The organism is Psychrobacter sp. GW64-MNA-CIBAN-0177 (assembly GCF_040309585.1).
Classification (GTDB): Bacteria; Pseudomonadota; Gammaproteobacteria; order Pseudomonadales; family Moraxellaceae; genus Psychrobacter; species Psychrobacter okhotskensis.
This window is the reverse complement of the sequence record NZ_JBEOOY010000005.1, coordinates 57,672-115,342: the sequence shown is the minus strand read 5'-3', so window position 1 is coordinate 115,342 and position 57,671 is coordinate 57,672. Positions and strand designations below refer to the sequence as shown.

47 protein-coding genes (1 of these 47 only partly in view) are annotated in these 57,671 nt (G+C 43.3%); 30 read left to right on the top strand and 17 right to left on the bottom strand.

Going from position 1 to position 57,671, the window contains the following annotated elements:
• Positions 1–8: 8 nt before the first annotated feature.
• From AAEY79_RS05195 to AAEY79_RS05185, 3 genes are all read right to left on the bottom strand, one after another.
• Positions 9–896, bottom strand: coding sequence for an alpha/beta fold hydrolase (locus AAEY79_RS05195; protein ID WP_025651284.1), 888 nt, complete (start codon positions 894–896; stop codon positions 9–11).
• A gap of 440 nt (positions 897–1,336) precedes the next feature.
• Positions 1,337–2,392, bottom strand: a complete 1,056-nt coding sequence (gene sppA / locus AAEY79_RS05190; protein WP_025651285.1) for a signal peptide peptidase SppA — start codon at positions 2,390–2,392, stop codon at positions 1,337–1,339.
• A 199-nt stretch (positions 2,393–2,591) separates the two neighbouring features.
• A complete protein-coding gene (locus AAEY79_RS05185; protein WP_350588099.1) occupies positions 2,592–5,636 on the bottom strand; it encodes a ComEC/Rec2 family competence protein in 3,045 nt (1,014 codons plus the stop codon).
• Between the two features lie 472 nt (positions 5,637–6,108).
• Here AAEY79_RS05185 and AAEY79_RS05180 point away from each other — a divergent pair, with 472 nt between their 5' ends.
• On the top strand, positions 6,109–6,684 hold the full coding sequence (locus AAEY79_RS05180; RefSeq protein ID WP_025651287.1) for a DUF2062 domain-containing protein: 576 nt from the start codon (positions 6,109–6,111) through the stop codon (positions 6,682–6,684).
• A gap of 34 nt (positions 6,685–6,718) precedes the next feature.
• Here AAEY79_RS05180 and AAEY79_RS05175 read toward each other — a convergent pair whose 3' ends face one another.
• From AAEY79_RS05175 to AAEY79_RS05165, 3 genes are all read right to left on the bottom strand, one after another.
• Entirely contained in the window at positions 6,719–7,027 is a 309-nt protein-coding gene (locus tag AAEY79_RS05175) for a hypothetical protein (RefSeq protein WP_025651288.1), read from the bottom strand.
• A 268-nt stretch (positions 7,028–7,295) separates the two neighbouring features.
• Positions 7,296–7,976 carry a lipoprotein-releasing ABC transporter ATP-binding protein LolD gene (gene lolD / locus AAEY79_RS05170; protein WP_025651289.1) on the bottom strand — a complete coding sequence of 227 codons (681 nt, stop codon included), beginning with the start codon at positions 7,974–7,976 and terminating at the stop codon, positions 7,296–7,298.
• Positions 7,977–8,125: 149 nt separating this feature from the next.
• Positions 8,126–9,361, bottom strand: a complete 1,236-nt coding sequence (locus AAEY79_RS05165) for a lipoprotein-releasing ABC transporter permease subunit (RefSeq protein WP_025651290.1) — start codon at positions 9,359–9,361, stop codon at positions 8,126–8,128.
• A 448-nt stretch (positions 9,362–9,809) separates the two neighbouring features.
• On the opposite strand from AAEY79_RS05165, the gene AAEY79_RS05160 reads away from it, so the two are divergent.
• Positions 9,810–10,790, top strand: a complete 981-nt coding sequence (locus AAEY79_RS05160) for a hypothetical protein (protein WP_025651292.1) — start codon at positions 9,810–9,812, stop codon at positions 10,788–10,790.
• Between the two features lie 209 nt (positions 10,791–10,999).
• Here AAEY79_RS05160 and AAEY79_RS05155 read toward each other — a convergent pair whose 3' ends face one another.
• On the bottom strand, positions 11,000–11,389 hold the full coding sequence (locus AAEY79_RS05155) for an SCP2 sterol-binding domain-containing protein (RefSeq protein WP_025651293.1): 390 nt from the start codon (positions 11,387–11,389) through the stop codon (positions 11,000–11,002).
• 869 nt (positions 11,390–12,258) lie between these two features.
• Between AAEY79_RS05155 and ccoN the strand changes: the two genes are divergently transcribed.
• The 6 genes from ccoN to AAEY79_RS05125 all read left to right on the top strand — a co-directional run bounded on the left by ccoN (position 12,259) and on the right by AAEY79_RS05125 (position 18,395).
• Complete coding sequence (gene ccoN, locus AAEY79_RS05150; protein ID WP_025651294.1) at positions 12,259–13,737, top strand: cytochrome-c oxidase, cbb3-type subunit I; 1,479 nt, start codon at positions 12,259–12,261, stop codon at positions 13,735–13,737.
• Between the two features lie 9 nt (positions 13,738–13,746).
• Entirely contained in the window at positions 13,747–14,385 is a 639-nt protein-coding gene (gene ccoO, locus AAEY79_RS05145) for a cytochrome-c oxidase, cbb3-type subunit II (RefSeq protein WP_025651295.1), read from the top strand.
• Positions 14,385–14,567, top strand: a complete 183-nt coding sequence (locus AAEY79_RS05140) for a CcoQ/FixQ family Cbb3-type cytochrome c oxidase assembly chaperone (protein ID WP_010199605.1) — start codon at positions 14,385–14,387, stop codon at positions 14,565–14,567. The genes ccoO and AAEY79_RS05140 overlap by 1 nt, the downstream gene beginning before the upstream one ends.
• On the top strand, positions 14,564–15,703 hold the full coding sequence (ccoP, locus tag AAEY79_RS05135; RefSeq protein WP_025651296.1) for a cytochrome-c oxidase, cbb3-type subunit III: 1,140 nt from the start codon (positions 14,564–14,566) through the stop codon (positions 15,701–15,703). The genes AAEY79_RS05140 and ccoP overlap by 4 nt, the downstream gene beginning before the upstream one ends.
• A gap of 507 nt (positions 15,704–16,210) precedes the next feature.
• Positions 16,211–17,620, top strand: coding sequence for a cytochrome c oxidase accessory protein CcoG (gene ccoG / locus AAEY79_RS05130; protein ID WP_025651007.1), 1,410 nt, complete (start codon positions 16,211–16,213; stop codon positions 17,618–17,620).
• 193 nt (positions 17,621–17,813) lie between these two features.
• Complete coding sequence (locus AAEY79_RS05125) at positions 17,814–18,395, top strand: FixH family protein (RefSeq protein ID WP_201583925.1); 582 nt, start codon at positions 17,814–17,816, stop codon at positions 18,393–18,395.
• Positions 18,396–18,520: 125 nt separating this feature from the next.
• On the opposite strand, the gene ttcA is transcribed toward AAEY79_RS05125, so the two are convergent.
• On the bottom strand, positions 18,521–19,624 hold the full coding sequence (ttcA, locus tag AAEY79_RS05120) for a tRNA 2-thiocytidine(32) synthetase TtcA (protein ID WP_407074178.1): 1,104 nt from the start codon (positions 19,622–19,624) through the stop codon (positions 18,521–18,523).
• Positions 19,625–20,111: 487 nt separating this feature from the next.
• Between ttcA and queC the strand changes: the two genes are divergently transcribed.
• The 12 genes from queC (at position 20,112) to AAEY79_RS05060 (ending at position 34,316) form a co-directional block, all read left to right on the top strand.
• Positions 20,112–20,828 carry a 7-cyano-7-deazaguanine synthase QueC gene (gene queC / locus AAEY79_RS05115; RefSeq protein WP_201566633.1) on the top strand — a complete coding sequence of 239 codons (717 nt, stop codon included), beginning with the start codon at positions 20,112–20,114 and terminating at the stop codon, positions 20,826–20,828.
• A gap of 513 nt (positions 20,829–21,341) precedes the next feature.
• The gene (locus AAEY79_RS05110) at positions 21,342–21,671 is read left to right on the top strand and encodes a hypothetical protein (RefSeq protein ID WP_025651003.1); all 330 of its coding nucleotides are present in this window, start codon (positions 21,342–21,344) and stop codon (positions 21,669–21,671) included.
• 158 nt (positions 21,672–21,829) lie between these two features.
• Entirely contained in the window at positions 21,830–22,327 is a 498-nt protein-coding gene (locus AAEY79_RS05105; protein ID WP_350588102.1) for a peroxiredoxin, read from the top strand.
• Between the two features lie 130 nt (positions 22,328–22,457).
• On the top strand, positions 22,458–23,954 hold the full coding sequence (locus tag AAEY79_RS05100) for a dihydrolipoyl dehydrogenase (protein ID WP_350588103.1): 1,497 nt from the start codon (positions 22,458–22,460) through the stop codon (positions 23,952–23,954).
• Positions 23,955–24,070: 116 nt separating this feature from the next.
• Positions 24,071–25,258, top strand: coding sequence for a mechanosensitive ion channel family protein (locus AAEY79_RS05095; protein ID WP_227674993.1), 1,188 nt, complete (start codon positions 24,071–24,073; stop codon positions 25,256–25,258).
• A gap of 257 nt (positions 25,259–25,515) precedes the next feature.
• The gene (locus tag AAEY79_RS05090) at positions 25,516–26,043 is read left to right on the top strand and encodes a peroxiredoxin (RefSeq protein ID WP_025650999.1); all 528 of its coding nucleotides are present in this window, start codon (positions 25,516–25,518) and stop codon (positions 26,041–26,043) included.
• A gap of 684 nt (positions 26,044–26,727) precedes the next feature.
• Entirely contained in the window at positions 26,728–29,067 is a 2,340-nt protein-coding gene (gene rlmKL, locus AAEY79_RS05085; RefSeq protein ID WP_201566599.1) for a bifunctional 23S rRNA (guanine(2069)-N(7))-methyltransferase RlmK/23S rRNA (guanine(2445)-N(2))-methyltransferase RlmL, read from the top strand.
• A gap of 526 nt (positions 29,068–29,593) precedes the next feature.
• On the top strand, positions 29,594–30,169 hold the full coding sequence (locus AAEY79_RS05080; protein ID WP_025650997.1) for a TerD family protein: 576 nt from the start codon (positions 29,594–29,596) through the stop codon (positions 30,167–30,169).
• A 299-nt stretch (positions 30,170–30,468) separates the two neighbouring features.
• Positions 30,469–31,536, top strand: coding sequence for a DUF475 domain-containing protein (locus AAEY79_RS05075; RefSeq protein WP_101210979.1), 1,068 nt, complete (start codon positions 30,469–30,471; stop codon positions 31,534–31,536).
• A 457-nt stretch (positions 31,537–31,993) separates the two neighbouring features.
• Entirely contained in the window at positions 31,994–32,569 is a 576-nt protein-coding gene (locus AAEY79_RS05070) for a TerD family protein (protein ID WP_025650995.1), read from the top strand.
• A 196-nt stretch (positions 32,570–32,765) separates the two neighbouring features.
• The gene (locus tag AAEY79_RS05065; RefSeq protein WP_025650993.1) at positions 32,766–33,518 is read left to right on the top strand and encodes a TIGR00266 family protein; all 753 of its coding nucleotides are present in this window, start codon (positions 32,766–32,768) and stop codon (positions 33,516–33,518) included.
• 189 nt (positions 33,519–33,707) lie between these two features.
• Positions 33,708–34,316: a TerD family protein gene (locus AAEY79_RS05060; protein ID WP_025650992.1), complete on the top strand. Its 609-nt coding sequence runs from the start codon at positions 33,708–33,710 to the stop codon at positions 34,314–34,316.
• 128 nt (positions 34,317–34,444) lie between these two features.
• On the opposite strand, the gene AAEY79_RS05055 is transcribed toward AAEY79_RS05060, so the two are convergent.
• A complete protein-coding gene (locus AAEY79_RS05055) occupies positions 34,445–35,719 on the bottom strand; it encodes a TerD family protein (protein WP_101210981.1) in 1,275 nt (424 codons plus the stop codon).
• Positions 35,720–36,155: 436 nt separating this feature from the next.
• On the opposite strand from AAEY79_RS05055, the gene AAEY79_RS05050 reads away from it, so the two are divergent.
• The 7 genes from AAEY79_RS05050 to AAEY79_RS05020 all read left to right on the top strand — a co-directional run bounded on the left by AAEY79_RS05050 (position 36,156) and on the right by AAEY79_RS05020 (position 44,678).
• The gene (locus AAEY79_RS05050) at positions 36,156–37,307 is read left to right on the top strand and encodes an ATP-grasp domain-containing protein (RefSeq protein ID WP_350588104.1); all 1,152 of its coding nucleotides are present in this window, start codon (positions 36,156–36,158) and stop codon (positions 37,305–37,307) included.
• A 63-nt stretch (positions 37,308–37,370) separates the two neighbouring features.
• Complete coding sequence (locus tag AAEY79_RS05045) at positions 37,371–38,603, top strand: serine protease (RefSeq protein WP_350588105.1); 1,233 nt, start codon at positions 37,371–37,373, stop codon at positions 38,601–38,603.
• 81 nt (positions 38,604–38,684) lie between these two features.
• The gene (locus AAEY79_RS05040) at positions 38,685–40,049 is read left to right on the top strand and encodes an NYN domain-containing protein (RefSeq protein WP_101210983.1); all 1,365 of its coding nucleotides are present in this window, start codon (positions 38,685–38,687) and stop codon (positions 40,047–40,049) included.
• Between the two features lie 28 nt (positions 40,050–40,077).
• A complete protein-coding gene (locus AAEY79_RS05035; RefSeq protein ID WP_352287563.1) occupies positions 40,078–41,343 on the top strand; it encodes a phosphoribosyltransferase domain-containing protein in 1,266 nt (421 codons plus the stop codon).
• 53 nt (positions 41,344–41,396) lie between these two features.
• Positions 41,397–42,215: an HAD hydrolase family protein gene (locus AAEY79_RS05030; protein ID WP_201608669.1), complete on the top strand. Its 819-nt coding sequence runs from the start codon at positions 41,397–41,399 to the stop codon at positions 42,213–42,215.
• A 78-nt stretch (positions 42,216–42,293) separates the two neighbouring features.
• Positions 42,294–43,493: a cysteine protease StiP domain-containing protein gene (locus AAEY79_RS05025; protein ID WP_352287513.1), complete on the top strand. Its 1,200-nt coding sequence runs from the start codon at positions 42,294–42,296 to the stop codon at positions 43,491–43,493.
• Positions 43,494–43,577: 84 nt separating this feature from the next.
• The gene (locus AAEY79_RS05020; RefSeq protein WP_227691751.1) at positions 43,578–44,678 is read left to right on the top strand and encodes an HpcH/HpaI aldolase/citrate lyase family protein; all 1,101 of its coding nucleotides are present in this window, start codon (positions 43,578–43,580) and stop codon (positions 44,676–44,678) included.
• A 366-nt stretch (positions 44,679–45,044) separates the two neighbouring features.
• On the opposite strand, the gene AAEY79_RS05015 is transcribed toward AAEY79_RS05020, so the two are convergent.
• Positions 45,045–45,860 carry an alpha/beta fold hydrolase gene (locus AAEY79_RS05015; RefSeq protein ID WP_101211511.1) on the bottom strand — a complete coding sequence of 272 codons (816 nt, stop codon included), beginning with the start codon at positions 45,858–45,860 and terminating at the stop codon, positions 45,045–45,047.
• Positions 45,861–46,212: 352 nt separating this feature from the next.
• Between AAEY79_RS05015 and AAEY79_RS05010 the strand changes: the two genes are divergently transcribed.
• Positions 46,213–47,010 (top strand): enoyl-CoA hydratase-related protein, encoded by a 798-nt coding sequence (locus AAEY79_RS05010; protein WP_352287509.1) that lies wholly within the window; start codon positions 46,213–46,215, stop codon positions 47,008–47,010.
• Positions 47,011–47,126: 116 nt separating this feature from the next.
• On the opposite strand, the gene AAEY79_RS05005 is transcribed toward AAEY79_RS05010, so the two are convergent.
• The 4 genes from AAEY79_RS05005 to acnB all read right to left on the bottom strand — a co-directional run bounded on the left by AAEY79_RS05005 (position 47,127) and on the right by acnB (position 52,139).
• Positions 47,127–47,570: a PACE efflux transporter gene (locus tag AAEY79_RS05005; RefSeq protein ID WP_352287506.1), complete on the bottom strand. Its 444-nt coding sequence runs from the start codon at positions 47,568–47,570 to the stop codon at positions 47,127–47,129.
• Between the two features lie 370 nt (positions 47,571–47,940).
• The gene (locus AAEY79_RS05000; protein WP_352287503.1) at positions 47,941–48,672 is read right to left on the bottom strand and encodes a hypothetical protein; all 732 of its coding nucleotides are present in this window, start codon (positions 48,670–48,672) and stop codon (positions 47,941–47,943) included.
• Positions 48,673–48,890: 218 nt separating this feature from the next.
• Positions 48,891–49,331: a DUF805 domain-containing protein gene (locus AAEY79_RS04995; RefSeq protein WP_227523214.1), complete on the bottom strand. Its 441-nt coding sequence runs from the start codon at positions 49,329–49,331 to the stop codon at positions 48,891–48,893.
• A 204-nt stretch (positions 49,332–49,535) separates the two neighbouring features.
• On the bottom strand, positions 49,536–52,139 hold the full coding sequence (acnB, locus tag AAEY79_RS04990) for a bifunctional aconitate hydratase 2/2-methylisocitrate dehydratase (protein ID WP_352287499.1): 2,604 nt from the start codon (positions 52,137–52,139) through the stop codon (positions 49,536–49,538).
• Positions 52,140–52,781: 642 nt separating this feature from the next.
• Between acnB and AAEY79_RS04985 the strand changes: the two genes are divergently transcribed.
• Positions 52,782–53,177, top strand: a complete 396-nt coding sequence (locus AAEY79_RS04985; RefSeq protein ID WP_025650979.1) for a carboxymuconolactone decarboxylase family protein — start codon at positions 52,782–52,784, stop codon at positions 53,175–53,177.
• A 201-nt stretch (positions 53,178–53,378) separates the two neighbouring features.
• Positions 53,379–54,422, top strand: a complete 1,044-nt coding sequence (gene lipA / locus AAEY79_RS04980; RefSeq protein ID WP_201566617.1) for a lipoyl synthase — start codon at positions 53,379–53,381, stop codon at positions 54,420–54,422.
• A gap of 127 nt (positions 54,423–54,549) precedes the next feature.
• Here the strand turns inward: lipA and AAEY79_RS04975 are convergent, their stop codons facing one another.
• The 3 genes in view from AAEY79_RS04975 to AAEY79_RS04965 are tightly spaced (at most 10 nt apart) and all read right to left on the bottom strand, a layout consistent with a single transcriptional unit that may run on beyond the window.
• Positions 54,550–56,607 carry a TRAP transporter permease gene (locus AAEY79_RS04975; RefSeq protein WP_374190018.1) on the bottom strand — a complete coding sequence of 686 codons (2,058 nt, stop codon included), beginning with the start codon at positions 56,605–56,607 and terminating at the stop codon, positions 54,550–54,552.
• Positions 56,608–56,617: 10 nt separating this feature from the next.
• Complete coding sequence (locus tag AAEY79_RS04970; protein ID WP_025650976.1) at positions 56,618–57,175, bottom strand: DUF1850 domain-containing protein; 558 nt, start codon at positions 57,173–57,175, stop codon at positions 56,618–56,620.
• A 6-nt stretch (positions 57,176–57,181) separates the two neighbouring features.
• A protein-coding gene (locus tag AAEY79_RS04965; protein WP_025650975.1) for a TAXI family TRAP transporter solute-binding subunit crosses the window boundary here: on the bottom strand, positions 57,182–57,671 show its end. Its footprint extends 530 nt past the window's final position; 490 of the gene's 1,020 nt are visible here — the last part of the coding sequence; its start codon lies off the right edge, out of view; its stop codon occupies positions 57,182–57,184.

Genomic DNA, 57,671 nt, shown 5'->3' with positions numbered 1-57,671 from the left:
CGCATGATTTATTTTGGTAGTTGTTGCTTGATTAAGTCCAATACTTGCCGTGACACAGACTCTGGATACTCAAGCGGGAACATATGACCACCCGTATGGGTCGTATAAGGAATACCAAGTCGTGATTTTATTTGCTGCGGGAAACGGCGCTTTAAAAACAAGCTTTCTTCCCCAATAATGAGGGTAACTGGCGGCTTTGGGGCGCGGTTTGGCGTTAGCCAATACCATGAGGGATTGGTTCGAAAGACATCTACCTCAACGGACTTTGGAATCGCTAAGGTCACTTTGCCATCCGCACGCTCATGTAAACCGTGCTCAATGTAACCCTGAAAGCTACGCTCATCAAAGTTTTTAAAAAAACCTTTGTGACGCATTTTATCGTAGGCATCTTCGCGGCTATCCCAAACATCGCGGCGGTGCTTAGATACCCCAGCTGGAGATAGCTTATCCATCAAGCGGTTGTTCATCAATGGTAGCCTATCAGCCGTCTTTGCCAAATGCCAAAAAAAGCTGACTTTACCATAAATCCAAGGGGGATCCATTAATACTGCTTGAGCAAAGTGCTGAGGCTCACGGTACAATGCCTGCATGGTACACATAGCGCCCAGCGAATGTCCAACGGCCACGACTTGCGCGACACCATGCTTCTCACAAGTACTTTTCACACTATCGATAATTTGCTGAGTCAGACTGCGCCAGTGATCATCAACTGGATAGTCAGGATTAGTACCTAACATCGCAATATATTCGATCGTAAAAAACTCACTAAGACCTGCAAAAAATGCTTCATAAACCGCGCTTGGCATACCATTGGCATGGGCAAAATGTATCACGGGCTTCCTTGTTTTTTTAGAGACGGGTAGCGCTGCAAAAGTTTGCAAATTGATGTCACTCATAACAAGCTCTCATTGATTTTTATCATTATGGGATATTAAGGCGTGTATTTTATGGTCATTTTCAAAATGAACACATTCTCAAAATAAAGATACGCCCTAAATAGTAGTTACTTTAATAGTAAGAATGCCTTTAATAGTCGCTGTGCCATTAATAGTCATCAAAGATTATAGCATTCAAAAAATGAGCATGGCGAAAGAAAACCAGACCAATTACTGACGTAAATAAAGCACTGCTTGGTTAAAGCAATTTTGATCAACCAAAGGTATTGTTGGCCTCGGTATTTTTTGGACTTGGTATTTTGTGGACTTAATGTTTTTCGAATACGCTATTCCGTTGGAATGCCCATTATCCATAAATTTGTACTGACCAATAATTAAGGCTGAGCATAATAATACGCTCAGCCTTAATTATTGGTCACAGTAAACCTAACACCATAGGCTTAGCGCATTTCTGCATTACCATCGGTTTGTGGCAAAACATCAAGCTTGACGCTTGAGCCGATACCCGCGCCCAACTTAACTGCAAAGCGATCCATAAATAAACTGAACGGATCGGTTGGGGTATAATTGACGACATTATCGAGCTTTAACTGCTTTTCTAAGCTAGAAATACTGCCTTTTTTATCAGCGAGACCTAAGGCAATCGATTGCTCACCAGTCCAGAACAATCCTGAGAACAGTTTATTCTCTTCTGGGTTTTTTAGACGAGCGCCGCGTCCTTCTTTTACCGCATTGATAAAGTGCTTATGAGTATTGGCCAGCACTTTTTCGACATGCTTTTCTTCATAATCGGTAAGCGGGCGCGATAAGCTTAAGATGTCTTTATATTCACCAGCAGTGATAGTGCGATCTTCAACACCGACTTTATCCATCAAGCCTTCGACATTGTAGCTTGGCATAATCACGCCAATAGAACCAACCAAACTTGATGGGTTCACATAAATCTCGTCTGCCGCTGAGGCAATATAATAAGCACCAGAAGCGCCGATATCACCGATCACCGCATAGAGTTTTTTATCTGGATACTCTTGGCGTAGATCCCTCATTGTCTGCCAAATCTCATCAGACTGTACAGGTGAGCCACCAGGTGAGTTGATATCTAGCGCCACTGCTTTTGAGTTATTATTTTCAAAAGCACGCGTCAATGCTTCGTTGACATCATAAGCATTGGCGACATCACCACTACTGATAGTGCCTTGCAACTCAACCACGGCCAAATGTGGCTTGCTGGTATCCATACCGTCAAGAGCTGATGGCGCTTTACTGCTACAGCCACGGCCAAGGGTCAAAAATATCAATAGGATATAACCAAAGGTCAAGAGTTTGAAAAAGATACCCCAGCGGCGCGCACGGCGTTGCTCTACCACACTAGCGAGCAAGGTATTTTCAATCAAGCGCCATTCTTGTCCGCTCGGCTGGCTTGACTGCGGCATCGGCGCTGGCTGATTTGCCGAATTGTCAGGACGTTTGTTAGGGTCTGGTGGCCAGTTGGGCATATAACTTCCTAAGTCAGAAACAATCTAAAACGATAAAAGAGATGATATAGAAAATGAGGTCAGTAAGAAATCAAATTTTCTCACTGTCTCGGTCATCTATATTAATAGGTTACTAAGTATGGTGCCATTTTGGTTGTGGTTCAATAGTGTAACCGTGAAATATCACCCTATTATAACGCTGCTAGGATGAGGACAATTTTTATGGAGTGGTCTCAAAAGCTAATGCTGCTTCTAAGGCGTTATCATCATAGGTTATTGCTTCACTTATTTGCTGACGGCTGATGACCTCAGTCGTTATTTGCGAGGTACTGTGTCCAAGCCAAGTAACATGACTGTCGGTTCTATTATCCTCAAACGACTCAGCTTGGCAGATCAATGCCCACAGTTGCCAAAGACGCTTATGAGTATCCGCATTAACAATAATACGTGATGGCAGTGACTGATCTTGCGCAGTAAGGTGTTGATTGTCTGTTTGCGTACTTTTTGATATAGAAGGTATTGCCTTTATCATTTGCGCGCTAGCAAGCGGTGAATTTAGGGGATCGGCTGCATTATACTGCCGTATATTAATAGGTAACTTGCTATCAATGACAAGCGTGCACTCCCACACACTGGCATCGTCTATCTCACTCCAGCCCGTGATAGCCTCTAATGATAAAGCGCCGTTGGCGAGCTGCCATGAGTCACCTTGCTCACAGCCTTTCGGGCTGATATACGTTTTGTTAGTGATCTGAGCTGAATCATCAGCTTGGCTTGCTTTTCTATAAAACTTCTCTCGATCGAACCATCGATTACTGCGCCCTGCCTGCCAATACTGGCTAATCGGTAGGCGTTGACTTATTTGAGCAACCGTCATCGGCAACAGCTCAGAGGCATTAGGTTTAAATGTATTGCTTGCCTCATGAGTCGTGAGCGTATCCGTCAGTCCTGTACTGGCTGTCTGCACTATGAGCCCTTCTAAACGTTTAATCGACAAGGTGCGCAACTGCTGTTCTAGTGTTGCGGACAGCTTCTCTGCCGTCAAATTACTTGGCATGGTACGCGTAGCATTAGGCCTATGGTCTGCCAAAAATAACCAACTCACGCTATCCTTTGCTGACTGCGCCTTATTATACTTGCCTCCAATGCCCCCAACCTCATTCATTATAGGATATTGCAGCACAGCAGCGCTTATATAGCGATCTCCAGTGGGCAAGACATATAAAGTTGGTGACGTAGATAATGACTGCTGGTTGGCATATACCGTCATCATTAATAGCGTTAAAGGCGGTAGTGCCAGCCAACGACTGATAAACCCACGCGGTAATAACCAAGGCAATATTGCCAGCAATACCATCAGTAATATCGCCATATTTACTGGCGTATACAACCACGCCTCTGACAGCGCTGGTAATGAAGTCAGCCACCTAATCAAATCATGTAAGCTAGCGACAATGGTACTGACCAGCGCCCAAATACTATCGGCAAGTGCAGGCCATAATAAATAACAAAGCCCTGCTAATAGATTGAGCGGTACGATAACCCAGCCAAATAAACCAATCGCAAATAAATTAATGACCAATCCCCATAGCGAGGCTTTGCCAAACAACAGCAAGGTAATGGGCAGCAGGGCGATAAATAGCCAGCATTGCAGTTTAAAGACACGCTTGCCTGTGAGCCATGCCTTTCTAAGTAAAATACGGCTATATTTACTATCACCATGAGAGAAAGGTATATCTGATTGCGATAATGCTGAGTTGTTTTGCGCCTGTGAGCCACTATCGTACTTTAGCAAGAGCGCCACAGCGATAAAAGACAGCCAATAACCAGCCTGCCACAGCACATAAGGATCAAGCCATGCCATCAAGACTGCTAGCGCTAACAATACTCGCATCGTACTAATCGGTAGTAAGGTTAATCGTACCAGACCTATCGCCAGTAACATCCATGCGGTTCGCGCTGCCGGCACATCAAAGCCAGTAAATAGCGCATAAATAAAAGCGGCACTGATCATCACCCACCAGCGCACTTGCCAGCGTGGTATGCGACGATATAGGGCTGGATACAGACGATTGAACGATAATACAACTGCTCCTGCCAGCATAATCGCTAAAAACAACACATGAGTGCCAGAGATAGCCAGCAAATGTGAAATACCAGCCAACTGATACAGATCCTTGGTATCACGATTGATCAAGCTGCGATCACCTGTGAGCAAACTTAAAGTGACCGCTTTTGCTTGCTGCGCAGCGGTAGTTTGTCCCACCCAATCTTGATAAAAATGCTGCCGCAATTGCCAACGCCCTTGGTCAATCCGAGTACGAAAACGCTTAAGATAGGAATGAGAATTAGCGTCCAGTGCAGACGACTCATCGAGCGCAAAAGGCAAGGTGCTAGTCGCCACTATATTGGCTACCCCATCGATATGACGACCTCGTAACCAGCGATAACTGTCAAAACCAGAAGGGTTATTAATCGCTTGCTCAGAGGTAGCAAGCGCTGCGAGTGTTAGCGTCATAAATAACTGATCACCCGGCTGCAGCTGGTTTACGTCAATCATCTGCGAGCTTTTAGAGCCGCTTTTTGGATAAGCATTGAGTAGCACGCGGTATTTGATGTCGTTAGCAATGTTTTCAGCTTTTTCGTTCAAATCAGCGCCAGCTAAACTATTATTGCTTAGGCTATTATCAATATTTGTAACATAATCGGCCGCAATGCTATCTAATTCCTGAGCCGTTAGCTCAGAGATCAATGGCGACATATGACTAATGGTAGCGATTTGTCGATAGCCGCTATTGGTGACGTCATCATAAACGCTATCGCTAATACCCTCGATAGTAACCAACGCTTGCACACGTATAGGCTCAATAATTTTTGTTGCTTCTGCCCGCTGGTAACCCATCAAAGCTTGTAATGCACTACCAATCACTAACCCTATTGCCAGTATCATTATCAGCGAATAATTGATCATTCGAATGGGGAGTTTAGAGGGAGAAGAACCGTATGGAGAGGTATTTTGAGGAACAGAAGGCTGAGAGAAGTCGCCTTGAGAAGAAAGCTTATGGACGTCCACTGAGCTTATAGACAGAGCTTGACGCTGGTTAATAGCTATCAAAATAATAGCGACGATGACTAATAGTAGCGGTAACAACGTAGTGGCGCCGCTCATAGCTATTAACGAGTTAAATGGTATCGCCATACTATCTGCGACTGCCAAAACCCCCATCATAGCGATAATCACTAAACTGCCAAGTAACCAGTACACCAGCGCTCCTTGCTTGATGAGCTGAACGTTTAAATACGACCAATTTTGCTTGAGTGTTGCCAGTCAAAAACGGGCGGGAATCTATAGCTTCACGCTAGCAATAAAGACTGTCGTTAGAGCGTGTACTCATGTTGGAAATAGTGATAAAAATGAGATAAATGGTAACAAAATAAGAAAAGTAGCGCGGATAATATCAGGATATTGTCCAGCTATTTAACGCCATTTGGCAAGATTTGGCCATTTTTTAACCCTTTAGTCGCTACCATTCAGATCGAGGCCACGCCCTCGTCCAGCAATAGCATTTATTTTTTTATTACCCTATACTCACGGGACATATTGCAATACTGATTATTCAATACCATTACTTTGTTTTTCTGATACTATTCCTACCCGTATTTTATTCCTAATATCTCTTTATATCAGCCCATCAATGTGATTGAACCAGCGGTTGATAACGATTAAAGGCGATGCTGTGTCCCAAAAACGTCTTAAAAACTTGCTGCCCACACCAGAGAAAATTCTAGAAAGCCGCATTTTAAAATTATTTGCACCGCATTTGGCTGATCCGCGCTTATGGCATTTTAACCGGCACAGCTTAAATAAAGCGGTCTATATCGGCGTGCTCAGTGCATTTTTTCCGCTACCCGGACAGATGTTATTAGCATTAATTGGCTCGCTAATTTTTCGTGCCAATGTCCCTATGGCGCTTGGTTTAACTTGGATTACCAACCCTGTCACTAGCCTACCTATCTTTTACGCTGGTTACTACATCGGTGCCAAAATTCTTGACGTGCCGATGATCAGTTTACGGCTTATTGGCAGAATGATTGCTGACTTTAGCTTATGGGCACTATCTGATGGTGCCAACCCCTTTATCACATATCAAGGCACTGTATCGTTAACCGCATTCTGTGTGGGTATCACTATCCTTGCCGTCATTACTAGCATCGTTTGTGGCTTGGCATTTAAGGCAATTTGGCGTTATAAAACCGTCACCAGCTGGCAAAAACGCCAACACAAACCTATCGACAAGACACCTAAACGCTGATGGATGCTTTCAATACAGCGCTTAGGCATTTTGATCAATCGTCTTCTTTCTCTTTCTCTATTGCCGCAATGACATTGTCTGTAAATCTGCTATCCATCTCAAATATATCGATCACTTGTTCATCTTTGAGCAGCGTATAGCGTTTGCCAGTGGCGCTGTCTTGTGCTTTTAGATCGTAATCAACGCCCGCAAGCGTAATAGCATCAAAAACTGGGGTAAGCAGTTCAATCTGCGCCTGCCTATCAATGGTGTCAAATAGGGTTGGATCCATATAGGGTTTTAATGGTTCATTGCCCTCTTCCGCACTGCCGAAAGCAGCGATTGGATCTTCATCTTCGTTCATTGTATTTATCCTTGTAACGTGAGACAGGACTACTGTCGTCAATGTTATATAAATCGACTACATTAGGGCGTGTCCTCATTTTAAAAATGGTCATGAAAATAAGATAAATTGCCGTCAAACGAGGAAAATAGCGCAAATAATATCGAGATATTAATCAGCTATTTGACAATATTTGGCAAAATTTAGCCATTTTTAGTCCATTTAGATACAAGCGTTTGAATTGAGGACACGCTCTAGGCAAATGGTACGGTTAAACAGTTTCGACGCATTAATACTGTTCCCAATGACCATTACGTAGCAACATTTGGCGATCTGCCAGCGCCGCCAAGTTACGGTCATGGGTCACCATCAATAGTGCTGTTTGCATGGTACTTTGCAGCTCTGATAACAAGCCAAAAACACTTTGTGCATTGTCATAATCCAAGTTGCCTGTTGGCTCATCTGCCAATATGAGCGAGGGTTTGGTGACGAGGGCACGGGCAATGGCCACGCGTTGACGCTCACCGCCTGACAGCTCGCCTGGCCTGTGCGCCAAACGATGCTCCAGACCAACGCTTTTTAGGATGGCAATCGCTTGGTCTCTTGCCTCAGTCGTCGATACTTTAGGGCGCAGCAGCAGTGGCATCGCGACGTTTTCAATCGCTGTAAACTCTGCTAACAGATGATGAAATTGATAAATAAACCCTAGGTGCTTGTTACGCATCGCCCCGCGTTCAGTCTCATTCATGCTGTTTAACAACTGACCATGCAGCCAGACTTCACCACTGGTTGGCGTATCCAATCCGCCCAGCAAGTGTAGCAAGGTGCTTTTTCCTGAGCCACTGGTGCCAACGATAGCGATGCGCTCGCCAGCATTGACGGTCAAATCCAAGCCTGTCAATACTTGGGTACTAACCGCGCCTTCATCATATATCTTATTGATATTGGTCGCCTTTAAAATGGCAGACATAGCACTTCCTTTATTTTATTGATACCGATATTCATGATTTTTTAATTTGGCTAACACTTATCACCTGCAGCATAGTTGCTTAAAACGAGGCTATTCTCACTTTAATGGCTTCTCATTTTAATGATAACTACGCCTCGCTTGAGTATCAATTACTCATAACGCAACGTTTGCGCAGGTTGAATTTTAGCCGCTCGGCGCGCTGGATAAATAGTGGCCAAAAAGCTCAATACAAATGACGCACCAGTGATCAATATCACATCCGTTAAGCGCAGCTGTGATGGTAGATAATTAACGAAGTAAGCATCGAAGAGATTGAGACCGAAGGCTTGATTAATGAAGCCTAAGATATCGCTCACTGTCAACGCAAATATCACACCCAAAATCGTACCTGCAATCGTACCAATAAAGCCGATGACCACGCCTTGTACCATAAAGACCTGTGTAATCAGACGAGGAGATGCCCCAAAAGTCTTTAGAATCGCAATATCAGCTTTTTTATCGGTGACCAGCATGACCAGACTTGAGACAATATTAAATGCTGCCACTAGGATGATTAAGAACAGTAGCAACCCGACCATGGCTTTTTCCATTTGGATCGCCCCAAATAGATTGCCGTGCGTTTGCGTCCAGTCATTCGGATAGAGGCGATCAGGAGCAATCGCAGCCGCTTTTTGGGCAGCAATGGGCGCGGTAAAGATATCGTTTAGCTTCATACGGATACCTTGAGCGCCATCGGGGAGGCGGAGCAACTTACCGGCATCACTCATCGGGATAAAGGCCATGAGGCTGTCCACTTCTGGGCTGATACTGAAAATACCCGTCAAGGTAAAACGCTTAAAGCGCGGTATCACACCAGCCGGTGATGGCGATGCTTCTGGCAACACCAAAGTCACCTTATCACCGATGCTCAAGCCCAACGATTGCACCATCTCTTCACCCAGCACAATACTGAAATCACCCGCTTGTAGAGTATCGATACTGCCTTCAGTCATGTGATCGTTAATGATCGAGACGTTTTTTTCGTACTGAGGATCGACACCAGTGACCATGATACCTGCCACTTGACCATTCGAGGTCAGCATGCCTTGCAGCTGAATAAAGGGCGCGACGGCAGCGACTTCTGGATCTTCTTTAATACGATCAGCCAATTGCTCCCAATCACCAATCACCTCGGTTGAGATAACGGTTGCTTGCGGCACCATGCCCAAAATACGGGTCTTTAACTCACGGTCAAAACCATTCATCACCGACAAAACCGTAATCAATACGGCAACCCCAAGGGTCAAACCTATCATCGAGATCAGCGATATAAAGGAGATAAAGCCATTACTACGCTCTGCTCGGGTGTATCGTAAGCCGATAAATAACGCTAAAGGACGAAACATATTCAAACTCTTTATCTTATCTACGTGCGACTTTTATATGCGCCAAAACGAGCAGCGACAAACGCCCTATAGAGTGCGCCTGCCATACCAACATATAAATTGAACACAAAAATAGGGTTTAAAACAGGCCAAATTTGGCCATCAAAAGGGAGCTAGTTTGACACAATTTGGCGGATATGTGCCAGTCATTAGCAAAAACTGCGCGTATTTTTTGCCAAAAAACCGGGTTTTGTTATTATTTTTTATGAGGGGCTTGCTATTACTTGCGTCTATACCTATATATTGTATGCTAAGGACAATTGTCAATAACCCCTCCTTGTTGTTTGCTGACCCTATACTGCCGACATTGCTAGCTATCTTAGACCAATGATTATAAATATTGGATGCTAGATGAGCAATGTCAGCGTTAGGTCCAAACCTCATCGCTGACTTAAGTTTGAGTATTTTCATGACCATTAATTATCAATATAAAAACATCCAATCTCCTACCAAAATCACCTTATCTGACGAGCAAGCTGCCGGTCATGCCGATCATTGGCGTATTTTAACCGATGATATGAGTCATGATGTGCCAGAGTGGCTGCAAAAGATGATCGAAAAGGCGGCCATGCCGAAAGGTCTCAACCCCAACGTCAGCGCCAAAGACAGTTGCTTGTTGCTATCTGAAGACCAACCTTGCCACATCAACCAAGTGCTGGCGATGAAAGACGGTAAGCCCGAATGCTTTATCAACGCCTATCCATGTGTCGACAGTCCTTATGGGCTACATTGCAAAATCGAGCGTATCATTGCCAACGACAACTCACACGACGCAGTACTGCGTTTGCGCACGGCTGACGGCAGTATTATTTATGCCTTTGACCAGCTTTATACCGCCAACCGTCATTTGTATCAACGCGATACGTCTTACTTCGTGAATTTTAGTGCTTGGGCACATGAAATCAAGCTAAGCGAGCAGCACGAAGTTATTATGGTAGAAGATCAAGAAGCCATTCGCTACCATCGTGCCTTTAACGATATCGTCGCCGCCAATGATGGTCAAATACCGGATGATCTACAAGAGCAAATCAAAGAGTGGAAGCCTGAGACCAAAGAACAAATGGCGCCAGTCGAGATTAACCTAGGTCATATGTGTGCTTATTTGTTCGGTGATACTCTGGGACAAGAAGACGAGGCATGGTGCCAAGGTCAAGTACTTGGCAAGCAAGAAACCCTCTTTAATGGCAAGCCCATTATCTTGTTTGATGTGGTAATACTACGTGAACAAGACGCCGATCCATTCGTGGTGCGTATTGGTGCGCTCAATACGACAGAGACTGCTTCTATTAACGTACATGACTATGTACAAGCGAATGTCTGGCTACAGGCAGCGATGTATAAAGAAAACCAAAAGTCACAAGATGCGACGGCGGCATCAAAAGCCAGCTAAACATTCAAGAAACTTAAGTCGTTTAATTAATTTAAATAGTCTAAGTAAGCAGCATCGCTAGGCATTCATTGCGACAATTACTTCTTCTTACTCATATTATCATTCGTAAAAAAGCTCCTAATATAAAATTAGGAGCTTTTTTGTGCTTTGCTTAGACAATATCGATAAAAAAAATCAATTGAAAAAGTGAAAGATATAGACTTAAGCCGTTAAGCCATCGTCGTCATAGATTTGACACGTTTGTACAATTCTTTTTGCTCAGCACTTGGACGTGCCGTTTGTACCGCCATCAATTGTGACATATCGCCTTCAACGCGAATTTTACCACTCATAAATGCGCCCATGATTTCGTTGGTATCAAAGTCGGTAATGATTGATTGCAAGATACTACGGTCAAGCAATAATGTGGTGGTCGCATTATCATTTAAGCCGCGATGCAATAGGCCATCAGCAAAGTTGGCTTCGATATCTCCATCGGTGTCAGACACTTTTAGGTTGATAACCATATTAGCCAGCGCGGGTGGCAAATTTAGCTCACCAGCTTCGCTACCTAACTTCTCAACGTCATCAAACCATGCATCTGTCAAAAAAACTGCCATATTATTGTCCTTAATGAATAGGGTGCTAGGCTAACCGTATCAATTACTGCTTACTGCCGCCCAATCGTATTCAAATGATTAAAATCGTTATTGTGTCATCGTTATTATAACAATGCGTAGGAAACTACTGTCGATACTTTTCAATCTCATTATAAGGGGCGATTTACCGATAAGTAAAACCTATTTATAAGGCTAATGTTGCCATTGTTACAAAAACTTCTCTATATTTTGTACTTATACCCTATGATTCATAGGATTCTGCCCTCTAGAATAGTCTTAAAATTGGGTATAAAATAGGCTGATAGCGTAGCAATAATAAGTTGCCTACGCAGATTTTTACCAAAGAGTTTGTATTTTGCCGCATAGTTCTGATGATATTTAATTAGGATTGCGTTACAATACCCTTAAACAGAGTCGGGAGTTTTAACTAAACATTACGTTAACCTGTTTTTTTGTCAGCCACCGCTAGCATACATCAATGGTCCATGCTGTTTTACGACCAGATGGATATCAGTGTCTATCTTCGTTATTGCTGTTGTTTTCAGTAATAATTAAGATAAATCCTTAATATCACTAGATGTTTGATGCTTCTATACGGTGTCACTCCTTATTTACCTTAACGAGTTATTAACAATCCTACTATCAACTGGCTGTAAGCGCTGCATGTTCCTAGCGCTACCCTCTTCCTCTTTGCATCAACTGATACTGAGTGGAAGCTTAGCTTGATAGTTAATAACCTTAAGATAATAATTGAGTCAAGAGACAGCATGTACCGCGATGACTATCTGCCTGCACCAGTATGGTTGCTGCAGATAATGCGGAGAGTTAGTTAATTCTGTTGATAATTCGGGCTGTAAAGGAATCATCCAATGAGTTTACAAAACACAGCAGTCGCCCCAGTTGACCGTGAGTATGAAATTACCATCGTAAGATTTTTTACGATAATGGCCGTGGTATGGGGCATCGTCGGCATGAGCCTTGGCGTGTTCATTGCTTCACAGTTGGCATGGCCAGCGCTTAACTTTGACATCCCATGGCTGACATTTAGTCGTTTAAGACCGCTACATACCAATGCAGTGATTTTTGCTTTCGGTGGCTCTGCCCTGTTCGCAACGTCTTACTATATTGTTCAGCGCACCTGTAAGACAAGGCTATTTGCCCCTTATTTGGCTTGGTTTACCTTTTGGGGTTGGCAAGCGGTTATCGTCTCTGCCGTTATCACCCTTCCTCTAGGCTTGACCTCGACTAAGGAATACGCTGAGCTTGAGTGGCCAATCGATATTTTGATTGCTCTGGTATGGATATCTTATGCCATTGTTTTCTTCGGGACACTCATCAAACGCAAAACCTCACATATTTATGTGGCCAACTGGTTCTTTGCCGCTTTTATTATTACGATTGCATTACTACATATCGTAAACAGCATGGCGATTCCGGTTAGCGCGTTCAAATCTTATTCGCTATTTGGCGGTGCAACTGATGCGATGGTGCAATGGTGGTACGGACATAACGCGGTAGGTTTTTACTTGACGGCAGCCTTCCTTGGGATGATGTATTACTTCGTTCCAGTACAGATTGGTCGTCCTATTTATTCGTATCGTTTGTCTATCGTTCACTTTTGGGCATTGATTGCATCTTATATGTGGGCTGGTGGTCACCATTTGCATTATTCAGCGCTTCCTGATTGGACGCAGTCATTAGCAATGGTATTCTCAATCATCTTATTTGCACCCTCTTGGGGTGGTATGATTAACGGTGTATTGACGCTATCTGGTAGTTGGGATAAGTTACGTACCGATCCAATCATTCGCTTTATGATCGTAGCATTGTCATTCTACGCAATGTCGACGTTCGAAGGCCCAATGATGTCTATTAAAACCGTTAATGCGCTATCGCATAATACGGATTGGACAGTCGGTCACGTACACTCAGGCGCGCTTGGTTGGGTAGGTATGATTACCATTGGTTCGCTATATGTACTATTACCACGTATTTATAACAAACCAAAAATGTACTCTATCAGCTTAATCACCACCCATTTCTGGCTAGCGACTGCAGGTACTATCTTTTACATCGTATCAATGTGGATCTCAGGTATTGGTCAAGGCATGATGTGGTTGGCTACTAATCCAGATGGTACTTTGGTATACAGCTTCGTTGATACAGTTGAGTTCTCGCATTTCCCATATATCGGGCGTGCTTTTGGTGGATTCTTGTATGTGTCAGGTATGTTTGTGATGGCTTATAACTGCTATAAAACACTCAAGATGCCAGAAGGTAAGCCTGTAGATGTCGCTGATCCAACGGATCATGAACCTAGTGTCGATACCTCGACAGCTAACGTATAAGGAGCGATCATGGCTGGTACACCGCATGAAATTATTGAAAAAAATACAGGCCTGTTGGTCATCGGTATCGTTATTGCGATTAGTTTTGCAACACTCGTTGAAATCGTACCGCTGATTTATGATAACAAGGGTCCAGAAGACGGTGGTGTGAACGCGCCGCTACCTGCTATGGAGCCATGGACTGCGCTTGAATTCGAAGGTCGTGATATTTATATTCGTGAAGGTTGTCACGTTTGTCACACGCAGATGGTTCGCCCACTACGTGCTGAGGTTGAACGTTATGGACCTTATTCACGCGCTGCTGAATCTACGTGGGATCACCCATTCTTATGGGGCTCAAAACGTACTGGACCAGATCTAGCACGTGTTGGTGGACGCTATTCAGAAGACTGGCAAAAGCAGCATCTTATTGCGCCACGTTCATTAGTTCCTGAGTCTGTGATGCCTGGTTTCCCGTGGCTTGCGACCAATGAGGTGAATGGTACAAACGTTCAAACTAAGATGCGTCTATTCCGTGATCGCTTTGGTGTACCTTACACTGAAGAAGATATCGAAGGTGCTCCTGATGCGGTGCTTGGTGCCACTGAGCTTGATGCTTTGGTCGCCTATCTCCAACAGTTGGGTACTGCAATGGAAGGACAGCGCTAATGGGTATTGGTGAATTACAAACAATTGCGACCGTTTCTGCCTTTGTTGCCTTTGTAGGCGTTGCATGGTGGGCGTATTCGCCAAAAAACAAAAAACGCTTCGAAGAAGATGCACAACTTGCGCTTGATGACGAGGATATAAAGTCTCTGTCTGAAGAGCAGCGCAATAAGGATAAACGATGACATTTTTTTGGAGTTCTTGGATCACTGTATTTAGTTTTGCTTGTTGGCTATTTATTCTTGGCGTCCTTTTGATGGTTCTAAAGTACAAGCCAGAAGTAGAAGAAGACGGTACAACAGGCCATGAATACGATGGCATCCGAGAATACGACAAACCCCTGCCCAAGTGGTGGTTAGTGATATTTTTTGGCTCAATCGTCTGGGGCATCGCTTACTGGGTGTTTTTCCCAGCCATGTTCCCTAAGCATTGGGACGGTATTACCACAGTAGAAGTCGATGGCGAAACGGTACCTTGGACCTCGCACAATGAGCTAAACAGTGAACTTGAACAGAACAACAAAGTATTTACGGATAACTTTGAAAAAAGTATTTTGGTTAAAGCAAACGCTGCCGGAGCTGCTCAAACGCTAGGTACACTCAATGATTTGCAAGCAACAATGCGCCGTAGTGAAACACCACCTGCAGATTTGCAAACGCAGATCGATGGAAAAATTGCAGAGCTTGCGCCTTATGTTGAAAAGCTCTCTGAAAACCCAAATGCGTTGAAAGTTGGTAGCCGTTTGTTCTTACAGAACTGCTCGGTATGCCATGGTTCTAATGCGAAAGGTGCAACGGGTTATCCGAACTTGACTGATAACGACTGGCTGTACGGTGGTGAAGCACAAAACATCTTGACGACGCTACACAATGGCCGCGTTGGTGGTATGCCAGCATGGCGCGATCAGATCGGTGAAGATGGCGTGCGTGCAGCGTCAGAGTATGTACTATCACTATCTGCTAACAACGGTAGCAAAGATAACGGCAAGCTCGATCAAACTTTGGTCGCTCAAGGCAGTGCAATCTTTCAGCAAAATTGTGCCTTGTGCCATGATAAAGATGGTAAAGGAATGATCTCAGCAGGTGCACCTAACTTGACTGATAATATCTGGCTGTATGGCGGCGATCGCGAAACGGTACGAAATACACTACGTTATGGTCGTGCTGGTGTTATGCCGCAGTGGGAAACCAAGCTAGGTAATGAGCGTATCATGCTACTTGCTGCTTATATTTACTCTTTATCAGACAAGCCCGCTAAAGCCGCTCAAGCGCTACCAGTTACTGCTACTGCGCCGAACGAAGCAGCAGCTACTGTTAACTAAGATTGATTTAGTCATTCTTGATACGATAAATGGATAAGATAGAAAAAAGGGAGGACTGTTATTGCAGTTCTCCCTTTTGTTTGGCTGTTGTGCTAAAGGTGTTGAGTTAATGACCTCATTATCCTTGTCATGATATTCGCTTTATTTGGCCAATGACTTGCACTTGCACCTCTATGCCGACCAGTTTATTTTATATCACTACATGACATTTATTATTCTTATATAATGATTGTGTTTTAACATTATCACCCCATTTATAGTAGGGAGAATGTTAAAATAGCAAAACTTAAACACCACTTATCTGTCGCTATTTTTAGTATGAGTGGTTCAATCGTAATTGGCTATTTACAATCGCTCATTTGGTAGCAGGGTTCGCTGTTTTTTACAGTGATTATCCTACTCAGCTACTTACTGACATTGATAACATCGCACATTCCAACATCTTTTTATTATAGGTGTTTGTTCATCATGCCAGCAGACTGATTCTTTTTTTAAAGAGGCACGTTTATGTCAGCACAACAATCTAATAAAATCCCCGTACAGCAGGTCGATCTTGATGCGACCAAGCAACGCGTGCACCCGAGGTTTGTCACAGGTTTTTATCAAAATATCCGCGTCGTTAGTATGTATGCCTTTTTGGCGCTGTTTTTGTTACTGCCGTGGCTGCGCTATAATGATAGACAAGCAATATGGTTTGATGTGCCCTCGCAGCATTACTATATTTTTGGCATGACGTTTTTGACCCAAGATTTTTATTTTATTGCAGCATTTGCCATTATTGCCGCGTTTACGCTGTTTATGGTGACGGTATATGCAGGACGCGTTTGGTGTGGTTACGCCTGTCCTCAAACGATATGGACCCATCTATACCAATATGTTGAAAAATGGGTAATTGGCGATCGCAATAAGCGTATGAAGTTTGATAAATCGCCGATGAGTGCGAGCAAAGTCTTCAAACGCACTGTCGTCTATGCGATTTGGTTTTTGCTTTCTGTGATTACAGCAGCGACCTTTGTTAGTTATGTAGCTGGGACAGATTCTCTATATCATAGCTGGCAGTCAATAGGAATGATTCCTTTCCCTGACTGGCCAACGTGGGTATGGGTCTCAATGTTTATCTTTACCTTTGCTACTTATGCCAATGCAGGCTATATGCGTGAGCAGATGTGTGTACAGATTTGTCCCTATGGCCGCTTTCAAAGTGTGATGTTTGATAAAGACACATTAATCGTATCTTATGATTATGAACGCGGTGAGCCGCGCGGTGCCCGTAAAAAAGGCACAAACCCAGAGCACTTAGGCGACTGCATTGAATGCACCATGTGTGTGCAGGTCTGCCCTACTGGTATCGATATTCGTGATGGCCTGCAAGTCGGCTGTATTCAGTGTGCGGCTTGTATCGATGCCTGTAACGAAGTGATGGACAAGGTCGGCTATCCGCGTGGCCTGATTCGTTATACGACCGAACGTCAGCTAGCAGAAAAAGAGCCAAGCCGCGTACTGCGCCCACGACTATTTGCTTATTTGACATTATTAGCCGTACTATGTGGCGGTGTGATATATGCGTTAACCGATCGCGTGCCGCTAGAGATTGATATACGTCGTGATCGTAACCAGTTATCATCTATCAATACCCAAGGCATGATCGAAAACAGCTATATCGTCAAGCTAACCAACAAAACCCAAGAGCCTCACAGTTATAAAATAACGCTCGCCCCGCAAGAGGGTCTGAGTTTAGAGCTGCGCTTCAACGATGTACCCTTAGAAGCAGGCGAAAGCTTCGATATGCCTGTCAGTATTTATGGTGATCCTGATGTGATTGAATTTGGTCAAACGCCAGTGACGTTAAATGTGACCAGTGAAGACGGTAAGTACAATGTCAGTAAGCAAAACGTCTTTACGACTCAAGGTCAGTAATTCATCACTGAACTGATTATTTAGTTTCCTTTATGTCATTCGGTAGTCAGCGACTTTGAGAGTCAAAGACTATCGAATAAATGTTTTACCATTAAACTGGTAGCGCTTAGCCGCCAAATTATCCGTTGATACCATTTGTAGATGTCTAATGAACAGCTATCTATTGATTGCGTATCTGATGCATAGGTATTTTATGTCTACTCCAGCACCGAACTTTAAACATCAAGATACTCAGCCATGGTACAAGAATTACATGGTCGTTATCTTTGTGATTGGCATGCCTGCTGCGGTCGTGATCGCTTGTATTTGGTTTGTTTATTACTCTTACCAGATCCGTGATAGCGTGGTACGTGACGACTGGTATATGGATGGCAAAACGCTCTATCATGATGTCTCTCGTGACAAGCTCACGTATGATTTAGACTTGCATGGACAAATGCAGTTTGCAGAAAATGGCGATATTGTGTTTTATCTTAACTACCCTGAACAAAGCGTCCAGTCAGGCAAGCTGTTAAATGGTACGCCACTTACCTATCCTGATACGTTAGAGCTTTCTATTTCTCATGCAACGGATATCAAAAAAGACCGCGACGTTGTCCTTAAGCATGTTGAGGGCAATAAATACAGCGCACAAGTCGATATTGATTCGGTAAAAGCCAAGTATTACCTACAGGTTAGCAACGACGGTAAAGATGATTGGCGTATGCAAGATGTCGCAAAACTGCCTCGTTCAAAGGTCAGCTTTGACCCACTACCAGTTTTTGCTAAAAGTTAATGCTGTTAATAGCATCCAGACATAAAAAAACCAGCCACTCGTCAGAGATCGGCTGGTTTTTTTGAGCTATTTAGTATTCTACTAATTAATAGGTACTATTTAATCTCGTACTAACTTATAAACTACTAAATCACTGGGTTAATCGTTGGAATTTTCTGCGCTTTGCGCTCGTTTTGCGCGGCTTTATCCGTCTCTGTAGAATAAGGCTTGTCACTAGCGAACTTAGGATTGAACGTTTGCGTCCTTGGCGATACAGGTAAACCAATCTCAGCCAAGCTATCTGTCTGCCCGGCTTGAATATTGTCGCCTTCAAATAAACGCTCATCGTTATCACGGTCGAGACTTAAGTGTTCAAAATCGAATAACTCACGGTCTGCTAATTGTGAAGGAGCAACGTTTTGCATGGCCTTAAAGATAGAGGCCAAACGCTGCGGATGAGCATTATCCCATTCGCGTAGCATGTCATTAATAATAGCGCGCTGTAGATTGGTCTGGCTACCACATAAGTTGCACGGGATAATCGGAAACGCTTTGAGGCGTGCGTATTCAATGATGTCTTTTTCTTCAACGTATGCCAAAGGGCGAATGAGCATGTTTTGCTTGTCGTCGCTGAGCAATTTTGGCGGCATCGATTTTAGCGCGCCGCCATGAAATAAGTTCAAAAAGAAAGTCGTGAGCATGTCGTCACGGTGATGACCAAGGGCAATTTTGGTCGCGCCAATCTGCTTGGCAAAACCGTATAACGAGCCACGACGCAAACGCGAACATGCTGAGCAATAAGTCTTGCCTTCTGGCACCACGCTTTTGACGATACTATAAGTATCTTTTTCTAAAATATAATGAGCAATGCCCTGCTCGTTCAGATACGCTGGCAAAATATCCTCAGGATAACCGGGCTGCTTTTGATCAAGGTTGACCGCGACGATATCAAAGTTGATCGGCGCAATACGTTTTAGCAGCAATAAAATATCAAGCAATGTATAACTGTCCTTACCACCTGACACGCAAACCATCACCACATCGCCATCTTCAATCATATTGAAGTCACGAATCGCCCAAGATACTTGGCGGCGCAGCTTTTTTTGTAGTTTGCGAAATATCGCTGTTTCTGTCAGTGCTTGTTCGTCAGCCAATTGCTCAGCACTGCCATAGTCAACACCAGCATGCTCACTATCAGCTGCCACGTCCATAGCATCATTGAGCTCGTCGTTCACCTCATCGTATTCCATACTATGTCTATCAGTCTCTAAAGAATGATTATCGAAGTCAGCATTGGTAGACAACTCGTTAAATTGAGGAGGGAATGTTGGTGTAAACAAGGTCGCTGCGGTCATAAATTACTCAATATCTTTGCAAGGATGATGTGACTATAATGATGTGACTATAAAGCAAGCTATAAAACAGAAGGCGTCTCAATATTAATAGTGACACACGAGTGAGACGCTAAAAGCCGCAGCGATTATAACAAAAATCACTAAGGTATTGAAAAGATGAGGCTAAATTATTAGCATAAATGCTATCGTTGTGGGCAAACAATCATAGAATGTAGTGAAAATCGATGCGAGGAACAAAATCTTATCGCCTTTATGGTTCTGTAATAGCCGTATTTTTGCTAAAATAGCCGTTTTTCGCCAATCAATAATAGACAACACTATGACTAACGCTACCACACCAGCCAACGCCCAAAATCAAACAGCCGATGAGCGCTTAACAACACTGCATAAAAGCCAAAATGCTGTTGTGCTACTGTCTGGTGGTCTCGATTCAGTGACTTGCTTATATTGGGCCAAGGCGCGTTATGCGTCGGTTACTGCGGTCAGCTTCAACTATGGTCAGCGTCACAATAGTGAGCTTGTCGCCGCAAAAAGTATCGCAGAAACAGCCGCGGTCAATCATCGTGTTATCGATATTGATATCGCTCAGTTGGGCGGCTCATCATTGACCGATCACAGCATGATCGTTCCTGACGGAGATGCAGAGAAGTTCCCTAATAAGAAACGCGATGAGATTGATAACGATGCCATTCCAAACACTTATGTGCCTGCACGCAATACCATATTCTTATCTTATGCCCTAGCCGTCGCTGAAGTCATCGATGCCAACCATATCGTCATTGGCGTCAGCTCAGTCGACTATTCTGGCTATCCAGATTGTCGCCCTGAATACATCGCCGCTTTTGAGCACATGGCGAATCTAGCGACTAAAGCGGGTGTGACTGGTCATCATCTAACCATTCAGACGCCATTGCAGCAGTTATCCAAAGCGAAGACCATTGAGCTTGGGCTGTCATTGGGTGTCGATTATGGCCAGACGATTTCTTGCTACCAAGCCGATGCCAACGGTCTTGCCTGCGGCGTTTGCGACAGCTGCACCTTACGTCGTCAAGGGTTTGCCAAAGCAGGTGTCGCTGATCCCACCCATTATCAATCTTAGCGCTTGGATTGGTTATATGGGTTATATGGGTTATAGCAGGTCAATATAAAAAAGATACAGCGTGACTGATATAAATTTTTTGCCGCCTCTGTCTGCGTAGGCACAGCAAGCAAGAAAAATTTGTAACAGTCACGCACCTTCATGTTGTGTCTCTACTCTATTTAGTATCGACTATATACAACCAAAGCATTTGTAAATTGGTACGGTGATAACCTCGCATGATTTACTATTGTCATATCTGTGCTCAGTTGCTTTGTACTGACTTAAAATTGCCTCGACTATAGCAGCGGACGCTATGACTAAACATTAGCGAAACATTCGCTTGCATTAACACAGCACGCCGCCGTTGTATTTTAATTGTGATACTTGCTATGGTATGAACGATTATATTTGTCATTAAATAGACAAATGGTAGAGAAAAAGTGCTATTTATCTCCATTTTTTATCTACCGTCATTTTATTTTGCTCTGCGTAAAAATCTACAAAATTGCCGCCACCTTTGAGAGGATATTTATGAAGTTATTGCCCGTATTACCCCTAGCCCTCGCTGCGCTGTTTGCCATGCCACAAGCCAATGCTATCGATATTAAGCAAAACAATATCAATACTTGCGTGAGCGGTGCCGTCAAGTATAAAGTCGCTGACAAGAGCAACGCGACCAAGCTATGCAATTGCACTATTGATGTCCGTAGCAACATGACAATCGGTCAAATGTGGGAAATTGAGAGCTATGCCCAAGACAAAAAAGACCCGTCAGGCCTACCCTATGTAAAGAAAATGCAAAAAGACTTGCAGCAATGCACTGTTGGCCTAGACTTAAAGCAACCACAAAAACCTGCATAAGCAATAAATGGGTTAATACAAAAAAGACTGGCAATGACCAGTCTTTTTTGTTGCGAATGAATAAGTGAAGTGTAAAACTGAGTATTTATTTCTGCTAATCTGCCTATAATAAGACCACCATAATCTAAAAAAACCATAAAACAACTAAGGATTTTACCATGGCTAAGCCAACCACAGAGACTATTGCCCTGCCCGACTTTCCAGTGACGATGGTACGTGAGCTAGATGGTCATTTTATTCATGACGATATTAGCTTAAAAGACTTGGTTGCGCATACTAACAAAGGACTGATTCTTTATTTTTATCCAAAAGACAATACTCCAGGTTGCACCACACAAGCGACAGAGTTCACAGCGCACATTAATGATTTTGATGGCTTAGGCTATGATATCGTTGGGGTGTCCCGCGATAGTGCCGAATCTCATGAAAAATTTATCGCAAAATATGATTTACAGATTCCACTGATCAGTGATAACGACGAAGAGCTATGCCAGTACTTTGACGTCATTAAAGAAAAGAACATGTACGGTAAGATTACGTTAGGTCTGGTACGCTCGGCCTTCGTATTTGACAAAGACGGCAATCTTACTCATGCGCAGCGTAATCTACGTGCTAAAGACTATACCGAGCGCTTACTGACGATGTTAGCGCCATAACTTTTATTATGGTTATTGGCACTAACATCGTCATAGAATAGCGCTTATTGAGACGCTAAGCACAAACGATTAAAAGCCAACATCTTATCAGTCACTCACATCATATAAAATATAACTATTTGAGAATAATATGAATAACCAGTCAGACAGCACTGCCGCTAGTACATACCATCAAGTCACGCGCAAGGTATCGGTTGCCGTCATTGGCGCAGGGACAGCAGGACAGAATGCCTTTCGCCAAGCCAGTAAAACCAAAGATGATATCGTCATTATTAATGATGGCTTTTGGACGACCACCTGTATTGCGGTCGGTTGTATGCCCAGCAAACTGCTCATTGCCGCAGCCGACCGCGCTCATGATGCCAATCACTCTGCGGAATTTGGGATTCATGGCAGCGCTCAGATAAATGGCAAACAAGTCATGGAACGCGTCCGCACTGAACGCAGTCATTTTGAAAGCTATATTGAAAAACAAGTCGATAGCTGGCCTGACCACAAAAAAATAGCGGGTCGCGCTCATATCAATGAGCAAGGTCTCATTGAGGTCAATGACGAGGTGATTGAAGCAGATAAAATCATCGTGGCTACTGGCAGCTCTCCTTTTATTCCAGAAGGTTGGAATGATAAGTTGGGCGACACTTTACTGACGTCTGATACGGTTTTTGAGCTACCAGATTTACCAAAATCTATGGCGGTGGTTGGCGCTGGTGCTATTGGTTTAGAGCTTGCACAAGCATTTAATCGCTTGGGTGTAGAGGTGACACTATTTAACCGTGTTAAAAAAGTAGCCGGACTGAAAGACTCAGACATTAGCAATAAAGCCATCGACTGTTTAAGCCGTGAGCTGACGATGCATTTGGGCAGTAAAATCAAAGATATTGGCACGCAGGCGGCTGAAGGTAGTCAAGGAGCACTCGCCTTTATTGATTATGAAGACAGCGCAGGTGAGACACAGCAGTGGCAAGGTGAATATGTACTGGTCGCGACGGGTCGCCGTAATAATATTGAGCAGCTAGGCGTTGAAAACCTAGGGGTTGAGCTTGATGACAAAAATCGCCCAAAGAATCTGAGTAAAAAGACCGGTCAAATTGGTGATTTAAATGTCTTTATCGTTGGCGATGCCAATGCCCATATTCCACTGCTGCATGTGGCCAGTGATGAAGGATTTAGTGCGGGCAATATGGTCTGCGACAATGTAAAAAATGCTCATATTCGCCCACCAGCCGTACCCTTCTCTATCGTATTTTGTTCGCCACAAATCATCAACGTCGGTAAGTCTCTCCCCGAAATAGAGGAAGATGAAGAGCTCGAACACGTGATTGGCAGCGTGAGCTTCGACAATCAAGGACGCAGCCGAGTCATGGGCGTCAACTGTGGCCTGCTACATATCTATGGCTGCAAAAAAACAGACAGAATCCTAGGTGCGAGCATGGTCGGTCCCGATGCCGAATATATCGGTCATATATTGGCGGTTGCTATCACCAATGACTTAAGTATCAAACAATTACTGGACACGCCTTTTTATCATCCGACTATCCTAGAAGGTTTGCGTACCGCGCTACGCGATGTCCAACACAAAATGAAGATACCTTTTCAGTCTCAGGACACTCAAGAAAGCACTTCTTAATGCCCAAAACAGTAGCGCTTTTAAACATTATGCTTAGTACCAATCTTCGCTCATGTCGTGTTGTATTGATTGTCACGACTTGAGGTCATCTAAAAACACTTTGCATGGACGACACAATGGCAATCGCTAGTATTACCGAGTTTTTTCAAGAGATCATTCGTGACTTACATACTAGCCTTTACCTTGCTCTCGGCGGCTCAATCGATGAGGAGTCATTCGATTGGACGTCGCAAGCGGTAGAGCTGACCAGCACGGGTATTAAAATCCTGATACTGCTTGCGGTATTAGGGTTTTTTTATTGGTTGGCTATTTATATTGTCAAAAAAAGCAAATCCCGAATCCGTCTGAATGAACGCCGGTCAAAAATCGTGCGCTCAGTCTTGCGTTATATCTGGATCGTTGCCAGCTTGATTGCCATTATGAGTCAGATTAGCTTTGAACCAGAGACGATCAAAGCCACGGCTAAGGCCAGTACTTGGGCGGGCATCTATTACGTGCTGTGGACGTCTTCTGGACAAATCATTCACAAAGTATTGCAGCATTACGGCCTCAATGCCTCTATTGAGCAGCTGCTTAAAAACATCTTGTCGGTATTATTGTTGGTATTGGGGCTTGCCAGCGTCATGGCGCAGTTTGGCTTTGATATTGTGTCTTTAGTAGCAGGTCTCGGTATCGCTGGTTTAGCAGTTGGTTTTGCTGCCCAATCGACGCTCGCCAACTTTATCGCTGGTATTACGATCTTGCTTGAGCAGTCCTTTCAAGTAGGCGACTGGGTCAATATCAACGATAATGAAGGTCGTGTGGTGGTGATTGCCCTACGTACTACTCACGTTTTGACTCGAGACAACATCACTGTCATTATTCCAAACTCCAACGTCGCCTCCTCTGAGGTAACCAATCTAACCTCAAAAAACTTTATCCGCTTTGATGTCCGTGTGCGTATTGCGTTTGAAGATGACATTGATAACGCCCGCAAAGAGATTTTGCAGGTACTTACCGACAATGACGTGGTGCTTAATCGTCCTGAAACCTCAGCAACCGTCGATGAAATTGGCGAATATGGGGTATTCTTTATCGTGCGTTTTTGGGTAAAACCGGCCGCTGTTGCGCGTATGCCCAAGATTAAAGAAGGTCTAAGAGAAGATATCAAGCGTGCCTTTGATGCGGCCAATATATCCACCCCTTATCCGCATATGCGCCTGCTGATGCCAAAAGACGTGGATTATCCTATCGCGACCAAACCTTTTGCGACTACAACGCAGGTAGTATCAGAAAAACTACCGCTAACCAAGGGTAATAAATAACGTTTATTAAGGGGTGTCCCTAATCTGGAAACGTAAGCTCAAAAGCTTTAAGCGACAGAAACCACTCCAAACATGGCTCTCTAGAATATGGCCAAAGCAGCTAGCGTAGCTTGCAAAGTCTAAAAAAATCTCATATAGTTTGATACCTTATATAGCAAATATCAGCTTAAAAATTTGCTTATGGATTGCTATAACTATTATCATATAAATGAAGTGTTTTAAAAACAAAAAGACAATAACCTAAATAGGAGTAAATAATGATTACCCATGTACCTGATGTGACTTTCAAAACCCGTGTTCGTGATGAATCTATCGAAGGAGACAACCCATTTAAATGGCAAGACTTAACCACAGATGAGCTATTTGCCAATAAAAAAGTGGTCGTGTTCTCACTACCAGGTGCCTTTACGCCAACCTGTTCGACCAGCCATCTACCTCGTTATGAAGCGCTTTACGATGAGTTTAAGGCGTTAGGCGTAGATGAAATCGTTTGCATTTCTGTCAATGACGCCTTTGTCATGTATCAATGGGGCCTAAAGCAAAACCGTGAAAATGTTTTCTTGCTTCCTGATGGTAATGGTGAGTTCACTCGTAAAATGGGCATGCTTGTTGATAAGAGTAATCTTGGCTTTGGTATGCGCTCATGGCGTTATTCGATGCTTGTCGACAACAAAGCCATCAAAAAAGTGTTTAAGGAACCTAATTTTGGTGACAACTGCCCAATAGACCCATTTGAAGTATCAGATGCAGACACCATGTTAGATTATTTAAAAAGTAATGCTTAATCACAACACTTAAGTACATTGGCTCTTGAATAGTATTATCAGGCGTCTATAAAGGCTCAAATACTAAGGCTCGAATACTGTCGAACTGCGTAGTCCTTGAACATAAGGGCTACGCAGTTTTTTTATGGTTCTTTACAAGAACCTCTATCGCTGAGCGGTGTTATTTTCCTCATTTGACTGCAATTTATCTCATATTTATTACCATTTTCAAAATGAGAACATGCTTCAGATTAAAAACCAATAATGAGCCATTTTTTTTAGTCTGACGCTATAGCCAAAATATCCTAAAAACACGACGGTATTGCTGATATCAATTTTTTGTAGCCTCTGTCGGCGCAGGCACAGCAAGCAAGAAAAATGGATATCAGCAGTGCATGATGTATCTGTATGACTTTTCACTCACTATAGATATAGTCAGAGCACTTTTAAACCGCTACGGTGTTATCCGCCCTAGATGTACTCGATGTACTATCTGCGGTCAGTCGCCTTATAGCGATTCTAAAACTCCTTGACTATAGTACTGATTTTAATAACGCCTTAACGCCAAAATTTTAAACACCATCTTTTAATCAAAGCCACTTAAACCATCCATAGCGTAATTATGGTAAAATTGACGGTTAAACATCTTATCTTATGATGTGCCTTATTTATCAATATTTATCAATTTAGCCCACAGGTATCCGTATGACCGAAACAACCGCGCCAGCCCTTGCCGCCGCATCTTCACCAGCGTTGTCAGAAGCACTTTCACCAGCGCTCTCAGCAGAGTTGTCACTTGAGCTGATTATCACTTGTGCTGATGGGCTTGAGGCACCGCTACAGACTGAGCTGACGAGTTTTGGTATTGCAAGTGACATCAAAAGTACCGGCCGTCTGACCGTTACGGGTACATTGCGTGATCTCTATACGATTTGTCTGTGGTCGCGAGTGGCATCGCGGGTATTGATGCTGATTAAACGCAGAAATATTAATGCCGAGTATGATGTGGCAGAGCAGCTTTATGGCTTAGCGAAGTCGGTCAATTGGACGGAGCAGTTTAAACTTGAGCAAACCTTTGCCATTCGTCTGTCTGTCGACAAACGCGTCGCTGTCAGCCAGCAGTTTGCCATGCTACGTATCAAAGATGCGATTGCTGATACCTTTAATGAAGTTTATGACAGCCGCCCTAACGTCGATAGCAAGCACCCAGATTTTGCTATTTTCGCGACCGTTAATGACAAGCAAGCCGAATTGTATTTAGATTTATCAGGTACTAGCTTGCATCGCCGTGGTTATCGCGTGGCAATGACTGAAGCGCCCCTCAAAGAAAACTTGGCAGCAGCTTTGCTCTATAGTGCAGGTTGGCATAAGAAGAACGACGCTGGCGATGCACCTTTTTATAATGCGTTAATCGATCCAATGTGTGGCTCAGGCACCTTTATTATTGAAGCACTACTCATGCATTGTGATTACGCAGTGGGTATTGATAAAGCCGCCAATCAATTTGGCTTTTATCAATGGCAGCATCATGATGATGCGTTATGGCAACAGATGATTGATGATGCCCAAACACGCTTCCGCGAAGCCTTAGCAATTGCTAACGAGCAGCCAGATACCCTACCACTAATCTTGGGTTATGATGCGGATAGTGGCGCGATTCTCGCCACAGAAAAAAACCTGATTGCCGCTGGCCTACAAGACTTGCTACCGCTACTCGACATCGAAACACGCGCACTTGACCGTCTAAGCAGTGTGCTAAAGCCGTTGGTCGATGATGGTCGATTGAGCAATCCTCTAATTATCACCAACCCACCTTATGGTGAGCGTTTGGGTGATGAAGAGATGATTAAGCCATTGTATCAAGCGATTGGGCTTATTCTGCAAGACAGCTTTGCCGGTAGCGGCATTGATCCGATGCTTGGTATATTGGCCTCTCATGTCGAGCAAGTCGATATCTTGCCGATTAAAGAGCCAAAAACCTTACGCTGTCATAATGGTGCCATTACCGTTTATTTCCGCTATGGCACGTTGATTGCTGGGCAAACAGGCAATCTTGTGAGCCGTTTTGAAAAGCGTGAGATTGAAGTAGAAGACGGTCAAGATTTTATTAACCGCCTACAAAAAAATCTTGCCAAGCTAAAAAAACTGGCTAAAAAAGACAATGTCAGTAATATCCGTGTCTATGACGCTGACCTGCCAGATTTTAAAGTGGCTATCGACTTATATGGTGACTACGCGCACGTGCAAGAATATGCACCGCCGAAAACCATACCACCCGAGACCGCCAAAAAACGCTTTAATCTAGCTTTGATGGGTATTCGTGAAGTGTTCGATATTAACCGCGAACAAATCTTTATCAAAACTCGGGCACGCCAATCTGGTAATGATCAATATAGCAAACAGAACACCACAGAAAGGCGCGGCAAGTTTCATGTCGCTCGCGAAGATGGTGCATATTTCTACGTCAACTTTACCGATTATCTCGATACCGGTTTGTTTATTGACCATCGTAATATGCGCGCACGGATTAAAGACAACAGTCGTAATAAATCAGTACTGAATTTATTTGCTTATACCTGTACGGCAAGTGTGCATGCGGCATTGGCGGGTGCCAAAAAAGTCACCAGCGTTGACTTGTCACAGAACTATCTCGATTGGGGTAAGCAAAACTTTGTGCTCAACGGTTTGGACGTCAGCCGCAATAAATATCAATTCGTTGCTGCCGATATCTTTGAGTGGATTAAGGAAAATACCGAGCAATTCGATATTATCTTTATCGATCCACCGACCTTTTCAAACTCGAAAAAGTTCCAAGGTACTTTTGATGTGCAGCGAGATCATGCTGCTATTATTAATCGCGCGATGAATCGCTTAACCGCTGATGGCGTCTTATATTTCTCAAACAACTTTACCCGTTTTGAGCTCGATGAGCAATTAATCGAGCGCTATGACATCGTTGATATCACACAAAAAACCATTGGCTTCGATTTTAATATCAAAAAGCCGATTCATCAAAGTTTTGAGATTCGTCATCGTCAAGGGTAAATGAAAGCCTTGCAACCCTTCTAACGCTCAGTAAAATGACCAAATTTTATTTAAAAACAATAATGACTCAATCTACTTTGATTGGGTCATTTTTTGTTGTTATGATAGAGCGTGATTAAGCGTTGGTCTCGGGATAATTCTGACTCTAGTAACGCTTTTACTTCTATAAAATTAGGGTTTGTTGAACATTCAAATATTAGGACTGCTGATCGCTAAAATCGTCCCAAACCTTTTATCAAATCAGGCGTAAACCGACGATAATGTCGAGACCTTAGCTAGGTTTACAACAACGTTTGGGGTGATTTCAGTATCAGCCTTTCAGGGCAGGGCTATTTTTTGCCAATACATGGCGAAATTATCTAACCTAGAATGACTAGGCGTCAAAAATTTCACTGCGTATTGTCTAAAAAATAGCCACTGCCAGTACCACATTTGAATGTTCAACAAACCCTAATATCAAACTTTCAAAAAAAACGTTTAATTTACTCTAATAACTTTAATTTACTCTAATAACAAGGACAGCCCCATGGCTTTATCACTTAATAAAGGCGGTAACTTATCGCTAACGAAAACTGACCCAAATTTAACCAAGTTGCTTATTGGTCTTGGTTGGGATGAGCGCGCAACCTCTGGTGCTGAGTTTGATCTTGATGCCAGTGTATTTTTGCTTAGCACCGCAGGCAAAGTGCGCGGCGATCATGACTTTATCTTTTACAACCAACTCAAATCTGACAATGGCGCGGTTGAGCATACTGGTGATAACCGTACGGGCGAAGGCGACGGTGATGATGAAGTCGTCAAAGTAAACCTCACCCAAGTACCTGCTGATGTCGACAAAATCGTCGTCACTGTCACTATCCATGATGCAGCGGCTCGCAGTCAAAACTTTGGTCAAGTAGCCAACGCTTTTATTCGCGTCGTTAATGAAGAAACCGGCACCGAAGTGGTACGTTTTGATTTGGCAGAAGATTACTCTGTTGAGACCGCGATGGTATTTGGTGAAGTCTATCGCCATAACGGTGAGTGGAAATTCCGCGCCGTTGGTCAAGGCTACTCTGGTGGCTTGCAAGCCATGTGTCAGCAATACGGCGTTGATATCTAAAGCCGTATTTAGGTTGGTATCGTCATCATGGTTGGGATGATTAGCAAGACTAAAACCAGCGTTTAAAGCAGCTTTATTAGCCAGTTATACAAAATAATTTTATGGGCGAATTATCGAGTAACTTTACAACGTACTTTTAGTTGCAAAATAGCCACAATTATTGATAGCCAAACGACCAATAATGCTTTATGTTTCGTTTAAAATTATGCACTAAGAAGTGGTTAGCAATAGCCACTTTTTTTGTGGTTTGAGTCTATAATAGACCGACCTTAGCTTTACGCAACCAGACAGGATGTGTCATGAGACATTTTTATTTAGACTTTATCTTCACGGCCATTGCCTTAGCGGTCGCGGCGTGGTGGGGATATTCACATGGTGGTATGGGCGGCTTGATAACCACCCTATCTATTACTGCTATTTTGGCCGTCATGGAGATTTCATTATCATTTGATAATGCGGTGGTCAACGCCTCAGTCCTCAAAGGCTGGGATGAGTTTTGGAAAAAGATATTTTTAACGGTTGGTATTTTAGTTGCTGTATTTGGTATGCGCTTGGTATTCCCTATCGTTATCGTTGCGGTTACTGCTGACTTGGGTATTATGCAAGTGGTCGACCTAGCGTTAAACGATCCTAAAGAATATTCAGCCAGATTATTGGCGCATCATGCTGAAATCTCAGCATTTGGTGGTATCTTCTTATTACTGGTGTTCTTGAACTTTATCTTTGACGATAAAGAAGTACATTGGTTTGATTGGCTTGAGAGCCGTTTGGCAAAACTGGGTAAAGTCGATGCCATGAGTGTGTTTGTGGCGCTTATCGTGTTGATGATTGCGGTATCATTTGCTAACCCTGAGCAGTCAGCAGCGGTATTGATTGCAGGCGTATGGGGTATCTTGGTATACCTTGGCGTACAAGTGGTTTCGGGTATGCTTGAAGGTGACCTTGAAGCAGATTTAGAAAATGAAGAAAATGGCTCGGGCGCTGCGGCGACCAGCGCGATTATGAAAGGCGGTATTATCGGCTTCTTATATCTAGAAGTTCTTGATGCTTCATTCAGTTTCGATGGCGTGATTGGCGCATTTGCGATTACCAATGACGTTATCGTTATTATGCTGGGTCTAGCAATCGGTGCGATGTTTGTGCGTTCGATGACGATATTCTTAGTCGATAAAGGCACGCTTGATGAGTTTGTTTACCTTGAGCATGGCGCGCATTATGCTATCGGTGCTTTAGCGATTATCATGCTATTGTCAGTGAAATTCCATGTGCCAGAAATTATCACTGGTCTGATTGGTATTGCCTTTATTGGTTGGGCGTTCGTGGCCTCACTCAATTATCGCAAGCAAGAAGCAAAATCGATTAGCTGATAAACTGCAAGTTTGAAGCGTAGTAAGCATCATATTGTTTTAATGACAGGTTATACCAAAAAGTTGGTATAACCTGTTTTCGTTTATGAGCATTCTTTATTTACGGCATGCAACTTTTACAAAGTATTTTAGCTGCTTATCGCCCTGCTCTTTGGTTAATTACTGGCGATTGGTAAAATACTTTGCGATAACAATATCTTAACCACTGTTGCTCAGTTTGTTAAAAAGTATCAGAGTTACAGCACTGATATGTCCCTTAGTAACCATCTAGTAAGCGCACAAAATAGACCTTGCTTAGTGAGCACTCGCTTAGTATAGTAAAACGTAATGATATGCAGGACGTGGCATACAGGTATATTCATTTAACTTTTATACCAACACTACCACAACTGCATAATTTTTAATTCATTTGTTCGAAAACCCAATCCACTTAATTATTAATCTAAAGGATATCTATATGGCTATTAGCTTAACGAAAGGCGGCAACGTAAACTTATCAAAAGAAGCGCCTGGTTTAACCAATATTACGGTCGGTCTTGGCTGGGATCCACGCGCCACTGACGGTCAAGAGTTTGACTTAGACGCGATTGGCTTTTTGGTCAATGAAGCCGGCAAAGTACGTAACGATCAAGATTTTATCTTTTTTAACAATCTAAAGTCAGACAATGGCGCGGTCGAGCATACTGGCGATAACCGCACTGGTGAAGGTGATGGCGATGATGAAAAAATCAAAATCAACCTTGCTAGCATCCCAGCTGACGTCAGCAAAGTCGCTATTTGCGCCATCATTTATGAAGGTCAAAGCCGTAACCAAAACTTCGGTCAAGTAGGCGAAGCTTATATCCGTGTCGTAAACGACAATGGCGATACTGAAATTGCTCGTTATGACCTATCAGAAGACGGTAGCACTGAAACAGCAATGATCTTTGGCGAATTGTATCGTCATAGCGGCGATTGGAAATTCCGCGCCGTTGGTCAAGGCTTCAGCGGTGGTCTTGGACCATTAGCTGCCTCTTATGGCGTAAACGTCTAATTTAAATCGTTTAGATCGTTAACAGCGGCAGTCAGCTAGCTGATTGCCCGCTATATAAGCTATCAAGTGTGCCTTTTTAAAGCATTTGATGGCTTTAAATTTAATAGCTCCTCTAAAATTGAAAAACAACGTATCAAAAGAATATCTATCGAATTTCAAAGTATATGTCAAAGCATTAGAATAAGGATTTGCACCCATGGCCGCAACATTTAGCTTAATCGGTACCATTGAGCCTTTTTTACATTGCAACCTCAAAAAGGGTGACTCGATCTATTGTGAAGCCAATGCCATGGTCATGATGGAATCTAACCTTGAGCTAAAAGGTAAGCTGCAAGGTGGCCTCATGCAGTCATTGATGCGCCGCTTTGCTAATGACGAATCACTGTTTCAGCAGCAGATTGAGGCGACGGGCGGTGAAGGCGATTGTTTGCTAGCACCGACGCTCGATGGTGATATGCAAATTATCGATTGCGGCGCTCAGCAATATACCTTGAGCGATGGCGCTTTCGTCGCTGCACAAACGGGTGTCGATATCAGAGCCAATATCCAGCGTAACCTCGGTGGCGCGGTGTTTGGTGATACTGGTGGCTTTATGGTTATGCAGACGCAAGGTCAAGGTCAGGTCGTGGTATCTGGCTTTGGCTCGTTGTTTGAGATTGATGTCACCCCAGACAAAGACGTCATCATCGATAATGGTCATGTGGTCTGCTGGGACTCAAATCTTGAGTACAAGCTGTCGGTCTCAACCAGCAAGAAGAAAGGTATCATGAGCAGCATCATTAACTCGGTCACCAGTGGCGAAGGTATGGTGTTGAACTTCTCTGGCACTGGTAAAGTCATTATCTGTTCGCGCAATCGTGACAGCTATCAAGGCTGGCTACAAAGCATCTTGGGCAGTAGCTCCGGAGGTCGTGGTGGCGGTGGTGGCTTTTTAGATAATATTTTATAGCTCGATTTTTAACCAAAATGAACAACTGAAAATATCACTGAACGTTGCAGTATTCCACTCACAATTATTATCATATCATTTACGAAAATTCGAGTAGCAAGTAAAACAAGTGCAAGTACTACGCTTTGTAGACTAAGCAAGTTTGACACCACTAACCGTATTTTTTGAGAGTGATATAAGGATTTTATCATGGCAGTTAGTTTACAAAAGGGACAAAAGATATCCCTAAGCAAAGAAGCCGGTGGCGATCTGACTCAAGTAAAATTGGGTTTAGGTTGGGACGTAGCACAAGGACCGCAAGAGAAAAAAGGGGGCTTCTTAGGCAAGTTGTTTGGAGGTGGCAGCGGCGGCGATTCTATCGATTTAGACGCTTCGTGCATCATGTTTGATGCCAATAAACAAGCAGTCGATGCCATTTGGTTCAACCAGCTTAAATCAAAAGATGGCAGTATCGTCCACACTGGCGATAACCGTACTGGCGACGGTGATGGCGATGACGAAGTTATCAACGTCGATCTTTCAAGAATCCCTGCTGATGTCGTCTCGCTGGTATTTACCGTCAATAGCTTCACTGGTCAAACGTTTGAAACAGTAGAAAACGCTTTTTGCCGTATCGTGAACGCCAATAATAACCAAGAGGTCGCACGCTATAACCTATCAGCGCAAGGCAGTCATACAGCGATGGTGATGGCAAAAGTCTATCGTCATAACAATGAATGGAAAATGCATGCCATTGGCGAAACCGCTTCAGGTCGTACTTTCCATGACTTGATGCCTGCTATTACGCCACATGCTTAAAGGCCTATAAAGTCTAAACAGTTTTTACTTGTAACGCTTTAAAACGTTAACACTTAAAAGCAATCAGCCCGTCTATTATTAATAATAGACGGGCTGATTTTTTGTATTAATGGATGCTATTCAAGCACTTACTTACTACCACGTTTCCAGCTAAAGCCCCAATTAAAGGCTTTATCCATTTCTTGATGGCCTTTAAAGTATTGATTGATACGTTCAACATTGATACTGCCTTGTTGGTTGACCAAACGCGCAATGGCACACATTGGCAAGTTGCCTGTGCCTTCTGTTAAACGCGTCTCAATCGGCGACTGATCGGGCACATGAATGGTCACTACCCCATCCGTTTTTGCCCAATTCGGCGCACCTTCGTAGATGAAAGCAAAGATAAATACTTCCTCAATTTGCGACCACTGCTGACCATTGATATCGAGCCACTCCCCGCCACTCACTTGTCCTGTCCTATCATCAGCACGCAGACAGACGTAAGGTGCTGACTGCAAACTACCAAAGCGATTGCCCAAGGCTTGAATCAAAGTTTTTTCGCCGTTTTTTAGATGAATCATTGCCCCGACGTCAAGGTCAATACCGCCCGCTTTATGCTGTTTGAACAGGTCACCCAACAAACCTTTTTTCGGTGCTTGCTTATCCATATCTGGACGTTGGTTCCAGTTTAGGTTGACCGAGATTTTGCCAAAGTCATCACGCTTCTTAAGATTGATACTGGATTGGTTTTTGGTTAAGGTAATTTTGCTCAAGTTGATCGAAGGGCTGGCTGGAATCGGTGGCGGCGCGCTTGCTTGAGTGGCACTGCCCGCCTTTTGCGTATTGATTGGACGTTGAGTATTGATAGGTTGAGCCTGATTGCTATTTTGAGATGGGGGCTGCGCTGGTGCTTCATCGGCAATCTCTACACCGAAATGTTCGGACAAAGGCTTTAAGCCACCTTCAAAACCTTGGGCAATAAAGCGAAACTTCCAGCTGCCCTGCCGACGATAGCATTCTGCTAAAATAATGGCTTTTTCATTACGCCCAGCACTACTAAGCTGACAAGTCATCAGCACTTGGCTGCCTTGCAATACTTGGATATCTACATCGCCAACTTGCGCCAATGTCTGCGTACTAGAAAATGCCAAGGCAATTTTATCAATATTCGCCGGTTGCGCTGCTAAATTAATGTCGAAAAACCCATCACTGTCGTGACCTCGGAAGCTGACATTGCCGTCATCACTACGCGTCTGCCCATAAAATATCATATCGCCATCACCGCGCACTTTACCATCAGTAGTCAGACGATAAGCGGCACAATCGATGGCGTTTTGACTTAAAATTCGGATGCTGATACTGTCAGTCGGTAGTGGCGCATTGGCACCAGCAATCAGCTTTTGTGGTTCGGTTTGGCTCATCTTATATCCTTTAAATTTATTATATTAGCGTTTTTTATGTTCACTATCGTTATATAGTAGCATGGATAATGCCAGACTTTTAATCAGCACACTAAGGCGTGCTCTCAACTCAATCGATGGTCATCTAAATGGATTAAAAATGGCTAAATCTTGCCAAACAATATCAAATAGTTGACTAATATCTCGATATCATCTGCGCTGTTTTCCTTGTCTGACTACAACTTATCTCATTTTTATCGCCATTTTTTAAATGCAGACACGCCCTAGAGCGTAGCATTTCTATATAATAGACTTTGCTATCAACGACGGCGCAGCGTGGCTTTTTTGGCAACAGATAAGTATTGACCATCTTGATATGAAACGTGCGACAATCACACCCAGTTATCCAATACCTATAACCCTTATCTATAACATTGATAATAATGCTGAGAGAATTATGAGTAACCTTGCTAACGATAGCCTTGCCAATGACAACCTTATAACGCCAGCTGCTTGGTTGGCCGAAGGTCAGTCTAGCCAACGCGATATGTTAGCCAGCTTGCAAGCCCTAAAAGCACAAACGCACTCGCCCTTTAATATCATCGCCTCACACCGCCATGACAGACCCGAGATTTTTGAATTTGCCGACAGCGTATATATTGAGCCGTCTGCAACGGCGCTCGACAGCGATGAGCAAGTCATATTTGAACCCGTCACACCGCGTTGGCAGTTTGTACTGGAGCAAGCCAAGCAACACAATGTAAAAGTATTATTGACTGGTCGTAATGGTATCGATTATGAAGCACAGCGTGAAGCATTTGATGCTGTTGGTATTCGCTTATTAACAGGAGCAACCAGCGTCGCAGCCCTAGAGTGTATCGATGACAAATTTGCCTTTATGCAGCAATGTCATCGCCACGATATTCCAGTGGCAGACGCGTGGCGCTTTGACAATACTGCTGAGCTTGAGGCCCTACTTAGCGAGCATGGTCATCAGCCTTTATGTGTCAAACCGGTCACGGGTATTTTTGCACAAGGCTTTTGGCGGCTTGATTTGGCCAAAGACAATGGCGAGCAGTACGATAGCTTTGAGCATTTATACTTTACCGAAGAGAAAAAAATTAATACAGCGCAATTTGTCAATGCTTACACAAACAGCCAAATGATATGTGAGCGCCCTATTCCTATGCTGCTGATGCCTTATCTATCAGGACAAGAATACTCTATCGATGTGGTCTGTGAATATGGTGAAGTACTGGCAGCCGTTACTCGTCATAAAACGGGAAAAATCCAGCATGTCGGTTACGAGCAGGACGTCATGGAGGTGGTGATACCATTAATCAAAGCCTTTGGCTGCGATGGTATCGTCAGTGTTCAAACTAAAGCAGATGATGATGGTCAGCACCGTGTGCTTGAAATTAACAGTCGCCCTTCTGGTGGCATCGGTTATACGGCGCATAGCGGGATCGATCTCACACAACTGGGGTTTGCCTATTGGCTGGGCTTAACGGACAAGCCACAGTTAGCAAACATTGCTCAAAAAATTAAACCTTGTCAGGTGCGCTCGCTGATGGTAAGTGTAAAAATTGAAGAAGACATCGTTGAATAAGTAAAATATCTTAAGATAATAAAAATATACTGAGCCATTATAAAGTCAATGAGGGGGCGGGTGATGACAGCACAGACCACATTAGTATTAGGCGCAAACACGGTGATCACTCAAGAGCGCTGTATTGTTGCTTTTACGACCTCAAATTCGCTTAGGTTTGGGCAGCAGCTTGGACTATTATGGCTACCTTTAAATGAGCAGCGCAAGGCAGTCTGTAGCCCCGCCTATTTGCATGAGCCTAAAGACTGGGCAAAGCTAGACGATGATGACAGTCCCAGCGAATGGCAGCTGGATTTACTCACGTTATTTGACACGCAAGGGGTGAGCTTCTTACAACTAATCGCTTATACTTATCAGGAGCCGACACTTAATTTGCCCGCTGTCGAATTAAAAAATATAAGCCTAACTTTAAACAATGGTGCTATTCACTATGACTTCATAGCAAGCGAGCGCCATGTCAAAGCCGCTATTGTTTTTGAGATTTACAAGCGTAATGGGCAGTTTAAATGTCGCGCTCTTGGTGAAAGCTCGACCCAAGGACTGACAAGCCTTGAGCAACGAGTGCAAGTCAGTCTTGATATTCGTCCGCCAGATACTCATGCACTCATTCAAGCGGCGCAGCAGCAGCAGCGTGGTTACCCAGATAGCGACTCTCGCCCGCCCCGCCAAGTCCAAGCTGGTGAAACATGGACAGGCACGGCTTTTGCTATTGACCCTTATCATCTATTGACTTGCTATCATGTCATTGAGTCGGCGGCGATGATTGGTGTGCGCCAGCAGGGCCAGCCTGACCGTGAGGCGCAAGTGGTACTTAGTGATATCGGTAGCGATTCTGCCATTATCAGAGTAAACGATCCTTTGGCTTGCCACCTACCATTAGCGCAGCAGTGTTCGGATATCTTGGGCGAGACCATTACCACTTTGGGCTTTCCGCTATCAGGACTCAGTAGCCAGCTACAAGTCACACAAGGCTGTATCTCAGGATTAACAGGCTTAAGTGATGATATTCGTTATATGCAATTTACCGCACCGATTCAGCCCGGCTCTAGTGGCAGTCCTTTATTACTACCGACTGGCGAGGTTATCGGCATGGTGACGTCTAGCCTCGTCCACGAGCATGCACAAAACATGAATTATGCGGTGAAGTTCCAGTTATTATCGGCCCTACTCGCGAGCGCTGGCATTAGTTTGGCTAGCTCGTCTACCACATCTAGCTCTACAACTGCTGCACTGACTACCCCGCAGCTTAGTAAACAAAGTCGCGGAGCGCTTTGGCTGGTCGGCTGTCAGGGTTAAAATATCTAAGCAACGCAAGTTAATATAAAATCAAGTTAATATAAAAATAGCCACTTTAACAAAGTGTGTTAAGGAAAATAGATGACCGCTAAACTCAAAAGTATAGCCGTACTTATTGATGCCGATAACGCCTCAGCAAAAAATATTGGTCATATTCTGCAAGAGATAGAGAATATTGGACATGTCACTTGTAAAAAAATCTATGGCGACTGGGGCAATGCGCATATCCAGAGTTGGCAAGAAGCATTGCTTAAATACGCCATCGACCCTATGCAACATTTCGCTTATGTGAAAGGCAAAAACGCCACTGATATCGGCATGGTTATAGAAGCAATGGACTTGCTATACAGTGATAATTACGATGGGTTTTGTTTGATCTCAAGTGATAGTGATTTTACTTCATTAGCGCTACGTATCCGCAAAAACCATGTAAAAGTATTTGGCTTTGGAAAGCGTAATACGGTTAGCGCGTTTTCACAGGCTTGTGATAAATTCTTTTATGTAGAGGATTTATTAACTGCTAAAAACGACTCCATTACAGTCAGTCCTACACCGAATAAGAATGATACCCCATCTTCAAACATTGCATCAGAACGTTGGACGACTAAGCAATTACATACCCAAAATCATCTTATTGGCGTAATAAATAAACTAATCAATGAAAATCCTAATGCTAAAGATGGTTGGTCAAACCTATCTTATATTGCTAGCCAAATTCATAAAAACCATGAAAATATCAAACTAGATAAATATGGCTATAAAAAATTCTCTGATCTTATTACGACACTACGTCTATACGATGTGCGCCGTGAAAATAAGGTTATGTTAATTAAATTAAAAAGTAAAAAAATTACACAATCTCCTGTGATGACTAACAGTAAATCAGCGTTAGACTTACAAACTAATAATACCATTCATGAAAAACAAATTTCTAAATCAGCATCCAACCTCTTTGCCGCTGCGCCCATTATTGTCAAAATAACAACGGCACCTACTATCAATGCTGTATTGTTTAGAGTAGATGCCACTGCAAAAGTACGGGGCGATGAAGACATGATATTTTACGGACAGACCCATAGTGAAGATGGTGCAGTCGAACTGGATCAACAACTTGAATCTGAGAAGTCCATATCTGAATTTAGTTGTGATCTAAACCTTCAGCCTGCCAATATTGAACAACTTAACTTTGCTTTATCAAGTGAGCTTGAGAACTTAGCGACTGATCCTCCACAAACACCTATTCAGCTGAGCATCCTTGACAAGCAACAGAATGCATTATTATTTTCAGGTGAATTTGACATAAAAGATAAGTCAGGCAAAAGTTTGATTCTATTTACATTAAACCGAGCAGGCAAACAATGGCAATTTATGCCAAGGCATCAAAATATAGATGGCGACCTACGTTATCTTTGTGAAAAATATGGGATAGAAATAAGCGATGACTGATCTTAAAAATAACACAATACTTAATACCATGATATCTAATACTATGTATAAACGCAGCATCACCCTACCACGCGGCACTCTTGATTTAACTTATCAAACCAATTCAGCCACTGCAAAAGATGGAACAAAAACAAGCAATCACTATCAATTAGAAGACTTGCTTGGCTTTGCGCAGCGCATCAATCCTAAACGCGCATTTTTGTTTGTCTCAAAAGTCTTAGGTCGCCATATTCCAGTCGCCCCTAACACCATGCGACATGCTTTTACTGATTTGGCAAGCCTAGTGCCGAGCGATTTGCCCGAGGCACTTTTGGTCATCGGTATGGCAGAGACTGCCGTTGGGTTATCTGCTGGGGTGCATCAAGCGCTACAAACGCGTTATCCCAATGCCTTACTACTGAACTCTACCCGTCACGCACAACATAACGACGATAATTCTGAAACCTTGCTAACAACTTTTAGCGAAGATCACAGTCACGCTAGCCAGCATCTGATTTATCAAAGTGCAGATAAAGCTATCCAAGCACAGCTACTAGCGAGCAAAACATTGATTATGGTTGATGACGAAGCATCAACGGGCAATACTTGCGTCAATGTAGTTACCGCCCTTCGTAACGCAGGGCTTGATCAATTAGAGCAAGTACATCTGACCACTTTGGTTGATTGGTCTCTAAATCAGAACCAAGCTCAAGCTGACGTAGACGACAATATATCTGCACGTTTGCCTAACATTGACTTTCATCGTCATCACCTATTATCTGGTGCGTGGCAATGGGCGGATGTGCCCAACCCTGAGCCGATTACTATGCCGTCGGTCGATACGACTGAGGCTGGCAGTCAACCACTAGGCAATACTGGTAATTGGGGACGCTTCCCAACGCTAGATAGCACAGATGGATTTAATAATTATTTAGCGAAGTTTCAATCCGCATTTACCCGTTTTAGTGGGCAAGCACCGTTTGATAAAGAACAACTGCCTGAGCGGATTTTAGTATTGGGCAGTAATGAGTTTGTATGGTTGCCATTTTTATTGGCGGAATGGCTTGAGGCGAAAACTCAAAACGCTACCGTTAATTTTAGCGCCTTGACACGCTCACCCATTGCCCTTGGTGGCGCGATTACCACTATGCTAAGTTTTAGCGATAACTATGGGCTTGGTATGACCAACTTTGCTTATAATGTTGAGCCTAACGATTGGGACTTAATTGTTTTGTGCGTTGAAACATCAGCGGATAGCGTTGATGACATGTGGAAAGGTTTGGATAATGTATTGGTGGTGAGTCCTACACTTTGAACTATCCTCTAAATCATACTCTGATTTTCAAATCTATTACTACGGACACTTTTATGACCACCCCTTTCTTTAAGACTAGCCCCAACATTATCAAACCTTACGCCTTAATGGATTTAGACGATACCCTATTTCAAACGCAGCGTAAGATCGACGCTTGGGATTTACCTACCGCTGAATCTGAAAGCTTAGTCTGCGCCACGGTAAACAAACAAGCCGAACCATTAAGCTTTATGAGCCAACGGCAAGCATCGTTCTTTAATTGGTTGCTTGCTAGTACCGAATTGATAGTGGTCACTGCACGCGACCGTAGCGAAATCAAACGTGTAAAGCTGCCTTTTGACAGTTGGCAAGTTTTGACTCACGGTGCAATTATTTTGACAGCTAATGGCGAGCTGTTAAGCGCATGGCAACAGCGTATGTATGAACAGTTGAGTCCTTTGCAAGACAAACTTAACCAACTGAGCCAATTATTCGCGAGTCACAGTAGAAACGATAACAGTCAGCTAGTATTTACACCGCATATTGATAGTTTTAATAATGGTTCTGTTAATGAAGAATTGACCATTTATCTGGCTATTAAACACGCGCAAAAAGATCATCAAGCATTGGCAGAATTAGCTGCACAGTTACCTAATCTAATACGTGATTTTGATCAGGATTTCTATGTCCATGTTAACGCTAACAATCTAGCGATACTGCCACATGCGGTTCATAAGCATCATGCGGTACAGTTTTTATTAGACCATCATTTAGACAGTCAGCGCCCAAGTTTTGGCTTTGGTGACAGCCTGGCAGATTTGCCGTTTCTGCAACTGCTAGACTGGTATGGCATGCCCAATCATGGTCAACTGCACGACAATCTTAGTTCTTAGTAATTCTCAGCTCTTAACAACTCTTAAATATCAATAATTATAATAACGACAGCAGCTTATACGAGTAAAAAACCTCCTATGACCACTCCCAATATTCAAAAACTCGATAAATACGGCTCAGGCAGTTACCTTGCCAGCGATGTAACAGTGCTACTCGATATCGTTGATAAAGACGCGGTTGCAGACGTGCCAGTCAGCCAAAAAGAAGCACTGATTCAAAGCGGTCAACGGCATTATTCAGACATGCTGACCTTAGAGACCGCACCAACGGCGATGCACGAGCAATTATACGCGCAGGCATTAGAGCAAGGTACAAATAGAACCGCGACTGATATCGCTAATTTAGCGCATACGTTACACCATACTTTCGAGCAAACGGTTAGTGCTGAGCGCCCATTAGTATTGGTCAGCTTAGTACGAGCAGGTTTACCAGTTGGCGTATTGTTGCAGCGTGCCTTATCAGATAAGAAAGGGTCAGATAATGAAAGGTCAGATACCGATAGCGACTATAACTTGCCAAGTGTGCATTACGGTATTAGTATCATTCGTGACCGCGGTCTTGATCCAGTCGCTTTACAGATGATATTGGACGCTTACCCAGACAGCCCCATCGTATTCGTTGATGGCTGGACAGGTAAAGGTGCCATCTATCAAGAGCTTGCTCATAGCTTAGAAGTCTTTAGTGACCCTAGCCATCCCAATTTTGCCAATATTTTTCATCAAGGAAAAGACGTAATCCCGCTACTTACACTTGCTGATCCAGCGGGCGTAGCATGGCTAGCTGCTAGTGAAGAAGACTGGTTGATCCCATCAGGTTTATTAAATAGCACGGTGTCGGGACTGATTTCACGTAGTCTTTATACTGAGCCGCAATCAGGTCTACATCGCAGTGTTTTTTATGATAATTTAGTAGAGGCAGATCATAGCTTGACGTTTATCGATCACATCGATACTGCACGACGTGCATTAACGATACCTTTGCAACGTTTGCCAACTTTTAAACAACCACGCTATCAGACTGCTGATTTAATTAATGAATTGGCAAAAACCTATCAAATCACCAATCGTAACCGCATTAAGCCGACGATTGCAGAGGCGACACGCGCCATATTACGCCGCGATCCCGAGCGCATTCTACTGGCCACTGCTGATCATCCCGATACCGTATTATTGCGCCATTTATGTACCGAACGAAATATCAATATCAAGGTATTAGGTGCTAAAATACTACCCTATCAAGCCATCACGCTGATCAAGCAGCGTAGCAAAGACAGCTAAGCTATTATTGCTGATCAATTCATACGTTCTGTCTTTTATAACCCTTTACGACCATTCAATTTATCACTATTTACGATGCCGATTATGCCAGATATGCCAAATAACGAATCAAACATTTATAGCCATACCCAGTCTTATGCGCATCTCATCACTGAGCGTCATGCGATGGTTAGGCCCAATACCCATCATCCGTATCAGCTGGGTGCAAGCCTTTATATGCCTGCTACTCGCCAAGATATCTGGCAAGTCATCAAGCGCGATAAATTACCAACGATTAATAGCATTATCATCTGCTTAGAAGATGCCGTTAGCCACAATGATGTCGAGCTGGCGCTGACACGGCTGCAAACCCTGCTTCATACTTGGGCGATACACGTCGATAGTATCAATGATCCGTCAAGAGAATCTGGCTTTCAATCGAATCAGCAATCGAATCAGCAATCAGAGCAAAAAAACCAGCATCCTACGCGGCCCTTGGTCTTTATACGTTCGCGCAATCCGATGATGCTGCAACAACTGGCAGACTATGCTCATATCGATCTCATCGACGGCTTCGTCATGCCCAAAGTCGATATGTATAGCTTATCCAATTGGCGCATGGCCTGCCAGAATCTCAGCATCGATCATTTATTAATGCCGACGCTTGAGACCGCAGCATTATTTAACCCACATCACAATCAAGAACTGGCCATTGGTTTTAAAGAAGCTTTTAGCCAGCCAGTCTTTGCTCTGCGCATCGGCGGCAATGATCTGTTTGCCGCGCTGCGTCTGCGCCGTCCGAAGAACAGTATCGTCTATGATACCCCTATCGGCACGCTTGCTTATCAGCTGCTCGGCTGCTTTGTGCCGCACGGCTTTTATCTCACCGCACCGGTCTTTGAGTATTTAGATCAGCCAACGCTGTTTATGCAAGAGCTGACTCGCGACGTCAGTTTGGGCTTAGTCGGCAAAACGGTTATTCATCCTAGCCAAATCGCTTTAGTTCAGCAAGCCTACTGCGTGCCAATGAGCACATTAGATGAGGCGCAAGCCATATTACATAGCGAAGCCAAAGCGGTATTTAAATATAATAATACGATGCTAGAGCCTGCCACACATCGCGCATGGGCGACCGAAATCGTCAATCGTGCCGATGCCTTTGGCACTATCGATGACGGCAATAGTGACTATACATCACGATTGTAATCACCTCTTATACCAAAACCAAAGACGCCGTTATCATAGCAATGATAACGGCGTCTTTTTAGTATAGTCGATTCAATTTAAAAGTAGTACAAGGCAACCGAGTGTAGATGTATAGGTGATACTTCAAGCGAGGTCAACGCAGTAATATTTTTATAGTGGAATGACTATATAGGGGCATGCCCTAATTAGGGCGTGTCCTCATTTTAAAAATGGTGATAAAAATGAGATAAATTGCAGTCAAACAAGGAAAATAACGCAGATAATATAGGGATATTAACCAGCTATTTAACGATGTTTGGCAAAATTTAGCCATTTTTAGCCCGTTTAGATATGATCAATTGAATTGAGGACACGCCCTAGTCATACTTATGATACACAGCTCGTCAAAAATTGACTCAGCACTTTATTGACCTGTTCAGGCTCTTCTACCGTCGAAGTATGTCCAGAGCCTTTGATTATTGCAAGCTTAGAGCCATCGATGGCGAAGTGCATACGCTCAGCTTTGGCATAAGGAGTAGCGACATCCTCATCGCCCACGATGATTAGAGTAGGCGTCGTGATGCGATCGATTTGATCATAAATAGCGTCGCGTTCGATGACTCCCATCGTGGCTTTGACGACCCCACCTTTGCGATTACCATTGAGCATTGCCAACCATTCTTTTTGATCCGCTTTACGCGATTTATCTTCTAAAAAAGTACTACCAAACATAATAGGCATGACTTTTTTACTCACCCTTTTCATCCCCAACCAGCGAATAGCCGTCATGAGCTTTTTGTAGCCGGGAATATTGTCAGGGTCTTCCGCATCAGCCGAAGTGTCTATTAGGGTCAAGGATTTTAGCAGCTCTGGTCTTCTAATAGCGATGCGTTGTCCAACGAAGCCGCCCATCGATAGTCCGACATAATGGCAGCTGTCTATATCGAGCGCTGCTAGGAGAGCAATAGCATCATCTGCCAAGGTGTCCATGTCGTAGCCGTCTTTAGTAATTTGCGACTGGCCTTGTCCGCGAAAGTCAAAAGCGATGCAGCGATAGCGGTCCTGAAAGTGCTCGACTTGTTTGTCATAGATTCTCGTATTCCAAAGTAGCCCATGAGCAAAGACCATGACAGGTTTCTGCGTATCGTTTGGTGCGCTATCTTCGTAATTGATATTAGCATTATTGACTTCAATAGTTGGCATAACAACTTCCTTGTATAATCGATTAAAAAATCAAGCATATGACTGCTTTTTCTTTTTAGCCCTGCCTTTCTAACGCTTTACTTCTTCTACTGATCTTTTAGCATAATTCACCAGCCACTCAGTTGACAGTCTTATTTCTGAATGAGCCGTTTTTATCGGTGCATCCTAAGGAATTAACACAGCGAGACAGATTAAACCACACTGGCGATTTGTCCTAAGCGCCCACAAAACTTGCTTTTATAATCATAGCAAGCTGCTATAGTAATCAATAGTGAATGATTTGTTACAAAACCTGCTCAGCCTTTATTTTGAATCGCCTATTACCTAACTAATTTAACTAAGGAAAGCCAAGATGTCACCGTCTCTCGTCGAGTACCAAAGCGAAAACCACATTGCCACCATTACTATGAACGATCCAAAAACGCTGAATGCCTTTAGCACGCCATTAAAAAACGCCATTATGGATGCGCTTGATAAAGCAGATAGCGATGCAGACGTACGTGCGATTGTCTTGCAAGGCAGCGGTCAAAATTTCTCTAGTGGCGGTCATATCGGTGAAATGCTAGAGAACGGTATGGAGTCTGAGGCATTGGTCGCAAAGCTTGATTTTATGCTACGTGAAGTCGCGGAAGTAAGCTTAAAGCTACGTAATATCCATAAGCCAATTATTGCTAAATTGGAAGGTGCAGTCGCTGGTGCAGGCATGAATCTAGCACTGACTTGTGATTTCCGTATCGCCGCTGACAATGCAAAGTTTGTGCAAGCCTTTGTTAATATTGGTCTGATTCCCGATGCTGGTGGTATTTATTTACTCAATCAATTGATTGGTGCTGCCAAAACCACTGAGCTCGTTATGCTTGGTGATAAGCTCAAAGCGGACGATGTCGCACGTCTAAATCTAGTAAATAACGTCGTTAGTGCGGACGAGCTAGATGCCACTGTACAGGCATTAGCGACGCGCCTAAGCAACTTACCGGGTAAAGCGCTTGCTTCAATGAAGCATATGATTAATGTCCATGCCTTTTCTGGTCTTAATGAAGCGCTTGATATGGAAGTTGAACAACAAAACATGATGGCCGTTACCGAGGACTTTAAAGAAGGTATTACCGCTTTTATGGAAAAGCGTAAGCCCGTTTATCAGGGTAAATAAAAGCCTTATAATATTCTGTTATGCACTATCATCAAAAAGGCTGCCATTAGGCAGCTTTTTTTGGGTAAAATCACATAGATAACCGTCAATATCGTTGTTATTAATAGCATTAATCATTAAGGAGCAGAGGCTGTTTTATAGTGATGCGGTAAGGTAAATATCTTGTCAAAACCCAAGGTAAAAACGAAGGTATAAACCAAGAAGAATAACAGCAGCGCGGCTTCCAGCATAAAGGCTTTGATTAGACCAACATCGTACCAAATCATATAAATTGGTAAGCAAATCAGCACCAAGCCGCCTTCAAAAACAAATGCATGCACACTGCGTATCAATAACGTGCGCTTTGTCACCTGCTTGCGCCGTTCCCACGCTTCAAAAGCTGTATTGTAGAGAAAGTTCCAAATCACCGCTGCCAATGACACCATCACTGCCGCTGGTAACGACTCTGAGGCATCACTACCACTGAGCATCATCAATATATAGGTGGATGAGATAATCGCGATGATTTCAAAGACAGTCACATATACAAGGCGACGTTTGAGAGGGGATAAAGTAATCAACCAAGACTCCAAAGCACCTGAATGATAAGTGCATAATTAAAGTCTCGGTCCGTCCCGAGATAGAAAAAGTAAAAAAGTGCAGAGCCACGGTTTCCGCCTGCCTTTATATTATACATGAGATAATGGAAGAAACCAGTTGACGCTTGTAGCAAAAAGATCCCGGTAACTTAAAAACAAAAAAATCATAGTTACGTTGCTACTCATATAAACTTAGTATTAAACCTTTAAATATCAACTATTTGTTTTATTAGCTTGGATAATACTTTGAAGTAGATAATAAACCCTGGTGTACTAATTGTTCTTTAAACTGCTTATTTTATAAAAACAATTTATCCTTGTTGTCTCGATATACAGTTCCACACGTAAAGCACTATAAAGATTTATCTCGATAAAATCGTTGTCTTATTACAGTCATCACTGCTATGCACATTGATAACAATGATAACAATGATAAAGTTATGAAAATCATAAAAGAAACGTAGCCAATATCACTTACAACGTTGTTATTTGCCTCCCTACCATATATGGTGCTGAACAGTCCCAACATACCTATTAAAAAATACATAACAAACAGAAAATTAACTATAGTAAACTTTGGCTCTTTATAAATACTTATGGTTTTTATGCCTTTTATTCTAGCTGTTATAAATAAACTCCCCTCATAATTATTAACCAATATGTTTAGTTTAAAACTGTCATTAGCGTTAATTAATAAAGGTTGAATTTCGACGCTATCCTCCATCTTGACAATAGCGGCATTCAATTCGTTTGGATTTTGTTCTAATACTTCACATGTAAGTATATTTGTATCACTACCTAATCTTACGTTAATAGGCATAGCGAAATCATCTATAGAAATAGGTTGATTCCCATCATTAACAAACCTGATGGAAATTAAGTGAACATTTACAACTTTTTTCTCGTCGTATAATATCGTAATCCTATCTTTAATCTTGTTTTCAACACCTACTAATTGTGTGTTTGAAATAATTTCATAGGAAAGTTTTTTTCGACTTTTTTGTAGGAAATAGATAATAAGTGGTACAGTAATAGTCGCTATTACTGCCAAAGTTCCTAATAATAATTCTACTGAAAAACTCATACCTTCTTCCTAAAATAATTCAATTTCACAATTATACATATTGCTGAGTTAATTAGATGCGGAAAAATGCTGAACACGACAGAAATTGTCGTTAGAAATTACTTTTTATTTTAAGCATAAAGCTTCTAATTTTAAATACTTATAGCATTAAATTAGCTCAATTGAGCCCTTATACCAATGCTTTAGATAGGCTATAAAATCAAGCAATATTTGCAAATTTATTTTGCTGGTAGACCCCATTTATTGGTTTCAGGCTTAGTATCATTAGCACAAAATACAAGAAACACAATGCCGCCTATCAGTGGTATTAAGGATATTAAAAACCACCATCCTGAGCGACCCGTATCATGTAACCTGCGAATACCAACAGCAATACTGGGTAAAGCAAGACCAAGCGCTACAACTATATAAACAGGCCCTGTTTCTGCGTCAAAAATGATTGCATCTATTATCATCGCAAAAATTGCTAAAATCATATATACCAAAGAAAAATACCAAAACTCTTTACGGCGTGCCCGACCAGAGAAATTGACATAGTTTCTTATGCACTTTTTGAACCAATCAATGATGCCATAGTTTTCTTCGGCACTATGATTGTTCACCGCAGCATCTGGCAGAGGTGGCGGCGTTACTTTATCGAGCATATTTTTATTTTCCATAGGATTTGTCTTCATGTATCTGTAAGAGTTAAGTCGCCAACCAAAAGTTTGACCAGTTCACTAAAGTATAAACTCCAAAAAAAAGTTTGCAAACTATTCAAGGTATTTTATTTTCATAAAAAACCCCGCATCATTTTGATACGGGGTTCTATTTAAATAAGAACGATAGAACTTAAAAACGTTCTACTTAAGCGTCAACCAAAATTAAGTCAACTGAGCAACATTAATTTTATCCGCTTCTTCAGTGTACTCTTCCATACGATCGAAGTTCATGTACTGATACACTTCCTCACCCATGCTGTTTAGCATGCCAGCATACTGCTGATATTCGTCGTTGGTTGGCAATTTACCAAGTACCGCTGCGACAGCTGCAAGCTCTGCAGAAGCAAGGTATACGTTTGCGCCTTGACCTAGACGGTTCGGGAAGTTACGGGTTGACGTTGATACCGCAGTAGAGTTCGGTGCGATACGTGCTTGGTTACCCATACATAGTGAACAACCTGGCATCTCAGTACGAGCGCCGGCTTGAGCATAAATGTTGTAATAGCCTTCTTCCATTAATTGACGCGCATCCATCTTCGTTGGTGGCGCAATCCATAGACGAGTTTTCAGACTACCTGCTGGTACGTCTTGTAGCAGTTTACCCGCAGCACGGAAATGACCGATGTTGGTCATACATGAACCAATGAATACTTCATCAATGGTATCACCAGCGACGTCAGCCAATGTTTTTGCATCGTCTGGATCGTTCGGGCAGCAAAGGATCGGCTCTTTAATCGTGCTCATATCGATGGTCATATCGATAGCGTATTCTGCATCTTCGTCAGCACGCATTAGGCTTGGATTCGCTAGCCACTCTTGCATTTGCTCGATACGACGGCTGATAGTACGCGCATCGCCATAGCCTTCTGAAATCATCCACTTAAGTAGCGTGATGTTTGAGTTCAGGTACTCAGTCACTGACTCTTCAGATAGAGTAATGGTACAACCAGCAGCGCTACGCTCAGCTGAGGCATCAGATAGCTCAAACGCTTGCTCAGCGGTCAAGTCTTCTAGACCTTCGATTTCAAGAATACGACCATTGAATTCGTTGATTTTGCCTTTCTTATCAACGGTCAATAGACCTTCTTTGATCGCTTGATAAGGAATCGCATGGACTAGGTCACGTAGCGTGATACCAGGCTGACGTTCGCCAACGAAGCGGACACGGACAGACTCAGGCATATCAAGTGGCATAACACCAGTCGCCGCTGCGAATGCAACTAGGCCAGAACCAGCTGGGAACGAGATACCCATTGGAAAACGAGTATGCGAGTCACCACCAGTACCAACGGTATCTGGAAGTAGCATACGGTTGAGCCATGAGTGAATGATGCCATCGCCCGGACGTAAGCTGACACCGCCGCGGTTCATGATGAAGTCAGGTAGTGTATGCTGAGTCTCAACATCAACTGGCTTTGGATAAGCAGCAGTGTGACAGAATGACTGCATCACAAGATCTGCTTGGAAGCCCAAACATGCCAAGTCTTTTAGCTCATCACGGGTCATCGGACCCGTAGTGTCCTGACTACCAACTGTAGTCATCTTCGGCTCACAGTACATACCCGGACGTACGCCTTGCAGACCACAAGCTTTACCAACCATTTTTTGTGCAAGGGTAAAGCCTTTACCAGTATCGGCTGGCTCTTCTGGCTTAGCAAATACGTCTGAATGACCAAGACCCATGTACTCACGAGCACGATTAGTCAAACCACGACCAACGATTAATGGAATACGGCCACCAGCACGGACTTCATCAAGCAATGTTGGTGAATTTAGCTTGAACGTTGACAATACTTCATCAGAGTCATGCTTAGTGATTTTGCCTTCGTACGGATAGATGTCAAAAACATCACCCATGTTTAGGTTATCAACCGCTACTTTTTCGATTGGTAATGCGCCAGAATCTTCCATAGTATTGAAGAAGATAGGAGCGATGTTGTTACCTAATACTAAACCGCCACCACGTTTGTTTGGCACGTTAGGAATGTCTTCACCCATGAGCCACAGTACTGAGTTGGTCGCAGACTTACGGCTAGAACCCGTACCAACCACGTCACCAACATAAGCGAGTGGATGGCCTTTTTCTTTTAGCGCTTCGATCTGCTTCATTGGACCGACAACGCCCTCTTCGTCAGCAGTGATGCCGTCGCGAGAGTTTTTGTGCATGGCTAATGAATGCAATGGGATATCAGGACGGCTCCACGCATCTTGCGCAGGTGACAAGTCATCAGTGTTGGTTTCGCCAGTCACTTTAAACGTCGTGTAAGTGGTCTTTTCTGGTACGGCAGCACGGTTCAAGAACCATTCAGCGTCAGCCCAAGACTGCACGACTTCTTTTGCAATGTCATTACCAGCTTCAGCTTTTTCAGTGACGTCATTGAATGCGTCAAATACCAGTAGCGTTTTTTTCAACGCTTCAGCAGCGTCTTGTGCAACATCGGCGTCATCTAGTGCAGCAACCAATGGCTGCACGTTGTAGCCACCTTGCATAGTGCCTAGGATTTCGACGGCTTTTTGCTTGCTGATAAGTGGTGATGATGCTTCACCCTTAAGGATAGCAGCTAAAAATGCAGCTTTAACGTAAGCAGCTTGGTCAACGCCAGCAGGAATACGGTTTTCTAGCAGGTTCATTAAGAATGCGTCTTCGCCTGCTGGTGGGGTTTTTAATATTTCAACCAACTCTGCTACTTGTTTTTCGTTCAGTGGTAGCGGAACCGTTCCTAGCTCAGCACGTTCTTCGACATGTTTACGATAAGCTTCTAACACAATAGTCGTCCTCGTCAGTTGGGGGTATTAGCACATTACGTGGGTAGTCAGCATGACAGCCTGCGTCTATATACTAGATGGAATAATTATCCGTGCAATCATAGCTTAAAACGCTCTAAATGTTAATGGCTCAGCCTTTAAAAGGCTCAATATAGGGCCATATTGGACATTTATTATAAAAATAGTACCATCAATAATATGATTGGGCAGCCTTTCGCAACCAATATGCTGCTTGTCACTCTCGTCAAGCATAGCTCGATTCATAATCAAATTAATACATCGAGACTACTAAACATTTTTCAGGATATTATTTGATAAAATATTATCTTGCTACGATAGCTTAGAGAAAATATCAATTAAAAAAATAGCGCTTGAAAAAACAGCTTTTATTAACCATATACTAAGGCATGCCCTCATTTTAAGAATGGTGATAAAAATAAGATACATTGTAGTCAAACAAGAAAAATAGCGCAGATAATATCGAGATATTAATCAGCTGTTTGACGCTGTTTGGCAAAATTTAGCTATTTTTAGCCCATTTAGATGACTATCAATTGAATTGAGGACATGCCTTAAATAAATATTAGGGATGACGACATGGACGATAGCAATATAGAAAACCACGACATAGAAAACAATGATATGAAGAATAACGCTAATTATCAAAACGGCCTTAAGGTTCGTACTGAAGTAATGGGCGAGGCACATGTTAAACGCTCGCTTGATGCGGCGACTGGATTTACCCAACCGTTACAAGACTGGATTATTGAACATGCTTGGGGTAGCACTTGGCAAGATGATTCAGTATTACCGCGTAAATATCGCTCCTTAATCACCATCGCCTTTTTAATTGCACAAAAAAGCCCGACTGAGCTAAAAGGGCACATTCGAGGTGCGATTAATAATGGCGCAACTGTCGCTGAGATTCGAGAAGTATTGATGCACAGTTTACCTTACTGCGGTGCACCTGCCACCCAAGAGGCGTTTCGTGCCGCCATAGATATCCTGAATGAGTTGGATATTGATATTGATATTTAAAACTATGGTTGCAAGCGCAATCGTAGTAGTCTTAAAACAGTAGTCTTAAAACAGTACTTTGAACCAGTAACCTTAAAAGGTCGGTTAAACAATATTGATTAAAAATCGACCTCTAAATTTCTGCTATAATAGTTCAACTAATAACATATGCTAATAATTCCATAAACCCTTATACGATAAAGGGTTAAGAGATAATTTATTATGACAACTGCCGTACAAACACATGTGCCTGCTGCTAAGGTCAAACCTAGAAAAGCCATCCAAGGCGAAAAGCTACGTGGCTATGATAAAGTTGCGCGTATCCCAATTAAAGTGATTCCGACCGTCGAGGCGAAGAAAAAGCCAGATTGGATTCGGGTCAAGATGTCCTCGCCTACTGAAGTGGCACGTATCAAAGCCACCTTGCGTGAGCAAAAGCTCTATACCGTCTGTGAAGAAGCCGCTTGCCCTAACCTGCCGCAGTGCTTCGCTGATGGTACGGCGACCTTTATGATTATGGGTGATATCTGTACCCGTCGCTGCCCGTTCTGTGACGTCGGCCATGGTCGTCCGAATGAGCTAGATGCAGATGAGCCGCGCCACACTGCCGAGACCATTTTAGGCTTGCAGCTTAAATATGCAGTAATCACCTCTGTGGATCGTGACGATTTAAAAGATGGCGGCGCGGCGCATTTCGTTGAAGTACTCAATGAGTCAAGAGCGCTTAGCCCGAATTGCCTCATTGAAATATTGGTGCCAGATTTCCGTGGGCGTATGGAAGTGGCTTTAGACCTACTGACAGAAACCCCACCAGATGTCTTTAACCACAACATTGAAACGGTTCCGCGTCTGTACAAAGCCTTCCGCCCAGGCTCTGACTATCAACATTCATTAGATTTGCTCAAGCTCTATAAAGAGCGTCGCCCTGATATCGCGACCAAGTGCGGTTTTATGGTTGGCCTTGGTGAGACGGAAGAAGAAATCTATGCACTGCTTGATGATCTAAAAGCACATAACGTCGATATGATTACGGTTGGCCAGTATCTACAACCTAGTAAAAACCACGCGCCAGTTGATCGTTATGTCCATCCAGACGAGTTCCAGCGTTATATGGACTACGGCAAAAAGATTGGTTTCTTTAACATTTGGGCAGGCCCGATGGTACGCTCAAGCTACTTTGCCGATCGTCAATACTATGGTGAAGATTGCCCAGCGCCTATCCGTAGCAAAAAAGCCTTAGAAGCCGAAGGCAAACTTGGTTGTTAAATGTCAGGCTTTAATGAGCTAAAGCTTAAACATTAAGCTAAGCATGTAAAAAGGGTGAATAACAATTTATGTTATTCACCCTTTTTTTTGACTTTAATGAACCTGTAAAGCCTCCAAACCCAACGCTTTACACGGTTAAAGTTGGCGTTGGCTTGCCAGCTGTTTTTATATTGAATATAGCAATACTAAGGACAATGACGCCGCCTAATAATCCCGTGGTAATCTCAGGATAAATCAGTAATAAAGCGCCAATAGCCAATATAATACGCGTCACCGAATTCATAGTACCTTTAAAATACCCCTCCAGCGCCGAGCTTAAGGCAATAACACCCGTGATCGAAGTGACTACGACCGTGATGATAGCGATAATAGGCGGCAATGGGAAATCTTTCGCTGTGACTGCCAGACCCGTAGGATCTATCATCAACATCGTCGGATTATAAATAAACATAAACGGCACGATAAATCCGGCAAGTGCCAGTTTGAGCGACAAAAACCCTGTTTTCATCGGATCACCGCCGGATATGCCTGCACCGGCAAAAGCAGCCAAACACACAGGCGGCGTAATATTGGCAAAAATACCAAAGTAAAAGACGAACATATGCGCTGACAAAATCGGAATATCAAACCCTGCTAAAGCTGGTGCTGCCATCGTTGCCGTAATGATATAAGCAGGAATAGACGGTAGTCCCATGCCCAATACCATCGAGGCAAGCATCGTTAAAATCAGCGTGAAAAATAGCGACCCTGCACCAAGTGTGACAATTGATGAGGTCATCACCGTTCCAAAGCTGGTCAAACTCACAACTCCGATGATGATACCGACGACCGCACAGGCAGCCATCACGGCGAGCGACTGACGAGCACCATCTTCTAGCGCACCCAAAATATCAGAAAAACCCATTCTGGTCTCTTTGCGCAGCATACTAACCACGACGGTAAAACCAATGGTATATGCCGCTGCATAGCCGACGGGCACGTTTTTGATTAATAAGAAGACCAAAAAGACAATCGGTAGCAGCATATGACCGCGTGCTTTTAAGACTTCTTTGACTGCTGGTAAGTTTTCTTTGGCAATGCCTTTTAAGTCACGACGACCAGCGCGAAAATGCACCTGCGCGATAACGCCAAGATAATATAATATCGCTGGTAATAATGCCGCTAGCGCAATCGTACTGTACGGTAACCCTGTCGTCTCTGCCATGATAAAGGCACTGGCACCCATAATCGGTGGCAATATCTGCCCACCCACAGAAGCGCTCGCCTCTACTGCACCAGCAAAGTCTTTATGATAGCCAACCTTTTTCATCAACGGAATGGTAAAGGCACCAGTGCTGACCACGTTCGATAAAGCAGAGCCATTAATACTACCCATAAAGCCACTGGAGATGACCGCCACTTTTGCCGGACCTCCTTTTTTATGACCTGCAATGGCCAATGCCAAATCATTAAATAGCTGTCCCATTCCAGAACGTGCTAAAAATGCACCAAAAAGAATGAATAAGAAGATAAAAGTGACCGATGCACCAATCGCAACAGAATATAAACCTTCGGTTTTTAGAAATAATTGACCAAAAATATCACCCATGTCATAAGGACGAGTCAGTAGCCGGTCTGGCATAAAATCCAAATGACTGACAAATGGATAGGCCAAAAATATCGATGCTAATATAGGCAAAATCCAACCAGTGATACGCCGACTGCCTTCAAGTACACAGATAACGGTGATAATAGAAAATATCACATCAACCTGATTGGCCATGCCACCACGCGAGGTCACAATGTCTTGGTACTCGTATATGAGATAGGCCATCCCAGATAAGGACAGCGCAAACCAAATCCAGTCATACCAAGCCACCCGCTGTCGGCTGCTTTTTTTACTGGCTGGAAAAATAAGAAATATTAAAGCAAATCCAACACCAACATGCACAGAGCGTTGTAACAGCGCAGGCATGGGATTAAAAGTGATATACAAATGAAAAAGAGAATAAAAAATGCAAATTGCAGCGATAAAATACTTCACTGGTCCTTGAGTGATATGGCGCGTGATGGACTCTCGGTCGTACTTTTCTAATATGGCTTTATTATGGGCTTGCGCCTCAAGCTCAGCGTCGACATTAGTCTCAACGTCAGGATGAGAATGTATAGGCGAGTCGCTATCGTTATTGATATGGTTATCTGACATCGTTGTCAAATTATCGTGATCCGTCACTTGGGAGTTCATGACACAAGTCCTTGTTAAATCTATCAATGAAACCATACGCTGTCGGCATGATCGTTACTTCAGAATAGTCTGGCACCCAGCGGTGAATGCGTATCCGATAGTTACCATAGTCAATCTCACCTTTGGTAAGCCGTGAGACCACCCAATTAAGCTTGGGCAGTTTCTCATTGATTTGATAACCCAGATAGCCAGGTTTTTGTATGGGAGCAAGCGCCTCAGTAGAGGGTGTACCTGCGCCAAAAGCTTCAAAATAAGTGGTGGTCAGCAGCAGTTCAGCGTCTTCTGTACTGCTGCCGTCTATACGCTGATACTGTTCTTCCCACCATTGTTTTTCTACAGAATGTATCCAGCGCAATTGAAAGTCAGGCTCGACGAAATAGCAAACCTTGTCATTAGCACCGTCAACACCTGCGACGCGAACTTCCACCACAGGCTGACGGACAAAGAGATGCCACAGCATAAAAAAAACCAGCGCAGCAATGAGCACTGCGCCAGCTATTAACCATAATGTCTTATTTTTAGTAACCATAACTGCTTATTTAGCGGCTTGTTCATCATAGTATTTTTTGGCGCCAGGATGGATAGGTGCAACCATGCCTTCACGAGCCGTCTCTAAGCTAATATCATTGGCCGCTTGGTGTGCTGTTTTTAGGCCGTCTAAATTATCAAATAACGCTTTGGTCAACTTGTAACCATCTGCTTCAGACAACTCAGAGCTTACCAATAGAGCATTCATAATCGCTGCGGTTGGAATCGCGGCGTCATTGCCATAAGTGCCAGCAGGAATCTCAAAGGTTTTAAAGTAAGGCTTACTTGCAATGATTTCTTTTAGCTTGTCTTGATTAATGGTGATTAACTGTAAGTCCAAGCCCTGCTCTAGCTCCATCAATGAAGAGTTCGGTAGACCACTACTAAAGAAAGCTGCTTCAATTTTACCCGCTTTCATGCCATCCGCCGCTTCAGAAAAACCCAAATAATCGACAGTGATATCATCGTACGTGATACCGAAACCTTCTAATAACGTT

What these genes read in the sequence shown, in the direction of transcription:
- AAEY79_RS05030 (WP_201608669.1), top strand. Translation starts at nt 41,397, where the DNA reads ATGACCACCCCTTTCTTTAAGACTAGCCCCAACATTATCAAACCTTAC.
- AAEY79_RS05140 (WP_010199605.1), top strand. Translation starts at nt 14,385, where the DNA reads ATGGGTATTGGTGAATTACAAACAATTGCGACCGTTTCTGCCTTTGTT.
- AAEY79_RS05095 (WP_227674993.1), top strand. Translation starts at nt 24,071, where the DNA reads ATGGCAATCGCTAGTATTACCGAGTTTTTTCAAGAGATCATTCGTGAC.
- sppA (WP_025651285.1), bottom strand. Translation starts at nt 2,392, where the DNA reads ATGCCCAACTGGCCACCAGACCCTAACAAACGTCCTGACAATTCGGCA.
- ccoN (WP_025651294.1), top strand. Translation starts at nt 12,259, where the DNA reads ATGAGTTTACAAAACACAGCAGTCGCCCCAGTTGACCGTGAGTATGAA.
- AAEY79_RS05125 (WP_201583925.1), top strand. Translation starts at nt 17,814, where the DNA reads ATGTCTACTCCAGCACCGAACTTTAAACATCAAGATACTCAGCCATGG.
- AAEY79_RS05100 (WP_350588103.1), top strand. Translation starts at nt 22,458, where the DNA reads ATGAATAACCAGTCAGACAGCACTGCCGCTAGTACATACCATCAAGTC.
- AAEY79_RS05000 (WP_352287503.1), bottom strand. Translation starts at nt 48,672, where the DNA reads ATGAGTTTTTCAGTAGAATTATTATTAGGAACTTTGGCAGTAATAGCG.
- AAEY79_RS05175 (WP_025651288.1), bottom strand. Translation starts at nt 7,027, where the DNA reads ATGAACGAAGATGAAGATCCAATCGCTGCTTTCGGCAGTGCGGAAGAG.
- AAEY79_RS05010 (WP_352287509.1), top strand. Translation starts at nt 46,213, where the DNA reads ATGTCACCGTCTCTCGTCGAGTACCAAAGCGAAAACCACATTGCCACC.
- AAEY79_RS05160 (WP_025651292.1), top strand. Translation starts at nt 9,810, where the DNA reads ATGACCATTAATTATCAATATAAAAACATCCAATCTCCTACCAAAATC.
- ccoP (WP_025651296.1), top strand. Translation starts at nt 14,564, where the DNA reads ATGACATTTTTTTGGAGTTCTTGGATCACTGTATTTAGTTTTGCTTGT.
- AAEY79_RS05090 (WP_025650999.1), top strand. Translation starts at nt 25,516, where the DNA reads ATGATTACCCATGTACCTGATGTGACTTTCAAAACCCGTGTTCGTGAT.
- AAEY79_RS05035 (WP_352287563.1), top strand. Translation starts at nt 40,078, where the DNA reads ATGATATCTAATACTATGTATAAACGCAGCATCACCCTACCACGCGGC.
- AAEY79_RS05070 (WP_025650995.1), top strand. Translation starts at nt 31,994, where the DNA reads ATGGCTATTAGCTTAACGAAAGGCGGCAACGTAAACTTATCAAAAGAA.
- AAEY79_RS05060 (WP_025650992.1), top strand. Translation starts at nt 33,708, where the DNA reads ATGGCAGTTAGTTTACAAAAGGGACAAAAGATATCCCTAAGCAAAGAA.
- AAEY79_RS05080 (WP_025650997.1), top strand. Translation starts at nt 29,594, where the DNA reads ATGGCTTTATCACTTAATAAAGGCGGTAACTTATCGCTAACGAAAACT.
- AAEY79_RS05195 (WP_025651284.1), bottom strand. Translation starts at nt 896, where the DNA reads ATGAGTGACATCAATTTGCAAACTTTTGCAGCGCTACCCGTCTCTAAA.
- lipA (WP_201566617.1), top strand. Translation starts at nt 53,379, where the DNA reads ATGACAACTGCCGTACAAACACATGTGCCTGCTGCTAAGGTCAAACCT.
- AAEY79_RS05065 (WP_025650993.1), top strand. Translation starts at nt 32,766, where the DNA reads ATGGCCGCAACATTTAGCTTAATCGGTACCATTGAGCCTTTTTTACAT.
- AAEY79_RS05055 (WP_101210981.1), bottom strand. Translation starts at nt 35,719, where the DNA reads ATGAGCCAAACCGAACCACAAAAGCTGATTGCTGGTGCCAATGCGCCA.
- AAEY79_RS05165 (WP_025651290.1), bottom strand. Translation starts at nt 9,361, where the DNA reads ATGTTTCGTCCTTTAGCGTTATTTATCGGCTTACGATACACCCGAGCA.
- AAEY79_RS05105 (WP_350588102.1), top strand. Translation starts at nt 21,830, where the DNA reads ATGGCTAAGCCAACCACAGAGACTATTGCCCTGCCCGACTTTCCAGTG.
- lolD (WP_025651289.1), bottom strand. Translation starts at nt 7,976, where the DNA reads ATGTCTGCCATTTTAAAGGCGACCAATATCAATAAGATATATGATGAA.
- AAEY79_RS05075 (WP_101210979.1), top strand. Translation starts at nt 30,469, where the DNA reads ATGAGACATTTTTATTTAGACTTTATCTTCACGGCCATTGCCTTAGCG.
- AAEY79_RS05015 (WP_101211511.1), bottom strand. Translation starts at nt 45,860, where the DNA reads ATGCCAACTATTGAAGTCAATAATGCTAATATCAATTACGAAGATAGC.
- rlmKL (WP_201566599.1), top strand. Translation starts at nt 26,728, where the DNA reads ATGACCGAAACAACCGCGCCAGCCCTTGCCGCCGCATCTTCACCAGCG.
- AAEY79_RS05050 (WP_350588104.1), top strand. Translation starts at nt 36,156, where the DNA reads ATGAGTAACCTTGCTAACGATAGCCTTGCCAATGACAACCTTATAACG.
- ccoG (WP_025651007.1), top strand. Translation starts at nt 16,211, where the DNA reads ATGTCAGCACAACAATCTAATAAAATCCCCGTACAGCAGGTCGATCTT.
- AAEY79_RS05020 (WP_227691751.1), top strand. Translation starts at nt 43,578, where the DNA reads ATGCCAGATATGCCAAATAACGAATCAAACATTTATAGCCATACCCAG.
- AAEY79_RS05045 (WP_350588105.1), top strand. Translation starts at nt 37,371, where the DNA reads ATGACAGCACAGACCACATTAGTATTAGGCGCAAACACGGTGATCACT.
- ttcA (WP_407074178.1), bottom strand. Translation starts at nt 19,624, where the DNA reads ATGGAATACGATGAGGTGAACGACGAGCTCAATGATGCTATGGACGTG.
- AAEY79_RS04970 (WP_025650976.1), bottom strand. Translation starts at nt 57,175, where the DNA reads ATGGTTACTAAAAATAAGACATTATGGTTAATAGCTGGCGCAGTGCTC.
- ccoO (WP_025651295.1), top strand. Translation starts at nt 13,747, where the DNA reads ATGGCTGGTACACCGCATGAAATTATTGAAAAAAATACAGGCCTGTTG.
- AAEY79_RS05040 (WP_101210983.1), top strand. Translation starts at nt 38,685, where the DNA reads ATGACCGCTAAACTCAAAAGTATAGCCGTACTTATTGATGCCGATAAC.
- AAEY79_RS04975 (WP_374190018.1), bottom strand. Translation starts at nt 56,607, where the DNA reads ATGTCAGATAACCATATCAATAACGATAGCGACTCGCCTATACATTCT.
- AAEY79_RS05025 (WP_352287513.1), top strand. Translation starts at nt 42,294, where the DNA reads ATGACCACTCCCAATATTCAAAAACTCGATAAATACGGCTCAGGCAGT.
- AAEY79_RS04985 (WP_025650979.1), top strand. Translation starts at nt 52,782, where the DNA reads ATGAAGAATAACGCTAATTATCAAAACGGCCTTAAGGTTCGTACTGAA.
- AAEY79_RS05110 (WP_025651003.1), top strand. Translation starts at nt 21,342, where the DNA reads ATGAAGTTATTGCCCGTATTACCCCTAGCCCTCGCTGCGCTGTTTGCC.
- AAEY79_RS04995 (WP_227523214.1), bottom strand. Translation starts at nt 49,331, where the DNA reads ATGGAAAATAAAAATATGCTCGATAAAGTAACGCCGCCACCTCTGCCA.
- AAEY79_RS05155 (WP_025651293.1), bottom strand. Translation starts at nt 11,389, where the DNA reads ATGGCAGTTTTTTTGACAGATGCATGGTTTGATGACGTTGAGAAGTTA.